The following is a 55,558-nucleotide window of genomic DNA, read 5'->3' on the forward strand; positions in this document are numbered from 1 at the left end:
CGATCCCGCAAGTCCGGTCAGAAGCCCGAGCGCATGGGCCTGCGCCACGAAGTCCCGCAGGCGGGGCAGGGGAAGATGGTCGGTGAGGCGGCCCGCGCCCTTGTCCGCCGTATCCAGCATGGCGCCATGAAAACCGGCGGCTTTCAGCGCCGGCAGGAGGGAAAAATCCGGCGCCCGGTCGGCGAACAGAACCGCGATCAGCCGATGCTCCCGCGCCAGTGGCGCGAGGGCGGCGAGGCAAGACTCCATCGCGCTGAAGTCCGCATCGGCAAAGAACCCGATCTTCACCAGCGGGACGCCGGTGCCCGCCACGCTGCGCACCGCCTGTGCCAGCACGTCGGGCACCATCGGATGGTCGCCCACGGTGGCACTGAGCGGCGGGCGGCCTTCCGGCAAGGCGCGCCAGTGCGCCACGGCCGCTTCAAGATCATGCACCGCCCAGGCGCCGAGCGCGCCCTTGGCCGGATCCTTCAAGTCCAGGATGTCAGCCCCGCCCCGGCGCGCAAGCTCCATCTCGGAAAGCGTGGCAACGCTCGCCAGCAGGCCAGGAATGGGGGAAATTGCCGCCGTCACGCGCTCTTACTCCCCGACGAACCAGCCCGGAATTCGCGCACCGCCTCGCACAGCCAGCGCCACGCCTCGCGCTCCTGCGGCCCGCCGGTCTTCTCGACCGCGATGGCAAGATAAGCCATCTCGCGGTCCACTTTCTCAGGCTCCAGCAGAGACAGGCGCGAGACCAGCACCGCCCCTTCCACCACCGCCGCCAGGGCACGGTTCAGGCCGGGAAAGGCCCCATGGGCGGCGCGATGGACCACGCGGCAGGTGAGGCGTGGGCGCTGGGCATCGTCAACGACTTCAGTCAGCTCGAATTCCTCGTGGGCGAGGGTCTGCGCCAGCCGCACGCCGCAGACCACATCCGCCGGCACCGTCGGCCAGTCGCGCTGGCGCCCGGTGATGCAGCCGGCGAAAATCCGCGCGTCGTCCGTGAGGTTGATCACGCCCGCCCGCCGCGCCAGCAGATTGTCCAGCGTGCGGGAGGGGCGGAACGGCAGCAGGAGATAGCCGCCCTCGATCAGGGTCGCGCCCATGGGGGCCACATGGGGCTCCCCCTCCGGCGACACGGTGGTGACGATGGTTTCGCGGATCATGCCTCTTCGTCCCGCACCGGCCGGGCCTTGGAGGCAGGGGCCTTACCGCCGAGCGTTGCACCGCGCTCCTTGAAGGCGAGCCGGTGCGCCTCTTCCGCGCTGGCGGCGGTCTCGCCGATGACGCCCCATTTCAGCGCCTCGTCCTGGGCATAGCGCTTCCCGAGCATCAAGGCGATCTCAGCTCGCGCCGTCTCAACGCCGAGATAGAAGGCGTGTGCGCCGTCATCCTCCACCTTGAGATGGGGAAACAGGCCATAGGGATCGCGCGCCACATGGTGGCCATCGCGATTATAGGCGTGGATGCCCTGGTCGGTGACGGCAATGCGGAAATTGCGGTCGCGCACCTCGCCCGCAAGCCGTTCCACCTCCTCGCGCGAGGCGCTGAAAGGCCTGCGGTCGCGCAGCGCCATCAGCCCGCCGCCGAACCCCTGGGGCAAAGCGCCGGCCTCGCGGGCGGCGAAGAATTCCCGCCGCGCCCGGTCGAACTCGCGCACCGCCGTGCGGCAATGGGGGCTCACCTGCACCGCCAGCACCGCGCCGATATGCAGCTCGGAGATGACGCCCATGAGAATGGCATTGATGCCGGTCGTATCGGCATCGGTCAGCTCGGTGAGATTGCCGATGCCCATGAGGATCGGCACGTCAGGCATGCGGCGGCGCAATTCGGCATAGCGCACCAGCGAGGCGGTGAAGCCGAAATGGATCGGATCGAGAATGGGATCGGCGAAGAAGTCCCGCCCCTTGGCGCGGCAGGCTTCGACCGCGCGAATAAGCGATTCGAGGTCGCCGGGCTTCGCCGGGACCAGAACCGGAACCGCCGGGCCTTCGTCGACGATTGCGAGCGTCTCCTCGTTCAGGCTCAGCAGATAATCGGCGCCGGCGCGGGTGGCGCGGGACAGCTCCTGCGGATCGAAGGAATCCACGCTCACCTTCATGCCCTCACCCTGCAAGGCGGCGATGAAGGCTTCGAGATGGGGAAAGGCCTGGTCCGGCAGACTGCCGAGATCGATCACGTCGGCACCGTCGGCTTTCAGCGCCCGCGCCCGCGCCAAAACCTCGTCCACGGTGAGCTTCGTCGCATCGACGATCTCGGCGAAAATGGTCACGTCATGCCGCGTCAGGTCCGCAGGCCCGCCGCCCTTGCCGAAGAAATCAGGAATATCGGCAGCCTCGTCCGGCCCGCGCAGGAAGGGCACGCCGAACTTAGAGGTGAGCCGATCCAGGTCGCCCCGGAACCGGCCGGGCATCACCACCCGCTCCGCGCCCTCGGGGAGGACGAAGCGGCGCTCGACGATTTCGGCGGTCATCAGGGCGGCGACTTTCACCCCGATATTGACCACCACCGGCTCCAGAAACGCGTCGGCAATCTCCTCCGCCGCCTTGGCGACACGCGGCTGCGCCAGCGAACCGGTGAGGAGAATGACGCGCTCGGCCACGGCTAGCGCGCCGAAACGGCGATGGACTTTTCCAGCTCCGCCTTGCGGGCGGCAATGGCAGCCTTCAGCTCGGCCAGGGATTCGGCGACCGTGGTGGCCTCGAAGTCCTTCAGCTTGCGCGTATTTTCAAGGTCGATCTTGCGGGGAAAGACCGGTACCGGGCCGCTGGGCGCCATGGTGATGAGTTCCGGGGCCGTGTCGCAGGCGAACACGATGCCCGGCACCCGGCATTTGCCGGCCTGGGCGAAGCAATTGGTCACCAGCGTGTCGGAAATGCCGTAGACGCATTTCGCCACCGTGTTGGACGAGGCCGGCGCCACCACCAGCGTGTGATATTTGCCCTCGTAGAACATGCCCACGGGCGCCGCGCTCGCGGTGGTATCGCGGAACACATGGGTATTGGCGGGCAGGGGGCTCTTGTCCTGCTTGTACATGCGCAGCACCTCTTCCGCCGCCGCCGATACGAACAGGTCCACATCGCCCAGGGTATGAATCAGCTCCAGGCTTTCGGTGAAGAAATGCCCGGAGCCGGAGAGGGCCCAGGCCCAGCGGGGATACGCGCCCTTGCTCATGCAGCGCTCGCGGTTCGAGGAGAGGGAAAGAGCTGGTCGAGCCCTGGCGCGTCGTCGGCGGCCACGAGGCGAATGCTGCCGCCAAAGCGCGCGGCATATCCGGGAAACGCCATGTCCACCAGCCCGAGCGCCGCCCATTCGGCGGCACCTGAATTGGCGGATGGAGGCACCGGCACGCCCGGCGCCTTCACCAAGGTGAGGCGGCGCGCGCCGAGAACAGTTGCGAGCCAGCAGGCGAGGCTGTCGGACGTCACATCCCAGCTTTCCCTGATATCGCGATGGCCGATCAGCATATGCGCCGGAAACCACAGCGCGGCCGTGCCGGCCGCCGCCGCGATCTCGTCGAGCGTCCGGCAGGGCATCAGGGCCGGCGCGCGATCGGCGAGCGAGTGGGCCATCTGCTCCATGGCCAGGATCGCCATGGAATGGCAGGCACGCTCGGACAAGGCGAGCGGGCCTTGCGCCGCGCGCACCGCATCGGCGAAGCGCCCGCCGCCGGGCACGACCACAACGCCCGGCATGCCCGCGAGCCGGCCCGCCAGCGACCTGATGTCGCCGCTGCGCTCCAGGCTGCCGCCGAGCTTGACCACGTGAGACGCCATGGCGAACCCCTTCGCCTTCCTGAGAATCCTTGAAACTCTGATGTTAGCGGAGCCGATCGCCGCCTCCAAGCAGCATGGGTGCGCCGCACCATTGACTGACGGACGGTCATGCGCGCGCAAATGGCCACTTGGAATGTTTCCAGTGCGGCTCTTATGTCCCGGCGGGTAGTGTCCCGAACGCCACACGCCGCCACGTCTTGTCACATTTGGTCCCCGGCACGCCGGTGTCCCATCGCTCGAAATGCCCAAGGAAAGAACTCATGCCCCGTCTTCTGCTCTCGGCCCTGGCCGCCCTGGCCGTTTCCAGCACGCTGGCCCATGCCGACCCGGACCTCGCCAAGGGTGAGCAATCCTTCCGCAAGTGCATGGCGTGCCACGCGGTCGGCCCCGACGCGAAGGTGAAGGTCGGCCCGCCGCTGAATGGCATCGTCGGCCGCAAATGGGCGGAATTCCCCGGCTATGCCTATTCCGACGATCTGAAGGCCGGCGCCGCGGCGGGCAAGGTGTGGGACGAGGCCACGCTCAACGAATATCTCGCCAATCCCAAGGTGCTCGCCCCCAAGGGCAAGATGGCCTTCTTCGGCATCAAGCCGGAAGGCGAGCGCGCCGACCTGATCGCCTATCTCAAGCAGTTCAACGCCGAGGGCGCGAAGCAATAATTCCCCCGCGCCGACAGGCTTGTTTTCTCGCCCAGGCCATGGTGTGGCTTGGGCGGGAGGGACCTCAATGTCCGACAATCCTTCGCGTCTCCAGCGTCTGTTCGTCGAGGATGATCTGAGCGACGGCGCCCAGATCCTGCTCGCGGCCGAGCAGGCCCATTATGTCGCGAATGTGCTGCGCATGCAGGTGGGCGGCAGCCTGCTGCTGTTCAACGGGCGGGATGGCGAATGGCTCGCCCACCGGATCGAAGGCCACAAGCGCGAGGTGCGGTTCGCCGCCGAGCGGGCGCTTCGGCCCCAGCCGCCGGCGGGCGACCTCGACTATGCCTTCGCCCCGCTGAAGCACGCTCGCCTCGACTATATGATTCAGAAGGCGGTGGAGATGGGGGCGGGGCGCTTGGTCCCGGTGCTCACCCGCTACACCCAGGTCAACAGGGTCAACACCGACCGCATGCGCGCCAACGCGGTGGAAGCGGCGGAGCAATGCGGCATCCTCTCCCTGCCGCAGGTGAGCGAGCCCGTAGCGCTGGACAAATGGCTCGCCGCCCTCCCGCGCGACCGGGTCCTGGTGTTCTGCGACGAAAGCGCGGCCCACACCGATCCGATCGCGACCCTGCGGGCCGCCGCACCTGGGCCCGCCAGCGTGCTGATCGGCCCCGAAGGGGGATTCGCCTCGGAAGAGCGGCGCATGCTGCATGCGCACCCCGGCGTGGTGGTTCTCTCGCTCGGCCCGCGCATCCTGCGGGCGGATACGGCGGCGGTTGCGGCCCTGACCTTGATCCAAGCGGTGCGCGGCGATCTTGCCGGGGCGGCTCCGGGCGGGCGGGCCTGATCCCCCTGTAAAAAGAAGCGTATAACGCGCCAGAGCCCTCTTGGTTCCATGTGTCTTTTGACGTAAATTTTAAAAATTGTAAGGCATTCATTTCTCTTTCGAAACGACGATAATAATAATTCTAAATAACAGTGCGATCCTCGCGTTGATTTCACTGCCGCATTTACGTCCTATTTTTCCTCAACCTCCGCGCAACCGAAACCCAAGCGTGGCGTTACAGCCATGCATCTGGGTGAGATGCGGAGGGACGGCGAATGTCGGAAGACTACCGATTTGGCATCGAAGAAGAATTCTTCGTAGTCGATGCGCAAACCAAGTCCGTGCAACGGCGTATGCCGGCACGGTTTTTCGACGACCTGACCCAGCAGCTTGGTGATTCCGTCACGGTGGAATTGCTTCAGTCCCAGCTCGAGATGGCGACCAGCCCCGCGACGCAGACCAGCAGCGCCCTTGATGAATTGCGCGAACTGCGCGCCCGGGCGGCGAGGGTCGCGGCGGAACACGGGCTCTGCTTCATTGCGGCCGGCACCCACCCCACCGCGACCTGGGAGGGCGTGCGGCACACCGAGGCCAACCGCTACGACGGGCTGATGCACGATTTGCAGATGCTCGGCGAGCGCAACATGGTCTGCGGGCTGCACGTGCATGTGGAATTGCCCGATCCCGACCAGCGGGTGGACGTGATGCGCCGCATCCTGCCCTACATCCCCCACTTCATCGCGCTCGCCACCTCCTCACCCTTCTGGGGCTCGAAGCAGACCGGGCTCATGGGCTACCGGCTTGCCGCCTACGACGAACTCCCCCGCACCGGACTGCCGGAACTGTTCGAGAGCAGCGCCGATTACCAGACCTATGTGGATGCCATGGTGGAGGCGCGGGCGATCACCGATTCGAGCTATGTGTGGTGGGCGATCCGGCCCTCCGCGAAGCATCCGACGCTGGAACTGCGCGCGCCCGACAGTTGCACCCGGATCCAGGATACGGTCGCCATCTCCGCGCTTTACCGTGCGCTGGTGCGCTATCTCGTGCGCAACCCGAGTCACAATGCGCAGATCGGCGCGGTGGACCGGGCGATCGCCAACGAGAACAAATGGCGCGCCCAACGCTACGGCATCCACGGTTCATTCGTGAATCTGGCCGAGCGGCGGGCGGTTCCGGTATCGGATGCGGTGGAATCGCTCATCGTCATGGTGGGCGAGGATGCCGACGCGCTCGGCGCCCTCGAAGCCCTGCTGCACCTGCGGACGATTTCCATGGCCGGCACCAGCGCCGATGTCCAACTGGCGGTCTATCAGGAGGCCCAGCACCGCACCGGAAACCGGGGCGAAGCGCTGAATGCGGTCAAGACCTGGCTCGCCCACACGACCCTGCAATAGGCCGCCCGGCAATGAAAAAGGGGCCCCAGCGCGGGGCCCCCCTCCTGTCAGCCCGCGAACGGAACGACGGTCTGCTGCTGTTCGCCGAGACCCTGGATGCCGACCTTCATGACGTCGCCGGCCTTGAGATAGCGCGGCGGCTTCATGCCGAGGCCGACGCCGGGCGGCGTGCCGGTGGTGATGATATCGCCGGGATCGAGCACCATGAACTGGCTGATGTAGGACACCAGATAGGCCGGATCGAAGATCATGGTGCGGGTGGAGCCGTCCTGGACCCTTTCCCCGTTCACTTCCAGCCACATGGCAAGGTCGGAGGTGTCGGACATCTCGTCGGTGGTGACGAGCCAGGGGCCGATGGGGCCGAAGGTCTCGCATCCCTTGCCCTTGGTCCACTGGCCACCGCGCTCGATCTGGAACGCACGCTCGGACACGTCGTTGCACACGGCATAGCCGGCCACATGCTTCAGCGCGTCGGCCTTTTCCACATAGCGGGCACGGGCGCCAATCACGATCAGCAATTCCACTTCCCAATCGAGCTTGGTAGAGCCCTTGGGAATCATCACGACGTCATTGGGACCGCCGACGCAGTTCGGCGCCTTGTTGAACAGCACCGGTTCGTCGGGGATGGGGTTGCCGGTCTCCTCGGCATGGTCAGCGAAGTTGAGGCCCACTGCGACAAAGTTTCCCGGCCGGGGGACGCAGGAACCGAGGCGCACGCCCTCGGGCGCCAGCGGAAACGCCTGGGGGTCGGCGGCACGGATCCGGGCGAGGCCCTCGGGGGTGAGCACGTCGCCGGCGATGTCCTGGACCAGGGATGAGATGTCCCGGATCTTGCCGGTTGAATCGATTAGACCCGGCTTTTCCTGTCCTTTTTCCCCGAAGCGAACGAGCTTCATCGGACCTCTCCCTGCTTTCGATGAATGTGCGGACACGACCGGCCCACTGGCGCGCAAGCTGGCGCGCGCGAGCCAATTGGTCAATGCTTGCGACGCTTGCTCGGATCGATTCGCGCACGGGTGTTGCAAACCACCGGTGGCGGAGCCGGTGAAGTTATGTTGCTGTGCGGTAGAATTGAAAGTCGTGTTCGCAGTGGCGTCATAAAAAGGATACACGACTCCGGCTAAGTCCGTCACACTGCTCTCAGGGAGCAAATTTCCGCAGAGGCCATGCCGTGAGCGATAGCCCTGAAGCGCGCAGGTACAGAGCTCTGTTCATCTCCGACGTCCATCTCGGGACCAAGGGATGCCAGGCCGACCTTCTTCTCGACTTCCTGAAATTTCATGACGCCGATACGGTTTACCTGGTCGGCGACATCGTCGACGGCTGGCGCCTGCGCAGCTCCTGGTATTGGCCGCAGAAGCACAATGACGTGGTGCAGAAGCTGCTGCGCAAGGGCCGCAAGGGCACGCGCATGGTGTACCTGCCCGGGAATCACGACGAATTCCTGCGCGATTACTACGGCACGCATTTCGGCGGCATCGAGGTCGTGGAAACAGCGATCCATGAAGCCGCGGACGGCAAGCGCTACCTCGTGATCCATGGCGACGTGTTCGACGTGGTGGTGCGCCACGCCAAATGGCTCGCCTTCCTGGGCGACGGCGCCTACACGCTCGCGCTCGCGATCAACACCTATGTGAACCTCGCGCGCCGCAAGCTCGGCCTCACCTATTGGTCGCTCAGCCAATGGGCGAAGCTGAAGGTGAAGAATGCGGTGAATTACATCGGCAAGTTCGAGGAAGCGGTTGCCGACGAGGCCAAGCGGCATAAAGTGGATGGCGTGATCTGCGGCCATATCCACCATGCGGTCATTCATGACCAGTTCGGTGTACGGTACGTGAATTGCGGAGACTGGGTCGAAAGCTGCACCGCCATCGCGGAGCATGACGACGGGCGCATGGAAATCATTTCCTGGACACGCCGCCTCGAAGCGGTGCCCGAATCCGAAGTTGAGGGGGCGCGCGCGGCGGCCTGATGCGGGTACTTGTGGCGACGGATGCCTGGCACCCCCAGATCAACGGGGTGGTGCGTTCTCTTGAGCATACCGCACGGGAGGCCGAGGCCCTCGGTGCCGAGATGATGTTCCTGAGCCCGCAAGGGTTCCGCACCGTGCCCTTGCCCACTTACCAGGAAATCCGCCTCGCTCTGGCCACCCCGCGCATGATCATGCGGCGGATCGAGGCGATGCGGCCAGACTTCGTGCATGTCGCGACCGAGGGGCCGATCGGCATGCTGGTGCGGCGCGCCTGCATCGCCTCCAAGCGCACCTTCACCACCAGCTATCACACCAAATTCCCGGAATATCTCTCCGCCCGCGCGCCGGTGCCGGAACGCCTGACCTATGCCTGGCTGCGCAGCTTCCACAATGCCGGCGGCGGCGTGATGGTCTCCACCGCCACGCTGGAGCGGGAATTGGATTCGCGCGGCTTCAAGCGCCTGATGCGCTGGTCGCGCGGCGTCGACGCGGACATGTTCCGGCCGCGCCCGGAGGTGGACCTGGGCTTGCCGAAGCCGGTCTTCCTGTTCGTCGGCCGGGTCGCGGTCGAAAAGAATATCGAGGCCTTCCTGGCACTGGACCTGCCGGGTTCGAAAGTGGTGGTCGGCGGCGGCCCGGCGCTCAACAGCCTCAAGGAGCGCTATCCCGCCACCCACTTCCTCGGCCCGCTGGAGGGCGAGGATCTCGCGCGGGTCTATTCCGGCAGCGACGTGTTCGTATTCCCGAGCCGCACCGACACCTTCGGCATCGTGCTGCTGGAGGCCCTGGCGAGCGGGCTGCCGGTGGCCGCCTATCCCGTCACCGGCCCCAAGGACGTGCTGGAAGATGCCACCGAGCCGGTGGGCGTGCTGGACGAGGATCTGCGCAACGCCTGCCTGAAGGCGCTGGAGTTGTCGCCGGTGGCGGCACGGGACTTCGCCTTGCGACACACATGGCGCGAATGCGCGCGCCAGTTTCTCGACAATGTGCTGATCGCCCATGATTTCGGCCCGGTGGCGCGGCGCTTTCGCTTATTGCGGCGGACCCGTATCGTCTCCTCCGCATGACGATGATTCCTTCTCTTCCCACCGCTGCGGATGTCGACGCCGCAGCCGTTCGACTCGCCGGCGTCGCCGTACGCACGCCGCTTGTCTATTCGCCGGTTCTCAGCGAACTCACGGGCGGGCGCGTCTTCCTGAAGCCGGAGACGCTCCAGCGCACCGGCTCGTTCAAGTTCCGCGGCGCCTATAACCGGATGGTGCAGATCCCCGTGGACCAGCGGGCCGGGGGCGTCGTCGCTTGCTCCTCCGGCAACCATGCCCAAGGGGTTGCCGCGTCGGCGAAGCTGCTCGGCATGCCGGCCGTCATCGTCATGCCCACGGACGCGCCGGCGCTGAAGCGTGAGCGCACCATCGCCCTCGGCGCGGAAGTGGTGGACTACGACCGCACGACCGACGATCGCGACGCCATCGCCAATGCCATCGCCGCCGAGCGGGGGGCGATCTTCGTGCCGCCCTATGACGATCCCCACATCATCGCGGGCCAGGGAACGGTGGGGCTGGAAATCGTCGCCGATCTCGCCGCCCAGGGCCTCGTTCCCGATATCGTCAGCGCCAATGCCTCCGGCGGCGGGCTGATGGCCGGCATCGCGCTCGCGGTGAAGGCGCAGGTGCCCGGCGCCCGCATCATCCTCGCCGAGCCGGCCTTGTTCGACGATCACGCGCGCTCATTCCAATCCGGCGTGCGGGAGCGCAACGCGGTCGCGACCGGCTCGTTCTGCGACGCGCTGCTCGCCCCGACCCCCGGCGCGCTCACCTTCGAAATCAACCGCCGGCTCTCGGGCGAAGCGGTTTCCGCCACCGACGTTGAAGTCGCGCGCGCGGTCGCCTACGCGTTTCGCGAACTGAAGCTGGTGGTCGAGCCCGGCGGTGCCGTTGCGCTCGCAAGCCTGCTCGAAGGGCGCTATGACGCCCGGGGCAAGGTGGTGGCGATCGTGCTCTCCGGCGGCAATGTCGATGTGGCCACCTTCATGGCTTGCCTGAACGCCTGAGGCGGTTCGCGAAATCCGCCGGGAGGCCGCAGGGGCGAAGTGCGCCCCGCCGCCATCCGCACGGGGCCCGAGAAAGATGCCGGGAGACGGGCGAATGACGAGTGGTGGGGGAGAAGCGCGGCCGGTTCAGCTGCGCTTGGCCTGTGCCTTCGGCGCGCTCTATTTCTCCCTCGGCATCTATATGCCGTTCTTTTCCCTCTGGCTGATCGCCCGTGGCCTCGACCCGGACGAGATCGGCATCGCCCTGGCGGTGCCCTTGGTGACGCGCCTCGTGGCGACGCCGATTCTCGGCCTTTTGTCCGACCGGCTCGGGCGCCCCAAGGCGATTCTCGTCTGCCTGGCCTGCGCCAGCACACTGTTGATGTCGGTGCTCGCGCTTTGCAGCACCACGCTCGCGATCTATGTGGCGCTGGGGCTCACGGCGATGGCCTGGAACCCTTCCTACGCTTTATTGGATGCCTATACGACACGGCAGGCCCGGCGCGGGGCGGTGGATTACGGCCGAAGCCGCCTGTGGGGATCGGCGGCCTTCGTGGGCGCCAATCTGCTGGGCGGCGTTCTGGTGGCGCAGGCTGGCGCGGGCATCGTGGTGGGGCTGATGATCGCCGGGCAGGCGGTCCTGTTCGCCTGCACGCTCGCTTTGCCCGAGCTGAAGCGCCCTGCCGAGACCGCGAGCCTGCATCTCGTCCCGATGCGTGTGCCGGCAGTGCTCGTGGCCGGTGTCGGCGCCGCGGCCCTGGTCCAGGCGAGCCATGCCACGCTTTATGCCTTCGGCTCGCTGCACTGGGCCGAGAGCGGGCTCTCGCTGAGCGTCATCGGCGTGCTTTGGGCGATCGGCGTTCTGGCCGAAATCGTGTTCTTCCGCTTCGGCACCCGCGCCGTGGCGCGGCTCGGGCCGCTGACGCTGATCGCGCTCGGCGGAATTGCGGGCGTGGTGCGCTTTGCCTTCCTCGCCCAAAGTCCCCCGCTGGCGGCGCTGGTCGTCCTGCAAGTGCTGCACGGCGCGACTTTCGGCGCGACCTATCTTGGGATGGTGGAACTGGTGGCGCGCAACACGCCGGAGCACCGGGCGGCCGGCGCGCAATCCATTGCGGCCTGGACGGTGAGCCTGATGCTGTCCGCCGCCAGCGCGGCGGCCGGCGTCTTCTGGACCCGCTATGGCGCCGAATGCTTCCTGGCCTCGGCAGCCCTTGGCGGCCTCGGTGCCGCCCTCGCTCTCGCGACGCTCTGGCTTCACCCCCAGAGCGCGGGCTCAGGCGGGAAGGCGAGGGCGCCGTCATAGCGCAGGGCGGGATCACGGTCGCGCGCCAGCAGGAGCGGCCCATCGAGGTCCACGAACCGCGCCGACTGCGCCACCAGCATCGCCGGCGCCATGGCGAGCGAGGAGGCCAGCATGCAGCCGACCATGATGTCGAACCCCAGCGCTTTGGCTTCCTCGGCGAGGGCAAGGGCTTCGGTGAGCCCACCGCTCTTGTCCAGCTTGATGTTCACCGCGTCATAGCGCCCGCGCAGGTCCCGCAGTCCGGCCCGGTCGTGCACGCTCTCATCGGCACAGATCGGCACGGCGTGGGCGATCTCGCCGAGGGCGGCATCGTCTTGCGCCGGCAGCGGCTGCTCGATCAATTCGACGCCGGCCCGGGCGCAAGCATCGAGATTCGCAGCAAGATCGGCCGCGCTCCAGCTCTCATTGGCATCGACGATCAGGCGGGCCTGCGGCACAGCCGCACGTACGGCGGCGATGCGCTCCACATCTCCCGCACCACCGAACTTGAGCTTCAGCAAGGGCCGCCCCGCCGCCGCGGCGGCCTTAGCCATGGCCTGCGGCGTATCGAGACTGAGGGTATAAGCGGTGACCAGCGGGCGCGGCAACGGCAGGCCGGCGAGGGCGTAAGCGGGCACGCCGGACCTCTTGGCCTCAAGATCCCAGAAGGCGCAATCGAGCGCGTTGCGGGCCGCACCGGCCGGCAGGCGGCGTTGCAGCGCCTCGCGATCGAGGCCCTCGGCCACGGCATCGGCGAACGTGCCGACCAAGGCCGCCACCCCCTCCACGCTCTCCCCGTAGCGTGCATAGGGCACGCTTTCCCCGCGCCCCACATGCGGCCCGTCTTGCAGTCGCGCAACGACAACCACCGCCTCGGTCTTCGAGCCGCGGGCAATGGTGAAGGTTCCCGCAATGGGAAAGCGCTCGATCTTCACGGTCAGGGATGGCATATTTCGTTAACGCTGTGGGGCTGTTGAAGGAATGACGAGGGTTGCGGCCCCTTGCGTCAGCGCCTTTGCACCCTCGACGGCGCTCGGTGGGCCGAGTATGACCATGGACATGCGCGCGCTCAAGCGCAGTCCTTTTCCGGAGACCTGAGTGGCCAACGCCTCGCTCCTCGATGTCGCGCCCGCCGGAGACCGCCTGCAGGTGGTGGGACGCGGCCTCTGGATATCGGACCGGGCCGACGATCTCGAACATCTCGTGGATCAGGCAACCGCCGCCCATCCCAGCGCCCGCAACGTGGATATCGACCTCTCCGGCGTGGAGCGGATGGATACGTTCGGCGCCCTGCTGCTGGAGCGCCTGCGCCGTGCCTGGGCCGTCGACGGCGTGGAGCCGGAAATCCGGGGGTTGAAGCGCCGGTATCAGGTTCTGCTCGACGAGATGAAGCGCACGGGGCTTGAGGCCCAGCCGCCCGCGCGGCGGCAAGATACCATTCTGGAGCGGATCGGGCGGGAAGTGGTGTCGGTCGCGAGCGACGGCTTGGCGCTGCTGAATTTCGTCGGCGCCTCGATCGCCGCCGGGCTACGCATGACCTCCCGGCCGCGCACCTTCCGCTTCACGGCGATGGTCAACCAGGTGGATCGCGTCGGCTTTCGCGCCGTGCCGATCATCATCCTGATCACCTTCCTCATCGGCTGCATTCTTTCCCAGCAGGGGATCTTCCACTTCCGGCGATTCGGTGCCGACATCTATGTGGTGGACATGGTCGGCGTGCTGGTGCTGCGCGAACTCGGGGTGCTGATCGTCTCGATCATGATCGCCGGCCGCTCCGGCAGCGCCTATACCGCAGAGCTCGGCTCCATGCGCATGCGCGAGGAGGTGGACGCCCTGCGCGTGATGGGCTTCGACCCGATCGAAATCCTCGTGGTGCCCCGCATTCTCGCGCTGATCATCGCCTTGCCCCTGCTGACCTTCATCGGCTCCATGTCTGCCCTGATCGGCGGCGGCCTGGTCGCCTGGACCTATGGCGGCATCGCGCCGGACGTGTTCATGGACCGCCTGAAGGAAGCGATCTCGATCGATCATTTCCTGGTCGGCATGATCAAGGCGCCGTTCATGGCGGCGGTGATCGGGCTGGTGGCGTGCCTGGAAGGCCTTCGCGTGGGCGGCAGCGCCGAATCCCTGGGCCAGCACACGACCGCCTCCGTGGTGAAGGCGATCTTCCTCGTCATCGTCATGGACGGCGTTTTCGCCATGTTCTTCGCCTCGATCGATATGTGAGGCGCCATGACCGCGACCACTCTGGAGAAACGACGCACCAATAGCGGTCTGGCGGAGATGGAGGGCTATCGCGAGCCCATCATCCGGGTGCGTGACCTCGTGGTGGGCTTCGGCGACCGCATCATTCTCGACCATCTCAACCTCGATATTCTGCGCGGCGAAATTCTCGGCTTCGTCGGGACCTCTGGAGGCGGTAAATCCGTTCTTACCCGTACGATCCTCGGGCTGGTGCCCAAGCGGTCCGGGGAAGTGGAGGTATTTGGTCAGGACATGGATACGCTGACCGAGACCGAGCGCTCGGCCATGGAGCGACGATGGGGCGTCTTGTTCCAGCAAGGCGCGTTGTTCTCGTCGCTGACCGTCAAGCAGAACATCCAGTTTCCGCTGCGGGAGAATCTCAAGCTCTCCCAGCGCATGATGGACGACATCGCTTATGCCAAGATCGAGATGGTCGGGCTGAAATGCGATGTCGGCGAGAAGCTGCCTTCAGAGCTCTCCGGCGGCATGATCAAGCGCGCCGCGCTCGCCCGCTCTTTGGCCCTCGATCCTGAAATCCTGTTCCTGGACGAGCCAACCTCCGGCCTCGACCCCATCGGCGCGGGCGATTTCGACGAATTGATCACGACGCTTCAGCAGACTTTGGGACTGACCGTTTTCATGGTAACGCACGATCTGGACAGTCTGCATACGGTCTGTGATCGAATCGCGGCGCTCGCCGATGGCAAGGTCATCGCCCAGGGCACCATTGAGACGATGATGGAGGCGCAGCATCCCTGGCTTCGCGCGTATTTCCACGGAGCGCGCGCCCGCGCGGTTCAGGCAAAAGGTGAGGTAGGAAGGTAAGGATGGAGACCCGAGCCAACTACACCACCATCGGCGCTTTTACCCTTCTCGTGATCGTCGGCGCATTCGCCTTCGTTTATTGGTTCGCGCGTCCTCAGGATACCGAGGGCCGCAAGTCCTATGAAATCGTCTATTCCGGAACCGTGAGCGGTTTGCGGCAAGGCAACAACGTGCTGTTCAACGGCATCCCCGTCGGCCAGGTGCTGCAACTCGGCCTCGTGCCCGGCGCGCCGGACGAGGTGCTGGTGCGCGTCGGGGTGCAGCCCAATGTGCCGATCCTTTCGGACGCCCGCGCCACGCTGGAATCCCAGGGCCTCACGGGCATCGTCGCGGTCAGCCTGCGCGGCGGCGAGGCCAATGCGCCGCCGCTGCCCATCGGGCCGAACGGCCTGCCGCGCATCGAGGCGGAAGGCGGCACCGGCATCGCGAGCCTTGTGGAGACCGTGCAGGGCGTCGCCCGCCGCGTGAACACCGTGCTGGAGGCCATCGACCCGGAAAAGGTCGCGGCCATCGTCAAGAACGTGGATACCTTTACCAAGGCGGTGTCCGACCGGTCCGAGGACGTGGGCTCGCTGCTGAAGCGGGTCAACGACCTTTCGGGGCAGTTGAACGATCTCGCGGCCAAGGCCGACGATGTGCTGGACAATCTCAAGCGCGCCACCGGCGACAAGGACGGCATGGTGCAGCAGGTGTCCGACGCCGCCGCCTCGGTGCGCAAGCTTTCGGACAATCTGGACAAGCGCACCGCCGACCTGAGCAGCCAGATCGAGAAATTCACGGGCCCCGGCCTGCGCCAGTACGAGGCGCTGGCGAGCGACGGGCGCCGCACATTGTCGGAGATCGAGCGCGTGTTCCGGAACCTGGAGCGCAATCCCCGTCAGTTCATCTTCGGCGGCAGCTCCGTCCCAGAATACAGGCGGTGAGTCGTGACTTTCCACGAGCCAAGGGTGTGTCGCTTGTCCCATTCTGAGCGTTCCGGGGTGCGCCCCGCCATCGCCCTGCTGGCCGCACTGGCACTCTCGGCCTGCGCTTCTGCGCCGGTGCCCACGTTCGACCTCTCGGCACCGACCAATTTCACGGCGCGCGGGACCGGGACGGGGCAGTTGATCGTGGCCACGCCAACCGCGCTCGCCGTGCTCGACACCGAAAAGATCCTGGTGGAGCCCGCGCCGGGACAGATCACCTATCTCGGCGATGCCCAATGGGGCGACAAGCTGCCCTCGTTGCTGCAGGCGCGGATGGTCCAGGCCTTCGAGAACGGCAGCAAGCTGCGCCGCGTGGCCCGGCCGGGCGATGGAGTGAGCGCGGAATACCAGCTCAACATCGACATCCGCACCTTCGGCGTGCGGGTCGAGAACGGCACAACGACCGCGGTGGTGGAGCTTTCGGCCAAGATCATCGGCAATGCCGCCGGCCGCATTCTTGCCGCGCAGGTGTTCTCCGCGCGCGTGCCCATTGCGACGATGAATGGCGCCACGGTGACCGCCGCGCTTGATGCTGCATCCAACCAGGTGCTGGTCGAAATCGTGCGCTGGGCGTCCGTCCGCTTCTGATCCTTCAGATCCCATGACTGCAAGGCGGGCGCTCGATGCGCCCGCTTTTCCATTTTGGGCGCCACCGCTAGAGCGTTTTCGAGCGAAGTGGCAACCGGTTCGCGTGAAGAAAACGCGCTTCCACAATGAGAGTGAGCGTTTTCGGGCAATCGAATTACTTTGCTCGGTGAAGCGCCCTCGAAGCTTGGAAAAAGAGGCTTGGCTTCGACAGAGGGGTCCGCCTAAGGCGTGGCACCCCGGAATCGTAAGGCGGCGATTGCCACCATCACAGGTCAAAAGAAGAGGGCGGGATTGCTCCCGCCCCTGATGCCCCGCGCTCATGGATTTTGCTTGCCGCTGCCTCAGTCGAAGCGGCCCGCCGCATGGGCAAGCATGGTGTAGACCTTGCCGGTATCCGAAGTGAGATAGGTCTTGGTCAGCACATTGCCGCGGTCGTCGGCTGCCACCTGGTCCAGCAGACGCTCGAACTCGGCGACATAGCGGTCCACGATCTCGTGGAACTCGGCATCGCTACGATACTTGCGACGCAGTTCCTCGAAGGTCTGCTGCCCCTGCATCGTGTAGAGCTTGCGGGTGAACACGTTGCGCTCGCCGCGCTTGTAGCGCTCCCACAGTTCAACAGCTGCCTGATGGTCGATCATGCGGGCGATGTCCACCGAGAGCGAGTCGAGCGACTCGATGGTGTGATGATGGGGCCGGTCACGCACGGGCCGCGCCACCGGGCGCACCGGCTCCGGCTTCGGATCGAGATTCGCCTCGGCGAGATCGCCGGAGGCACGCGCCAGAAGCTCCGACAACCAGCCTTCACGGCTATTGTCCTCGGCCTGGGGCGCGCGGGGCGCGGGGCGTGGATCCTGAGTGCGTTCCGCAGCCGGCTCGGGCCGGCGCGGAGCCGGACGACGGGTCGGTTCGAACGGGCCGATGGGCGATGCCGGCGGCTCGGTGCGCGCGCGCACCGGCTGGGTCGGCTCTGACCGCAGGTCCCGCGCGGCCTCGCGCACAGGCTCGCGGCGCACTGGAGCTTCGCGGGCCGGAGCCTCACGGGCCGCAGTCTCGCGCACCGTAGTCTCGCGCGACGGCGCGGCGTCCCGCGAAACGACCCGCCCGGCGGGCGCCGCCACGTCGGCCGACTGGCCCTGCCGCGCGACGATCTCGTTCAGCTCGGCGAGCGCCTTGATCTGCTCGGCAACCGCACGCCGCATGGTGGCGGCGCTGGCCTCGGTCTCGGCCGGCAGTTCCAGGATGCCGCGCTTCATCTCCTCGCGCGCCAGCTCGATGGACTGCTGGACTTCCTGTGCCGCCCCCTTCAGTTCGCGCGCCACGTCGTTGAAGCGACGGCCAGTATCCTCGAACAGGGAGTTCACGTCGGTAAGCGCCGACTGATAGGTGCCGCGCAAGGCCTGCATCATGCGCTCGCGCTCGGCATCGGAGCCGGTGCGCATGCGTTCCATCTGGCTTTCCAGCGCCTTGGAGGAGGAGGCGGCCGAATCTGCGACGATGGCGGCAATCTCCCGGGCGCGCATCTGCGCCGCCTGGAGCGATTGCTCCAGCGTGCCATGGAAGCCCTGCAGGCGTTCGTCGAGATCCTGCACCCGCTCGGTGAGGCTGGCGCCGAGCTGCTCGATGGCGACACGGCGGTTGGTGAGGGTCTGGTCCACCTTCTCGTGGCTTTGGCCAAGCGAATCCGAGGCGGAGCGCACGAGCCGGCCCTGCTCCTCGAAGCGGTTGGTCAGGGAGGCAATCTCCTTCAGGGCGCCCTGGGTGAGGGTGCGCAGGGTCTGAACCTGCGCGTCCATCTGCCCGAGGGTGGCGCTGGCGGCGTCGCCCATGAGGCCCACCGAGCCTTCGAGCGCCTTCACCTGATCGGCGAACCCTCCCTCGAACTGGGTCAGCGAGGCCACGACATTGCCCATGGACTGCTGGAACGTCGCATTCGCCGTATTGAGCCGCGCGACGATGGCCTCCACATCGGCCTGGAGCGTGCCGTTGGTGGCGGTGATCTGGGCGACGGCCGCCTCGCCGGTGCTCTGGAGCGCCGCGAGGAAGGAGCCGCTCTTGCTGTCGATCAGGTCGGCGATCTCGTTGAGGCGCGAGCCGAGGGTGGCCGAGACGCTGTCAGCCTGGAGCGAGAGCCCCTTGCCGACATTGTCCGCGAGCTGAACCAGGTTGCGCTCCACCGTGCCGGCTTCGCTCGACAATTGCGTCGTGACGGCCTCCACGCGGCTGGCCAGGCTCTCGGCCACCGCGAGGCCGCGCTGTTCCAGCCCGTCGGTGACCTGCGCGAGGCGGCCGGTGACCAGATCCTCGATCCGCGCGACGCGCCCGTCGAGCATCGCGGCGATCTCGTCGGCGCGGCTGCCGATGGTGCGGCTGGCGAAATTGGCCCGCTCGCCAACCATGTCGCTGAGCGCGCGGCTGCGCGTGGCAAAGAAGGAGTCGAGCTGGTTCAGCGATTGGTCGAGCGCCGCATTGGTGGCCTCGGTCCCGTCGGCGAGGGTCTGCGTGATATGGGCAGTGCGCTCGGCAACCTTGTTGGCGATGCTGTCGGCCCGTTCGCCGAAGAACGCATCCAGGGATTCCAGCGACTGATCCAACGCGGCACCGGTGGCGCGGCTGCCATCGGTGAGGGTGCGGGCGATATCCGCGGTCCGGTTCGTCAGTGTCTCGCTGAGGCCGTCGGCCCGCTGCACGAAGAAGCTTTCCAGCGTGTCGAGCGACTGTTCCACCGCCGCGTGGGTGGCGCGGGTTCCCTCGCTAAGGGCGCGGGTGATTTCGGCGGTCCGGCTCGCCAGTTCCTCGCCCAAGCTCTGGCTACGCCGGGTGAAGAAGGCGTCCAGCGTCGAGAGGGAGCCGTCGAGCGCGGCCTGGCTCGCCTGCGTGCCCTCGGCAAGCACCTTGGTGATCTCGGCCGTGCGGCCGGCGAGGGTGTCGGTCAGGCGGTCGGCGCGGGCATCGATGGTCTCGGTCACGCGTGCCATGCACTGGTCGAGCGTGGCGGCAGCCGCTTCGGTGGCGGCGCCGAAGCGCTGGTCCACTTCACCGAGCGTTCCGCGCAAGGTCTGGTTGAGCGCATCGACCTGGCCGGCAATGCCGTCCACCAGGGCCGGAGCGTGCTCGCGCAGGGTGGTATCGAAGGTGGCGACGCCATCGCGCACCGCTCGCGCCATCAAGGTGCTGTCGCGCCCGATGCGCTCGGCAAGCTCGCCGCCGCGCACGGTGATCGTCTCGTCGAACGCCTTCAGGTGGCCATCGAGCATTTCCTCGATGGCTTCGCTCTTGCCGGCGATGGTCGAGACCAGCCGGTCGGCGGTCTCGCTGAAGGTCTGGGTCACCTTGCTGCCGCGCGAACCGATGGATTCGGTCACCTCGGCGCCAACCGCACCGAGGCGGTCGGTCATGTCGGTGCCGGCGCGGGTGAGGGACACGGCGATCTCGTCGCCCTTCTGCATGAGCGAGGCGGTCACCTGGACGCCGCTCTGCTCCAGCGCCTGGGCGAGGCGGTCGCCGGTGTCGGCGATGCGATCCTGCAGCGCGTCGCTCTGGGCGGCGATGGTCTCGTTGATGCGGTTGCCGGTGGTCTCGATGCGATCGACGAAATCGCCGCCATGCAGGGAGATGGTCTCGGCGACACGGGCGCCCGTCTCCTCCAGCTTGCGCACGACATCGCCGCCGCGGGTGGAGAATTCCAGCACCATGTGCTCGCCGGTGGACCGCAGCGTCTGGGTCACTTCGCCCACGCGCTGGGCGATGTCGTCGGTGATCTGGGCACCGTTGACCGCCAGCGTGTCGGTGATCGTGGCGCGGGAGGATTCGACGTTGGTATAAACCTCGTCGCTCCAGCGCGAGATCAGCAGCGACACTTCCGTGGTGGCGGACATGAGCGAGGCGCTGAGATCATCGGTGCGGGCCTTCAGCGTGCCTTCCAGCTTGTCGCTGGCCTGCGCGAGATCCTGCTCCAGCTCCGATCCGGTCACCTGCAGCCGCTCGATCACCTCGATGCTCTTGGCGCCGATGCCGTCGACCACAGCGTCGCCGACCCGTTGGAGCGTATCGACCATCTGATCGCCCTTCTCGGCGAACAGGTCGCCGGCCCGGTCGGCGGCGGCGAAGATGTTGCTCTGGACCCGGTCGGCGGCGTCGTTCATGTCGGCGACGCGGGCGGCGATATCGGCACTGATGCGGGCGCTGTTGGCCGCCAGCGTATCGGCGATGGTCGCCCGGGTGCTGTCGACGTTCGCGCTGACGTCCTCGCTCCAGCGGGAAATCATGGTGGCAAGTTCGCCACTGGAGCTGACGAGGCTGGCATTCAGCTCTTCGGTGCGGCTCTTGAGGGTGCCTTCCAGGCGCTCGCTGGAGCGGGTGAGGTTGTCGAGGATCTCTCCGCCGCGCTGCGTGAAGACGTCGGTCACCCGTTCGGCGGCGGTGAGTACGCCGTTCTGCACCCGGTCGGCGATGTCCTTGATGTCGGTGGACAGCAGGCTGTCGGCGTCCATGATGCCTTCGCGCAGGCGATCGGTGTGGATGAGGATGTTCTGGCGCTCGGCCTGCAATTCCTCGATCAGGTTGCGGATCCGGATCTCATTGCCTTCATAGGCCCGCTCGAGGATCGACACCTCGTTGCGCACGACCGCCTCCAGTTCGGCGGCGCGGGCAACGGCGCGGTCGAGGCCTTCGCCCATGGCCGCGACCTCGCGGCGCACCGCCTGGCCGACCGAGACCACAGCATCCGTGCCCAAGGATTCCGGCTGCGCGAGGCGCAGGGCCACCTCGGTCATGGAGCGGGCGATGAGCTGCAGGTCGCGCGAGCGGCGGACCATCGCCGCCATGGCGAAGAAGGCGAGGGGGGGAAGGAAAATCCCGGCGACGATCGCCAGGAGCGCCGGCGAGGCGAGAAGGCCGCTGATGCCCCCCGCTTCCGACCAGGCGACCGAGTGGGAGGCGCTCGCGTAAATGGCGCCGAAGGCGATCCAGACCACCGAGACGCCGAGCGCCCACCACAGGGGCGCCGAGGAGGAGCGGCGCTGAAGCTGGCTGAGCAACTGGCCAACGGTCTGGCGATCGTCGTTCGCCGCCCGGCGGCCGGCCACATCCACCCGTGGGCGCCGGCCCGCAGGCCTTGTATCCCGGGAGGGCGGTATCGGCCGCTCGTCGACGGGCGGCGCAACCTCCGACTCGTCGATCGGCAGCGTCAACGCTTCCTGGATCGCCGAGAGGGCGGCCTCCGTGGGATCCTGGATCTTCTTCGGGGTCTTCATGGTGGCCGTTCGCCTCTGTCGCGGGGAGGGCGGTGCCAAGCACCTTCTTCGCCCGAACTTCGCTCGAAATCGCCCGATCCAGGAGAGCAAGCGCCTTCCTGTACCAAACGGTTTACCTTACCTTATCTTAACGATGACAGGCCGGTGATTGGAACCATGCCTCGCCACACATATGAAGATATCGTTAACGAAAGCGCCGTCTTAGGTATGGCCTTGCAGATCGCCGGCCATTATAGCGCGCCTTGCGGGTATGCGCGCTGCTGCCCGCTGCGGAACCTGTGGGACTGACCAAGACATGCCGCGCATTACATTCGTTTCCTTCGACGGGATCTCGCGTACATTCACCGCGCCGGAAGGCAGTACCGCCATGGAAGTGGCGGTCCGCCATCTCGTACCGGGCATAGATGCCGAATGCGGCGGTGCCTGTTCGTGTGCGACCTGCCACGTCTATGTGGACGAAGCATGGCGCGAGGCAGTCGGCGAACCTTTGCCGATGGAAGAGGACATGCTGGATTTCGCCCGCGAGGTGCGGCCATCCTCGCGCCTGTCCTGCCAGATCGTGCTCGATGCGAAGCTCGACGGCGTCATTCTCCACACCCCCGAGGTCCAGGGCTGAGCATCAGCCGCCGCGCCTGGTCCCGCAGGCCCATGATCGCGGGGCGCCGGGTTCCCCTGCGCGCCCGTGCCGCTGCGGCCACGCTCGCTCATGCTTCATTTACGTCTCTCAGCCACATTATCGCCCGGGGCGACGAGGATACATCATGGCGAGAGCAACCGCTTCGGCCGAGAGATACGCTGCCGTGCCGTCCTTGAATTTTCATGCGCCGACCATCCTCGTGTTTGATTCCGGGCTGGGTGGGTTGTCGGTGTTCCGCGAGATCACGCGGCTGCGTCCCGATGCGCATTATGTCTATGCTGCCGACGACGCCGGCTTCCCGTACGGCGCGCTGAGCGATGCGGCGCTGTCCGAGCGCGTCTGCACGGTGATGGATACCCTGCTTCCGGCGGTACGCCCCGATATCGTGGTGATTGCCTGCAACACCGCCTCGACCCTCGCCCTGCCGGTGCTGCGCGCCCGCTACGGGGTTCCGTTCGTGGGCACGGTGCCCGCCATCAAGCCGGCCTGCGCAGCCTCGGTCTCTCGGCGCGTGAGCGTATTGGCGACGCCAGGCACGGTGCGGCGCGACTACACCAGCAGCCTGATCCGGGAATTCGCCAGTTCATGCGCGGTCTCATTGGTGCCCAGCGACCTGCTCGCAGGCATCGCTGAATCCATCATCCACGGCGTCCCGATTGAAGATTCGCAGATCCGCGCGGAAATCGCTCCATGCTTCGTGCGCGACGCGGGCGGGCGCACCGACACGGTGGTGCTGGCCTGCACCCATTATCCGCTCATCCTCGATGATCTGCGGCGGCTCGCGCCCTGGCCGGTCTCCTGGGTCGACCCGGCGCAGGCGATTGCCCGCCGCGTGGTCTCGCTGCTCGGCCCCACCGCCTTTGCCGGCAGCCCCGGACCGGTTCGTCTGGTCTCCACCGGCAATGTGCTCGACGCGACGCTGATCGCCAGCCTGGTGCAGCGGCAGGTCGAACGGCCGGAAATCTTGCAGACCCCCTTGGCTGTGGCATCCTAGCCCGCAAACAGGACATTGAACCGTGAGCCCCATGGACCGCCGCGCCTTCACGACGGGCCTCGCAGGCGCAGCTTTTGCGCTTTCCGTTGGGTCACCCGCCCATGCGCAGAGCGCCGCGCAGCCGTTTCCGGTCTGGGTGCAGAAATTCCGTGCCCGCGCCAGGGCGCGCGGCATCTCCGACGAGGTCTATGATCGCGTGTTCGCCGAGGTGGTGCCCGACAAGGGCGTCTATGCCCAGGACCGCGCGCAACCGGAATTCCAGGAAGAGACCTGGCAGTATCTCAACCGCCGCGTGTCCGACTGGCGCATCGCGACCGGCAAGAAGCGGGCGGCGGAATATGCCTCCCTGTTGACCCGCATCGAGGCCGATTTCGGCGTCGATCGCCGGATCATGCTGGGCTATTGGGGCATGGAATCGGCGTTCGGCGACGTGGTCGAGAACCCAAAACACATGAAGCCGGTGTTCAACTCCCTCTCGGCCTTGGCTTGGGGCGAACCGCGACGGCGCAAATATTGGGAAACCGAACTGCTGAACGCCCTGGTGATCGTCCAGCGCGGATGGAGCACGCCGCGCGAGATGGTCGGCTCCTGGGCGGGCGCGATGGGTCACACTCAGTGGATGCCGGAAGTCTGGCTCAACATGGGCGTGGATTACGACGGCAATGGCCGGATTTCGCCCTTTGGCAAGCCCGACGATGCGCTGGCGGGCACCGCGAACTACATCCTGAAGCGCGGCAAATACCGGCGCGGAGAGCCCTGGGGACTGGAGGCGCGGCTGCCGCCCGGCTTCAACCCATCCCTTGCCGACGGCAAAACCACCCGCACGCTGGCGGGATGGGGCGGCCTCGGGGTGACCACCATCGATGGCCAATCGCTTGCCGGATATGATGACAATGCGCGGCTCTGGCTGCCCGGCGGCAATGGCGGCCCGGCCTTGCTGCTGCTCCACAATTTCTATGCGGTCCGCTCCTATAACCCCTCGTCCAATTATGCCCTCGCGGTGGCGCACCTGGGCGATCGGGTGATGGGGGAGGGGCCTTTCGAAACGCCCTGGCCCGGTGGCGAGCGGCCTTTGACTTTGCCGGAAATCCAGGAGACCCAGCAGCGGCTGACCGCGCAGGGCTTCAACACCGGCGGGACCGACGGCCGTGTCGGGCAGGACACCATGCGCGCGGTGCGCGGGTTCCAGCAGAAAGTTGGCCTTTCCCCCGCCGACGGCTACCCCGGACTTGCCGTGCTGGAGGCGCTGCGCAAGGCACGGTGAGCCTCCACCACGGCCCGGAAGTTGCGATAGAGCCGCTCCGCCTCGGCCTTGAAGATCGGCAGCAGGTGCGCGACATCCTGTTCCAGGATCGCCTGCCCACCTTCGCCGGTGACGCTTTCAAGCGCGCAGCGATATTCATCAATGGCGCCCCATTCGGGGACCGTCTCCTCGGTCAGCTCCACATGATATTGGATGCCGAAAGCATTGGCGCCGATCTGGATCGCCTGAACCGGACAATGGGCATTGGCTGCCAGGGCAAGGGCGCCATCGGGGAGGGCGGTCACCGCCGCGCCGTGCCATTGCAAGGTGGGAAAGGACGGAGCGATGCCCGCGAACAGGGGCGAAGCCATGCCGTCGGGCGTCAAGGAAACGTCCCGGACCCCGACCTCTGCCTCCGTCATCGGGCCGACCGTGCCGCCCATGGCCACGGCCAGCAATTGATGACCGAAGCAAACCCCGAAATAGGGCCGCCCCGCCGCCACCCAATCGCGGATCGCCTGTTTTTCGGCGACCAGCCAGGGATGCTCGGCTTCCTGCCACACGTCCATGGGGCCGCCGAACGCCATCAGCGCATCATAGCCGGCGAGATCCGGTATAGCCTCGCCTGCGTCGAGTTCAATCGCCTCCCATTGAACCCCGTCGGCCTTCATGAATTCCCGGAAGCTGCCGGGATGCTCGGCGGCGGCGTGCTGAAAGACCAGGATCTTCATGTCGGCGCATTCCCGTGGCGGTGTTGCTGCGTTGCAAAATATGATGGGTGTGGGCGCCGGCAAAGCGCCAAACGTTGACAGTCCGTCATTCTGCGACTAGAAGCCCCGTTCTCGCTGGGTGAGCAATCCCCCGGCGGGAAGGCTATTTGGCGTTTCACGCACCCGTGGACCTTCGGCAGCGCGCCGCAGGACCTGTCAGTGGGTTTCGAACCTGTTCGAGAACCGCAGAGGAGGGGTCGCGATCCAAACCCAATGAAAACGAAACTAAGGATCCGCGTTACATGAGCAAGCGCATTGCGGCGAAGCACAAGATCGATCGCCGTATGGGTGAAAACATTTGGGGCCGCCCGAAGAGCCCCGTCAATCGCCGCGAATACGGCCCCGGCCAGCACGGCCAGCGCCGCAAGGGCAAGCTTTCCGACTTCGGCGTGCAGCTGCGCGCCAAGCAGAAGCTGAAGGGCTATTACGGCTCCATCGGCGAGAAGCAGTTCTACGCCGTGTATGTCGAAGCCTCCCGCCTGAAGGGCGATACCGGCGCCAATCTGATCGGCCTGCTCGAGCGTCGCCTCGATGCGGTGGTCTATCGCGCCAAGTTCGTCCCCACCGTGTTCGCCGCCCGCCAGTTCGTGAGCCACGGCCACGTCAAGGTGAACGGCCGCCGGGTCAACATCCCGTCCTACCTCGTGAAGGTCGGCGACGTGATCGAGGTGAAGGATTCCTCCAAGCAGCTCGCTCTGGTGCTGGAAGCTTCCCAGCTCGCCGAACGCGACGTGCCGGACTTCCTCGAAGTCGACCACAACAAGATGGCTGCCACCTTCGTGCGCATCCCCGAGCTCAATGAAGTGCCGTATCCGGTGCAGATGGAGCCCAATCTGGTCGTCGAATTCTATTCGCGCTGATCGAACCGATCGCGAGATTTTGGGAAAGGCCGCCTCCGGGCGGCCTTTTCTGTTTGGAGGCGCACGCAGGGAAGCTCAGACCTCCCAATCGAGCTGGAGCACCCCGGGCTTGGCGCTCAACACGTCCAGGAGCGCGGGTGCCTCCACCACGCTGCGCGCGCTCCACCACAATTGATAATGCAGTTCGCGCTGGCCGGTCACCGGCTCGATCCGCAGGGAATAATGGCGCACGCGCATCGCCGCCTGCTCAAGCAAGGCGCGTACCGCCGCCTCGGAGGGGCCGTCCCGCCCCAGCACGAGGCCAAGCTTCACCGCGCGGCCGCGCCGCATCCCCTCTTCGAGATATTTCAGGCCCCACAGGGTCAGGAGCCCGAGCCCGAGCGCCATGGCGCCCAGCTCGAACTGGCCGGCGCCGAAACACAGGCCCATCACCGTCACGTACCACAGGCTCGCCGCCGTCGTGACGCCGAGGGTGAGCCCCTCGCGATGGAGCACCGCCCCCGCGCCGATGAAGCCGACGCCGGTCAGGATGCCGAGCGGCAGGCGCATCACATCGGTCTGCACGAAGGAATCGGACGCCTTGCCGCTCAAGGTCAGCAGCAGGTTCGCGCTGATCATCGCGAGGCAGGCGGCGAGACCGACGATGATGTTGGTCCGCAGCCCCGCGGCCCGCTCCTGGGAGCCGCGATCCAGCCCAATCAGGCCGCAGGCGAGAAAGGTGCAGGCAAGGCGCAGGGCGATATCGAGCCAATCGGGATGTAGCGGCATGGACGGCTCCGGTGATGATCCGGGCCATCATAGATCACGCCGGCGCGCAGCCCGAATGGCGGCTCACCACGACCAAACGCCAAATCCGATATAGGGCCCCGGTGCCGGCGGCGGGCCGTAGAACCCCGGCGCGGGATAGTATTGCACGGGCGGCGGCGCGGCATAGATGCCCGGCCCGGCCGGGACCGGCACCGACTGCATGTAGGGCGGGGGACCGTCGAAGCCGAGATAGGCCGCCGATACGAACGCCGGGCCGCGCCAGCCGATGCTGCACCATGCGGGTGAGCAGGAGAGCACCTGCACGTTCATGCCGCGCCCGAGGGTGCCGATCACGGAATAATTCGTCCCCGGGCCGGCCCGCACGTTCAGGTCTCCGAGCACCACGGCCGAATCGGCGAGGGCGAGGGACGCTGGTGCGACGAAAACGAGCGCGGTGACAAGAACCTTAGCGAATGCCTTCATGGTTTCCGCTCCACATTCAGCGTCACGGCGGACTGCTCCGCCGGGACGACACCTGCGTTCTGCCAACCGCATCCGGAACCGCCCGGCCGGGAGGCTTCCCTTCGGTTTAGCGCCTCTGCGCCAAACCTGACCTGCGCCAAACCTGCCGCTGCGCAAAGCTTATCCCCAGCGCGAAGCGCGCCGGAGCACGCCGCGTCTCAGCCCTCCGAGCGCACTTCCAGCACGGCCTGGGCCAGGAATTCGTCCATGTTCCGGCGAATCTGGTGGTCCGAGACCTCCACGCCCTTGGCATCGAAATCGCCACGCAGCTTGCGATACACGTCTTCCTCGCCATGCTCCTCGAGATCGGAGACGACCACTTCCTTGGCATAGGCCTGGGCGTCTTCCTCGGACAGGCCGAGCTTTTCCGCCGCCCACAGACCGAGCAGCTTGTTGCGCCGCGCCACCGCCTTGAAGCGGATTTCTTCGTCGAGCGCGAATCGCTTTTCGAACCCCTCTTCGCGCTTGTCGAACGTCGTCATGGCAGCCCTCATCTTGACGTTTCCGTGACCAAGGCGGCGCCCATCAATGGACGCGCCCGTCGCGCCCCTTGAATATAGACGCGGTCATCCCAGATCAATGTGACGCAAAAGACAGGCCGCTTTGAGGCTGATGACCCAATGCGTTGTATCTGGCGCGCCAATCGGCTAGTGTTCGATCAGGCGCGTCATGTGCTGCGAAACAGCCCCTGCGCGCCCCGCCAAGGAGCGTCACCGAAAAACGGAGCCTTGGCAAACCCATGGATTTCCTCAATCGACGGTATACACCCATGAGCCGCCGCCGCCGCATTTACGAAGGCAAGGCGAAGGTCCTCTATGAAGGCCCCGAGCCTGGAACACTCATCCAGCACTTTAAGGATGATGCCACCGCCTTCAACGCTAAAAAGCATGAAGTGATTGACGGCAAGGGTGTCCTCAACAACCGGATCTCCGAGTACATATTCTCGCGGTTGAACGACATCGGAGTGCCCACGCACTTCATCCGCCGCCTGAACATGCGCGAACAGCTCATCCGCGAGGTGGAAATCATCCCGCTGGAGATCGTCGTGCGCAACGTCGCCGCCGGCTCGCTCTCGACCCGCCTCGGCATCGAGGAAGGTACCGCGCTGCCGCGTTCGATCATCGAATTCTATTATAAGAACGATGCGCTGAACGATCCGCTGGTTTCCGAGGAGCATGTCACGGCTTTCGGGTGGGCAACCACCCAGGAGATCGACGACATCATCGCCCTCGCGATCCGCGTGAACGACTTCCTGTCCGGCCTCTTCCTCGGGGTCGGGATTCGCCTGGTCGATTTCAAGATGGAATGCGGCCGGCTCTGGGAAAACGACATGATGCGCATCGTCGTCGCTGACGAGATCAGCCCCGATTCGTGCCGCCTCTGGGACGTCAAGTCGAGCGACAAGCTCGACAAGGATCGTTTCCGCCGCGACATGGGCGGCCTGGTGGAAGCCTATACCGAAGTGGCGCGCCGGCTCGGCATCATCGCCGAAAACGAGCCGATCCAGGGAACTGGACCCGTGCTCGTCAAGTGAGCTTGTGAGCTTCGACCCTAGCTGCTACGCGGGGGCCGAAAGGCCCCCGCTTCTGTTGTGAGTGATGTTCCATGAAGGCGCGCGTAATCGTCACGCTGAAATCCGCAGTGCTCGATCCCCAGGGAAAAGCCATCGAGGGCGCATTGCGTTCGCTTGGCGTCTCCGGCGTTCAGAGCGTGCGTCAGGGCAAGGTCTTCGATGTCGAATTGGCCGGCAATGACCGGGCATCGGCGGAAGGCGCCTTGAAAGAGGCCTGCGATCGCCTCCTCGCCAATACCGTCATCGAAACCTATAAGGTCGAGTTCGCAGAGTGATAGACTGTGCTGACGTCACCGGTCGCTGCTGACGAAAACGAGGGGCTCATGGCGGATCTCAAAATCGCCTGCCGCCACGATCGCAAGCCCGCCGCGCCGCTCCGGGCGTCGTGGCACCTTATTGAAACTGGTATTGTCTCCGACCCCATTTCAGCCGGCGCGGACGCATCTGCCCAAGCCCGGCTTGAACGCGCGGATATGCACTGATCCCATGAAATCAGCAGTCATTCTCTTCCCTGGATCGAACCGCGAGCGCGATGCAGCCCGTGCCTTGAAGCTCGTGGCCGGATCCAGGGTCGATATCGTCTGGCACGGCGAAAGCGAGCTGCCCAAGCACACCGACCTGGTGGTGCTGCCCGGCGGCTTCTCCTATGGCGACTATCTGCGCTGCGGCGCCATCGCCGCGCGCGCCAACATCATGGGCGCCGTGCGGGCCCATGCGGAGAAGGGCGGGCTGGTGCTCGGCATCTGCAACGGCTTCCAGATCCTCTGCGAAGCCGGTCTGCTGCCGGGGGTTCTGGTGCGCAATGCCAAGCTGCGCTTCGTGTGCCGGGAAGTGTTCCTGCGCGTGGAACGCGCGGATACGGCATTTACCCGCGCCTATCGCAAGAATGAGCTGCTGCGCATCCCCGTCGCCCACGGGGAGGGCAATTACACCGCCGACGAGGCGACCATCAAGCAATTGGAAGCGGAAGGGCGCGTCGCCTTCCGCTATGCCCGCCCCGATGGCCAGATCGACGAGGCGGATGGGCCGAACGGCGCCATCAACGGGATCGCCGGCATCTATTCCGAGAAGCTGAACGTTCTCGGCATGATGCCGCATCCGGAAAACAACATCGAGGCCCAGATCGGGCCGACCGACGGTCGGGGCCTGTTCGAAAGTCTCGCCGCTGCGCTGAAGGTGGCGGCCTAGCCGCCCGCGCCCTCGGATTGGACCGCACCCGTGAACATGATCCCCAATACCCCGCGCATCACGCCCGAACTGGTGGCCGAACATGGCCTGAAGCCGGACGAGTATCAGCGCTTCGTCGAACTGATCGGGCGCGAGCCGAGCATCACCGAGCTGGGCATCGTCTCAGCGATGTGGAACGAGCATTGCTCCTATAAGTCCTCCAAGGTGTGGCTCCGCACGCTGCCGACCACCGGCCCCCGCGTGATCCAGGGTCCGGGCGAGAATGCCGGCGTGGTTGACATCGGCGACGGCCTTGCCGTGGTGTTCAAGATGGAGAGCCACAACCACCCCTCGTTCATCGAGCCCTATCAGGGTGCGGGCACCGGCGTCGGCGGTATCCTGCGCGACGTGTTCACCATGGGCGCGCGCCCGATCGCGGCGTTGAACGCGCTGCGCTTCGGCAATTGCCACCATCCGCGCACCCGCCAGCTTCTCGCGGGCGTGGTGGCGGGCATCGGCGGCTATGGCAATTCGTTCGGCGTCCCGACCGTGGGCGGCTCCATCGGCTTCCACGGGCGCTACAACGGCAACATCCTGGTCAATGCCATGGCCGTGGGCCTCGCGAAGACCGACGAGATCTTCTATGCGGCCGCCGCCGGCGTCGGGCGCTCCATCGTCTATCTAGGCTCGAAGACCGGCCGCGACGGCATCCACGGCGCGACCATGGCCTCGGCCGAATTCGGCGCCGATGCCGAAGAGAAGCGCCCGACCGTGCAGGTCGGCGACCCGTTCGCGGAAAAGCTGCTGCTGGAAGCCTGCCTGGAGATCATGCAGGCCGGCTGCGTGGTGGCGATCCAGGACATGGGCGCCGCAGGCCTCACCTGTTCCGCGGTGGAGATGGGCGCCAAGGGCGACCTCGGCGTGGAACTCAACCTCGATGCCGTGCCGTGTCGCGAAACCGGCATGACCGCCTATGAGATGATGCTCTCCGAAAGCCAGGAGCGCATGCTCATGGTGATCGCCGACGGCAAGGAAGCCGAAGCGGAAGCCATCTTCAAGAAATGGGGCCTGGATTTCGCTGTCGTCGGCAAGACCACCGACACGCTGCGCTTCGTGGTCAAGCACAAGGGCATCGTCGAGGCGGACCTGCCGATCAAGGAACTCGGCGACGAAGCCCCCGAATACTACCGGCCCTTCAACGAGACGCCGCCGCGTCCGGTCCTCACCCCGGCCGACGTGCCGACCAGCGTGACGCTCGCCGACGCGCTGGAGCAGATGCTGTCCTCGCCCGACCTGTGCTCCAAGCGCTGGGTGTGGGAGCAATACGACCATCTCATTCTCGGCAACACCGTGCAGAAGCCGGGTGGCGATGCAGCCGTGGTGCGGGTCGAGGATGGCCCGAAGGCGCTCGCGCTGACCACCGACGTGACGCCGCGCTATTGTGAGGCCGATCCCTTCGAGGGCGGCAAGCAGGCGGTGGCCGAGGCCTGGCGCAATCTCACCGCCGTCGGCGCGACCCCGATCGCGGTCACCGACAACCTCAATTTCGGCAATCCCGAAAAGCCCGACACGATGGGCCAGTTCGTCGGCTGCGTGAAGGGCATCGGCGCGGCCTGCGAGGCCCTGGACTTCCCGGTCGTCTCGGGCAACGTCAGCCTCTACAACGAGACCAACGGCAAGGGCATCCTGCCGACCCCGACCATCGGCGGCGTCGGCTTGATCGATGACTTGTCCAAGACCATGACCCTCGCCTTCAAGGCCTCCGGCGAGCCGATCTATGTGATCGGCAAGACCGAGGGCTGGCTCGGCGCCTCGATCTATCTCAGCTTGATTTGCGAGCGGGAGGAGGGGGCGCCGCCCCCGGTGGATCTCGTGGCCGAGAAGCGCAACGGCGATTTCGTCCGGTCGCTGATCCTCGACGGGCTCGTGAGCGCGGCCCACGATGTGTCCGACGGCGGCCTGCTGGTCGCGGTCGCGGAGATGGCCATGGCCGGCAATCTCGGCGCAGCCGTGGACAGCCATTGCAACATGGCGCCCCACGCCTTCTGGTTCGGCGAGGATCAGGCGCGCTACGTGGTCACGGCCGCGCACGGCCAGGGCGGCGACATCGTGCGCCGCGCCGAAGCGGCGGGCGTTCCCATCACCAAGATCGGCAAGACCGGCGGCGACCGCTTGACCCTGCCGGGCGACCGCTCGATCTTCGTGGAAGCCTTGCGGGACCGGCACGAGACGTGGCTTCCCATCTACATGAGCTCCATGTCCTGAGTGCCGCAGGCACAGGCACCGGCGCGCCCAGCGAAGGAATAGACCCATGGCCATGGATTCGCACGACATCGAGCGGCTGATCAAGGAAGCGCTGCCCGATGCCCAGATCTCGATCGAGGATCTCGCCGGCGACGGCGATCATTATGCCGCGACCATCGTGTCCGAGGCGTTTCGCGGAAAGAGCCGCGTCCAGCAGCACCAGATGGTCTATGCCGCCCTGCAGGGCAACATGGGCGGTGTGCTGCATGCGCTGGCGCTGAAGACCTCGGTGCCTGCTTGAAATGACCGCGCATCGCGCCCGTTTCGACGCCAGTTGCATGGAAATTAATCAAACAATATCATTGACTTAATAGGGTGCATTGCGAACCATTCGGCGTTCTCTCGCGCCAAGGTTTTGCCAATGATCCGCATTGATACCCTGCTTATTTCGGCTGCTCTTGCCCTGGTCCCCGTGGCATCGTTCGCCGAGTCCCCGAATGGGGTGAAGACGCTGTCGCCCCCTGGTGCCATCAAGCCGACCGGCACATGGAACCTTGGAACGCGCGCGGGCGACTTCGTTTTCATCGCCGGCATGCGCGGCATCGATCCTGCGACCAATACCTTGGTCTCCGGTGATGAAGCGCGCGTCCGGCAGGCCTTCCTCAACATGAAGCTGATCGCGGAATCGGAAGGGGCGACGCTCCAGGATGCCGTGCGCCTCGTGGTCTATGTCACCGACATGTACCGCTTCCGGCCGATCGCTAATAAGATCCAGGAAGAGTTGTGGGGTAAGGGCCCCTATCCGCCGCGGACCATCATTGAGGTGGATCGCCTGAATCAGGACGACATCCTCGAAGTCGAGGGGACATTCTACGCCCCGGCGAAGAAATAAGTCTCGTCAGGGCAGGGATGCCCGCCGCACCCCGCCCTTGCACTTTGGCCCTTCAAGCCCGATGTTCTCGGCATGAACCGGCGTCTTCGGACCAGATCTGGACTAGAGATATGAGCATTCGCGAATTCATCGACCGTGAGGTCAAGGACAACGACGTGGTCGTGTTCATGAAGGGCACGCCGCAATTTCCCATGTGCGGCTTCTCCGGCCAGGTGGTGCAGATCCTCGATCATGTGGGCGTCGCCTATAAGGGCATCAACGTTCTCGAATCCGACGAGCTGCGCCAGGGCATCAAGGAATATGCAAGCTGGCCCACGATTCCCCAGATCTATGTGAAGGGTGAATTCCTCGGTGGCTGCGACATCGTCCGCGAGATGTTCCAGGCCGGCGAACTGATCCCGCTGTTCGAGGAAAAGGGCGTGCCAGTGCGCGACCGCGCCATCGGCTGATCCCGTCTTCCTGCTGTGGATACGAAAATGCCCGGGATCGCCCGGGCATTTTTTTATTTCGACGTCAGTGGTACGTGAAATATCAGGCGTGACCGAAGACGCGCTTGAAGATCGTATCGGCATGCTTGAGGTGGTAGCCGAGGTCGAACTTCTCGTTGATGTCGTCTTCGCTGAGATAATGGCGAACATCTGCATCATTCAGCAGAAATCCGCGGAAATCTCCCTCACCTCGCCAGACTTTCATGGCGTTCTTCTGCACCAGCCGGTAGGCGTCCTCGCGACTCGCGCCCTTCTGGGTGAGCGCAAGGAGCACCCGCTGGGAGTGGATGAGGCCACCCAGCTTGTCCATGTTGCGTTGCATATTGTCCACATGCACCACCAGCTTGTCGACCACACCGGCAAGCCGGGCGAGAGCGAAATCAAGGGTTACGGTGGCATCAGGCCCGATCATCCGCTCGACGGAGGAATGGGAAATGTCCCGCTCGTGCCAGAGCGCCACATTCTCCATCGCCGGCAGCGCATAGGCCCGTACCATACGGGCGAGGCCCGTGAGATTCTCGGTCAGCACCGGATTGCGCTTGTGCGGCATGGCCGAGGACCCCTTCTGGGCCTCGGAGAAATATTCTTCCGCCTCAAGCACTTCGGTGCGCTGGAGATGGCGGATCTCGGTGGCCAGCCGCTCCACGGAGGAGGCGATGACACCGAGCGTCGCGAAGAACATGGCATGGCGGTCGCGCGGGATCACCTGGGTGGAGACGGTCTCCACCGTGAGACCCATCTTGGCCGCCACATGCTCCTCAACCCTCGGATCGATATGGGCAAACGTCCCGACCGCCCCGGAAATGGCGCAGGTCGCGATCTCGGCCCGCGCCGCCACCAGCCGCACACGGGCGCGCTGGAACTCCGCATGGGCGATGGCCAGCTTGATGCCGAAGGTGGTCGGCTCGGCATGGATGCCGTGCGACCGGCCCACGGTGGGGGTCAATTTGTGTTCGAACGCCCGCCGTTCCAGCACTGCCAACAGGTGGTCGACGTCAGCAATCAGCAGGTCGGAGGCCCGCGCCAACTGGACCGCAAGGCAGGTGTCCAGCACGTCTGATGAGGTCATGCCCTGGTGGACGAAGCGCGCTTCCGGGCCGACAATTTCGGACAAATGGGTGAGGAAGGCGATGACGTCATGCTTCACTTCGCGCTCGATGGCGTCGATGCGGTCCACGTCGAACTGCGCCTTGCCCCCCAATTCCCAAATCTTGGCCGCCGCCTCCTTGGGCACAATGCCCAGTTCGGCCATGGCGTCAGCGGCATGGGCCTCGATCTCGAACCAGATGCGGAAACGCGCTTCGGGGGACCAGAGGTCGGCCATTTCGGGGCGGCTATAGCGGGGGATCATCGCGGCGCTCTTTTCGTTGGCGGCAAGCCGAGCCCTGTATCAGATCGATGCCGCTTGCGGTAGCACCGGCTGCGGGCCTCATGTGTGCTCAATTGCATGGCGCAGACGCGACGGGCTGGCCTCGCCGGCCAATGCCGGATAAGACGCGGCAACAAGATGGGCCAGGATTGGCGCGTCTTCCCGCAGCGGCGTTGCGGGGTTAGGTTGGGCGCGTCCGCGGACGCCGGTGCCGGAGAACGTTTGTGCTTTACGTGTCCACGCGCGGCGAGGCGCCGCCTTTGTCCTTCGCCGATGCCTTGCTCGCAGGCCTCGCCCGCGACGGCGGCCTTTATGTGCCGGAGAGCTGGCCGACGATTAGCGCCGACGAAATCGCGGCGCTGGCAGGCCGGCCCTATGCCGAGGTCGCGCGCAGGATCATCTCGCCCTTCGTTGCCGGCGCTATTCCCCAGGCGGCGCTCGATCTGATGATCGAGGACGCGTATCGCAATTTCCGCCACCCGGCCACCACGCCCCTAGTGCAGCTTGGCCCCAACCGGTTCGTGCTGGAGCTGTTTCATGGCCCCACCTTGGCTTTCAAGGACGTGGCCATGCAGTTGCTTTCGCGGCTCATGGACCATGTCCTGTCCGCCCGTGGGGCGCGCGCGACCATCGTCGGGGCGACATCCGGCGACACCGGCAGCGCCGCCATCGAGGCGTTCCGTCATTCCGATGCTGTGGATGTCTTCATCCTCTATCCTCACAACCGCGTGTCGGAGGTTCAGCGCCGCCAGATGACCGGCGTCGGCGCCCATAACGTCCATGCCATTGCGGTCGAAGGCACGTTCGACGATTGCCAGGCCCTGGTGAAGGGCATGTTCAACCATCACGGCTTCCGCGATCGCATGGCGCTTGCTGGGGTGAATTCCATCAATTGGGCGCGTATCGTCGCGCAGGTGGTCTATTATTTCTATGCGGCCACCGCCCTTGGCGCTCCGGCGCGGGAAGTGTCCTTCGTCGTGCCCACGGGCAATTTCGGCGATATCCTTGCGGGCTGGGTGGCAAAGCGCATGGGCCTGCCGATCCACGATCTGACCATCGCAACCAATGTGAACGACATCCTCGCCCGCACCCTGGAAAGCGGACGCTACGAGGTGCGCGGCGTGCTGCCTTCGTCCTCGCCGTCCATGGACATTCAAGTCTCGTCGAACTTCGAACGCGTCCTGTTCGAGGCGCTCAACCGCGATTCTGAGGCACTGCGCCAGTTGATGGCCTCGCTCAGTCAATCCGGCGCCTTCACCCTGCCGCATGACGCCCAGGCCAGCATCTGCGGAGACTTCTCCGCCGGCCGGGCGGACGAGCCGGAGACGCTGGCAACCATTACCCGTACTTATCGCGAAGCCGATTATGTCATTGACCCGCACACCGCCGTGGCACTCGCTGTGGCTGACAAGGTGGAGCATAGTCCCCGTATTCCCCAGGTGATCCTCTCCACCGCCCATCCCGCCAAATTTCCCGACGTCGTCGAGGCAGCCACCGGCAAGCGTCCGCCGCTGCCCCCCCACATGGCGGACCTGATGACCCGCAAGGAGAAGACCACCATTCTGCCCAACGACCTCGCGGCCATCGAAAGCTTCATCTCCTGCCATTCCCGCATCACCTCGGGTGCCGCGGCATGAGCGTGACGCGGACCACCCTCGACAACGGAATCACCGTCATCTCCGATCCCATGCCGCATCTCGGCACGGTGTCGCTCGGCATCTGGGTCGGGGCAGGGGCGCGGGACGAGCGGGAGGACGAGCACGGCATCTCCCATTTGCTCGAACACATGGCCTTCAAGGGCACGCGCCGCCGCTCGGCGCGCCGGATCGCGGAGGAGATCGAGCAGGTCGGCGGCGACATCAATGCCGCGACCTCCGTCGAGCACACCTCCTACAATGTCCGCGTGCTGGGCGAGGATCTGGGGCTGGGCCTCGACATCCTCGCCGATATCCTGACCGAGCCGGCCTTTGCCCCGGAAGAGCTGGTGCGCGAGCAGAATGTGATCGTCCAGGAAATCGGCGCGGTGCAGGATACCCCCGACGATCTCGTGTTCGACCTGTTTCAGGAGCGCGCCTTTCCCGATCAGGCCATCGGACGCTCCATCCTCGGCACGCCGGAAACGGTGCGCGGCTTCAATCCGGCCGGGCTTGGCACTTATCTCGCGCGCAGCTATCGCGGCCCGCGCATGGTGGTTTCCGCTTCCGGTGCGGTGGATCACGCACAATTGGTGCAAGAAGCCGCCCAGCGCCTTCGCTCCGTCGGTCCGGGACAAAAGCCAGCGACGCCACTTGCTGCCTATGGCGGCGGCACCGTGCTGACGCCGCGCGATCTGGAGCAGGTCCATATCGTGCTCGGCCTGGAGGGGCGCTCCTATACCGATCCTGGCTATCACGCGCTGCAAGTGCTCACCAATGTGCTCGGCGGCGGCATGTCCTCGCGCCTGTTCCAGGAAGTGCGTGAATCCCGGGGCCTTTGCTATTCCATCTATGCCTTCCACTGGGCCTATGCGGACACCGGCCTGTTCGGCGTCTATGCCGGCACCGATCTGGCTGATGTGGGCGAACTGACCGATGTGGTCATCGACGAACTGATGGCCTTGTCGGAGGGCGCGAGCGAGGTCGAGGTCAGTCGGGCAAAGGCACAGATGAAGGTGGGCGTCCTCACGGCACAGGAAAGCTCCGGCGCACGGGCCGACCAGGCTGCACGACAGATCCTTGGTTTCGACCGGATCATCCCGGTCGAGGAGATCGTTGCGAAGATCGAGGCGGTCACCGTGGACAGTGTTCGGGCCAGCGCCCGCGACCTGCTGGCCCACGCGCGCCCCACGCTTTCAGCCATCGGCCCCGGCAAAGGACTTGAACCCGCAGCGCGGGTGGTGGAACGTTTGGTGATGCGGTGACGCGGGTCACCCCTCGCTCTGGCGGGATCGGGCATGTGGCTGTTCAATTCTGTGTTTGAGCAAAGCGTCCTGCCCGCCATCATGGGCGAGGGCGTTTATTTGCGTGTGCCGCAGATGCGCGATTTCGAAGCCTGGCAGGCGTTGCGCGAGGAAAGCCGCGCGTTTCTCACCCCCTGGGAGCCGCTCTGGCCCGCCGATGACCTGACCAAGGGCGCCTTCCGGCACCGCCTGCGCCGCTATGCCCGCGACATGCAGCGCGATGAAGCCTACCCGCTGTTCGTCTTCCGCACGGGCGACGATGTGCTTCTGGGTGGCCTGACCTTGTCCAATGTTCGGCGCGGTGTGTGTCAGGCAGCGAGCCTCGGCTATTGGATGGGCGCGCGATATGCGGGGCAGGGGTATATGACGGCGGCTGTCTCCGCGGTGGTTCCCGTGGCGTTCGATGTCCTGCACCTGCGCCGCATCGAAGCCGCGTGCATGACCAACAACTCAGCTTCGATTAAGCTGCTTCAGCGGGTCGGATTCGTGCGCGAGGGCTATGCGCGGGAGTATCTCTGCATCAACGGCGTCTGGGAGGACCATTTCCTCTTCGCGCGCCTGCGGAGCGACGTGGCGGGATTTGCCCCATTGCGGGCGATGGAGGTGGTTTCCCTGCGCCCGGTCGAGCCCACGGCGTCTCGCGTCCCGCGATAGGCAGAGCCTCGGGACGGGGCTGGAGAAATCCCTCAGTTGCCTGGAGCGCGAACGGGGGAGGGCTTGGCCAATTGTTCGATCACCGACCGCACGGCGGCTTCGCCGGAGCCGCGCGCCCGCACGGCGTCCAGCAGCGGCTGTGCGGCGCCCGAGCGGCGAATCAGGCTTTGCGGGTCGATCATCACATCGGGCCGGTTCCAGGCGCCCTGGACCAGGAACGGAAGATCGAACGCCAACTGATCGCCGCCCGAAGGAAGCATCAGAGCCGCCTTTCCGTGAAGATCCAACTCGCGGAGCACCACAGAAACGGTTCCGCCCACGTTCACGCGGACCTGCTTCGCCTCTAGCCGTCCCTCATCCACGAAGGCCATGCCCTTGGAGATCGAGAATTTGGCGGCCAGCGAATCGTAGGCGGTGCGGCCGCCACGCATCTCGCCGCCGCCCGCGGACAGCGGTCGCTGCTCGATGCGCTTGAGCACCTGGGCCACATCTAGGCCCACGACTGCACCGGCCTTGCCGGACAATGCCACCTGACCCTGAAGGCTCTGCGCCACTTCGAAGATGCTGTTGCCCGATCCTTCCAGCAGCAATTGGAGGTCGCCCTTGCCTTCGAGCTTGCGCAGGCCGGCGAGATCGTCGAGCGCCTGGTCCAGGGCGACGTCCTTTGCATCACCTTCCAAATGCACGAGAACACCCGACGCGGCGTCAGGGCGCGGCGCTAAGGCCAGCGACGCCCGCACCGAGCCTCCCCAGGCTTGTACATTACCAAGAGCCAGCACCAGCCGGCCGGCCCGCAAGGTGGCGCTGGTGGCGACACGCTCAAAGGTGCGATCCTCGGTCCGCACGGTTCCCGCGGACAGGCGCAGATCCACGTCCACCGCCTTCAATCCCTCAGTGGAAAGCGCACCGTGGTCCCAATTGCTCCCGCTGTCGTCGGTGAGGATCAGCCGTCCATAAGGCGTGATGTTCAAGGCATCGGCGGCGAAAGTTCCCTGGATCGAGGGACGAGGGCCGTCGAGCTTGATCGAAAGGGCGCCGTCGCTGCGATTGCCGTCCAGTTCCGCATTCGCCGGCGTGAGCGAAATTTCGTTGCGATTTGCCGAGACTTTGCCGGAGAACGAAAAATGCCCGAAGCCTCCCGAGGTCGGAGCCGGAAATTCGACCCAATCGAGAAGACCGCGCAGCGCGCTGGTTTCCCCCGAGGCATCACCCAACAGTGTGGGCGAGGAACCGCCGGCCGCAAGGCCGCGAAACCTGACCCAGGACGAGTCGGTCGACAGGTCGAGGCGACTTTCACTACCGCGGCCAGCAAGGAAGGCGGCCGCGTCGGCAATCGCGATGCGCCCGTCGACCTGACGGTCGCGCCATGTGAATGCGAGGGTCGCGGCCAACGCATTGCCGCCGGACGAGCGCTCCAGCGATACATCGATATCGCTGATCAATTCCTGCGTTAGACCTTCACGACTGCGCATGGCGATGGTGCCGCCGCGCAGGCGCAGCTCCGGTACATCGTCCCCCCCGACCAGCGGAGACAGGCTGAACGAACTTGGGATCCGTTTTCCCGTCACCAACAGGGTGGGACGAAGCAGTGTAATATCGGCCACTTCCATCCGGCCCAAAAGCAAAGGCAGGATACGCAACCGGGCGACCGCGCCCTCGGCATCGAAGGTGGCGCCGTCGTCCAATGAAACCGTGAATTTGCCGAGAATCAGACGCGGCGAGGGCAGCAGGGCCACGCCCGGCTCGCCGCTGCTGACATCACCCTCCGCGATGTGTGCCACCCGGCCGGTGGCACGCAACAGAGCATCGCTCGCGAGACGACGCACCTCGGTCGAGGGTAGCAGAGCGGGAACCAGAACCATTGCTGCGACGCATGCCGCCGCGAGCACACATGCGGTCGCGGCCAGAATCAACATCACCCGACGGGCCGTTGCGCCGAAATTCACCACGTAATCATCCGGTCTTTCGGGTTTGGGACTGGGCTCGTGCCGCACCGAGCCGGAAGCTTCTATCATTTCTCCCGAGTGGCGGGGACATTCTTCGCGGTCTGTGTCGGTTTGATGGCTGCACCTCTGCGATCGACCGCTAGCAGGCAGCCTATCCAGGGGTTATGTCTTAGCCAGCACCGCAGCGCCGTGGCACGCGGCGGGAAAGTCAGGGAGGGCCTCGTGACTCAAAGGGAACACATGCTGTGGAAACCGGATGCCGAGCGGGTCGCTCGCACCCATGTCACCGCCCTCATTGGCGCGGTGAACAGCAAGCACAGTCAGGCACTTGGCTCTTATGCCGATCTGCACGCCTGGAGCATCGCCAATCCGGCCGAGTTCTGGGACATGGTGTGGGACGACTGCGCCATCATCGGTGACAAGGGGCACGAGCGGCTCGTGAACGGCGAAAAGATGCCGGGCGCTCAGTTCTTTCCCGACGCGAAGTTGAATTTTGCTGAAAACCTTCTGCGCACACGCGGAAGCGAGACCGCGATCGTATTCCGCGGAGAGGACAAGGTGCAGAAGCGCCTGAGCTTCGATGAACTCTATGCGCTGACCGCACGCATCCAACAGGCACTGAAGGCAGAGGGCGTCGGGGTCGGCGACCGGATCGCGGCGATGATGCCGAATATGCCCGAAACCGTCGCAATCATGCTGGCGGCAACCTCGCTCGGTGCGATCTTCTCTTCCTGTTCGCCCGATTTCGGCGAGCGCGGCGTGCTTGACCGGTTCGGCCAGATCGAACCAAAGGTGTTCTTCGCCTGCGACGGTTATTGGTACAATGGCAAGCGCGTCGATATCGGCGACAAGCTGATCCAGGTGGCGGCGGGATTGCCCTCGGCCCAGAAGGTGGTCATCGTCCCCTATCTGGAATGTGCCGAGGAGGTCGCGGCGAAGCTGCCGCGCGCCACGACCCTCCCTGCGTTCATCGCCCCCTTCGCCGAGGGTGAGGTGACGTTTGAGCGCGTGCCGTTCAACCAGCCGCTCTATATCGCCTTTTCCTCCGGCACTACCGGCGTACCCAAGTGCATCGTCCACGGGGTGGGCGGTACGCTGCTGCAGCATCTCAAGGAACACCGCTACCAGTGCGATCTGAACGCCGGCGACCGGATGTTCTACTTCAGCACCTGCGGGTGGATGATGTGGAATTGGCTTGTGTCGGGCCTCGGCATCGGCGCCACCCTATGCCTGTTCGACGGCTCGCCGTTCGCCCCGAATCCGCAAGTTCTGTTCGATTATGCGCAGGCCGAAAAGTTCACCTTGTTCGGTACCTCAGCGAAATACATCGATTCCCTGCACAAGGAAGGCGTGCGGCCATGTGAGACGCACGATCTGTCCTCTGTTCGCCTGATCACCTCGACCGGCTCGCCGCTGGCCCCGGAGGGCTTCGAATACGTCTACGACGCCATCAAGAAGGACGTGCACCTCGCGTCCATCTCCGGCGGCACGGATATCATCTCCTGCTTCGTGCTCGGCGATCCCACCTCTCCGGTTTGGGCAGGGGAAATCCAGGCGGCCGGCCTCGGCATGGCCGTGGACGTGTGGTCGGAGGACGGCGTTCCGGTGCGCCAGGAACGGGGCGAACTGGTCTGCACCAAGCCCTTCCCCTCGATGCCCGTGAAGTTCTGGAACGATCCGGACGGGGCAAAGTATCACGCAGCCTATTTCGATCGCTTCCCCAACATCTGGTGCCATGGCGACTTTGCCATGTGGACCGAGCATGGCGGCATCATCATCCTCGGCCGCTCCGACGCGACCCTCAATCCGCAGGGCGTTAGAATCGGCACCGCCGAGATCTATGCCCAGGTGGAGCAGGTCCCCGAGGTGATGGAATCCGTCGCCATCGGCCAGGACTGGGACAATGACGTTCGCGTCGTCCTGTTCGTCCGGCTGCGGGACGGCCTCAAGCTGGACGACGCCCTTATCAGCCGCATCAAGGGGCAGATCCGCACCGGCGCGAGCCCACGTCACGTTCCGGCCAAGGTGGTGCAGGTGGATGACATCCCCCGCACGCGCTCCGGCAAGATCACCGAACTGGCCGTGCGCGAGATCGTCCATGGCCGGCCGGTGAAGAACACCGATGCCCTGGCCAATCCCGAGGCCCTGTTCCAGTATCAGGATCTCTTGAGCCTGCGGAGCTGAATGAGACGCGTACCGCGGGAGATGGCCTGCGGTACGCCTTCCCTCCGAGTTTGCCCGTGCTCAGCAATTCTCCGACACCGGGCTCCTTCGTCCCGACCCCGGCGTCGCAGCGCGCGACACGCGCGCCAGCAGGATGACCGGCAGCAGACCCACGAGCACGATCAGCAGGGCCGCGAGTGCCCCATCCTCATAGGTGCTGCGCGCAGCTTCCGCATAGATGTGCGTCGCCAGGGTTTCGACGCCCAAGGGTCGCAGCAGCAGCGTTGCGGGCAATTCCTTCATTCCGTCCACGAACACCATCAGCGCAGCCGTTGCCAGCGCCGGCCGCAGCAGGGGCAAGTGGATGCGACGGACCGTTCGCTGCTGGGTACACCCGAGGCTACGGGCCGCCATGTCCAGATGCACGGAAAGCTTTGAATAGCCAGCTTCCAAGCCGCCGATCGGAATGGTCAGGAAGCGGATGGCATAAGCGATCACGAGAGCCGCGCCCGAGCCCGAGATCAGCAGTCCGGTCGAAATCCCGAACATTGCGTTCGCGGCGTGATTGATCGCATTGTCGAAACCCGCGAGCGGTGTCAAAAGGCCGATCGCCAGAACCGTCCCCGGCACCGCATAACCGAGGCTGCCGATGCGGGCGAACCACATGGCGAGGGGGGAGCGGGTCAGGCGCTGGGCCATGGCCACGACCGCACCGAGGCCAAGCGCCACCACCGTGCCGGCCAGCGCAAGCATCGCGCTGTTGCGCATCTCGGTCAGGATGCCACCGGAGATGCCACTGAATTCGATGCGCTGGGCGGCCGCGGTGGCGAGATGCAGCACCGGGATCACGAAGCCCAGCAGGATCGGCAGGCAGCAGAGGACGGTTGCGGCCAAGCCCGCGCCGCCCGTCAAGCGAAGCGGTGATTGCGGACGGGTGGAGCCGGTGGCCACATAGCGCGCGCCCTTGCGCGCCCAGCGCTCGGTCAGAATGACCCCGAGGACGAGAACCAGCATCACCAGAGCGATCTGCGCCGCGCCAGGCAGGTTCGCACGATTGACCCATGTGGTGTAGATGGACACGGTGAGGGTACGCATGCCGAGGAATTCGGACGCACCGATATCCCCGAGGACTTCCAGTAGCACCAATGTGACGCCGGCCACGATGGCCGGGCGGGCCAGCGGCAGCGCGACGCGCAGGATCGTACGCATCCGGCCTGCGCCGAGCGTGCGCGCGACTTCCAGCGCCGCCGCTGACTGCACGATGAAGCTCGCCCGCGTCGAGAAATAGACATAGGGGTAGAGCACGCAACTCAGAACGAAAATGCAGCCGCCCACCGAGCGCACGTCGGGCAGGTGGAGGCCGCGGGGGCTGGAAATCCCCAGTATCCATCGGATCGTGCCCTGTACCGGCCCGAGCGGGTGCAGGACATCGAGATAGGAATAGGCGACGATATAGCTTGGCACCGCGAGCGGCAGCAGAAGGGCCCAGTCGAGAAGCCGGCGGCCGGGAAAATCGCAAGTCGTAACCAGCCATGCGCAGGGCACCGCCATGAGCGTGGTTGCTAACCCCACCCCCACCAGCAGGGTCAGGGTCTGCCCGATGGCAAACGGCAACACCGACTCGATGAGGTGCGGCCACAGATCGCCGGAACCCTGCGCCGCGATCTCCACGAGCGCCACCACCGGCAGAAGCACGAACCCCGCGACCACGCCCGCCCCGATGAGCAACCGGGACACTTTGATGGTGCCCGGCATTGCAGAGGGGTTATGGCGGGGCACGGCTCCCGGATTCTGCTCGAAAGTGGCGTCGCTCACGGTGAGTATCGATCAGTTGTCGAAACCGACTTTGTCGATCAGTTCGCTCGCCTTCTTGCGCGCCTTGGCAATGTCCACCAGGGAGATCGGATCGACCTTCAGAGGTCCGAGTTCGGCGATGATGGGATCGACCTTCGCGCCAGCGAGGATCGGATACTCCATGTTCTGCTGGGCGTAGATGTGCTGCATGTCGGGCGAGACAGCGAACTCCAGCAGCTTGATCGCATTGCCCTTATTGGGTGCGTTCTTGGCCACCGCGGCGCCGGAGACATTCACATGGGTGCCGCCACCCTCGAAGGTCGGAAGCACCACGTCGATGCCGTCGCCCCACTTCTTCTGCTCCGGACCGCCCTTGCCCGAGCGCATGAGGCCGACATAATAGGAATTGCCGACCGCGATGTCGCAGATGCCGCCAAGGATGTCGCGTGCACCTTCGCGATCGCCGCCGGTAGCCTTGCGGGCGAGATTAGCCTTGAGGCCACGCAACCATTCCTCGGTCTTCGCCTCGCCATGATGCACGATATAGGCAGCGGTCAGCGCGACATTGTAGGGATGCTGACCTGAACGAATGCAGATCTTGCCCTTCCATTTGGGATCGGCGAGGTCCTCGTAATGGAAATCGGTGAGCTTGGGCTCGTCCTTCGCCTCATAGACAAGGCGCGCGCGCATGGACAGCGCGTACCAATTCCCGGCGGGATCGCGCAGGTTCGCAGGCACTGCTGCCTTAAGGGCGGCAGTCTCGACCGGCTGGGTGACGCCCGCGTCCACCACATCGAGAAGATTGCCCACGTCCACGGTCATCAGAACGTCAGCGGGGGAGGCGGCACCTTCCGCTTTCACACGCTCTGCCAGGCCGTCCTTCACGAAGACGCTGTTGACGGTAATGCCGGTCGCCTTGGTGAAGGCCTCGAAAAGGGGTGCGGAGAGCCCAGGCTCGCGGGTGGTATAGACATTCACCACTTCTTCGGCAGCGGCGGGGGCAGAGGAGAACATTGCCCAGCCACAGGCTGCAAGCAGGAGATGGGACCGGATATTCCTCGACATGGACATGCCTCACCAAGCGGATGCGACGGCACATCAGCCGCCAAGCCCTGCTTGACCGCTAACGCAGCGAGAGGCGCGTCGTCAACGAAAGAGCGTGTGAGGACAAAAGGTTAGAGCATATCTAAAGAAGACTTTGCATTCGCTCAAAAGAAAAAACCCGGCGCGATGGCCGGGTTTTTCCAAAATAGGAAGAATAGAATTCAGTGGTCTTCAAGTTCGCCGATGTGATGCTGCGCATAGAGCGGCAGACCGAGCTTCGCCACCAGGTCAAGCTGCGTTTCGAGGAAGTCAATATGACCTTCCTCATCCGTCATCAACTCTTCGAAGAGGTCGCGGCTCGGAAAATCCTTGACCGAATGACAATAGGCGGCCGCTTCCTGATACAGCGCGCGCGCCTCCTGTTCGGCAGCCAAGTCGGCGTCGAGGATTTCCTTCACATCCTGGCCGATGCGCAGGGGATCCAGAACCTGGAGGTTCGGGAAACCGTCGAGGAACAGAATCCGGTCGACGAATTTGTCAGCGTGTACCATCTCCTCGATGGACTCGGCACGCCACTTCTTTGCGAGCGCCTTGTAGCCCCAATTGTCGAGCATACGGTAGTGCAACCAGTACTGATTGATCGCGGTGAGTTCCGAACGAAGGCCTCGGTTAAGATACTCGATGACCTTGGCATCACCCTTCATGTCCACAACTCCTAAAATCGGCACCGCGCGGCCGTCTCGCTGGAAGTATAGTTAGAGAAATTCTAAACTAAGAGCCAAAGAACCGCAACTCCGGAGTTTCCCTCATTCCGCTGCGATAAGGCGTCCGGCGAGTGCGGCGGCGGGGCATTCGGAAGGGCAGGCGGAGCAAGAACTCTCGACCTGATCCATGATCGCGCGAATGGTCCGTGCGCATCGCCCGCATTGAGGAGAGCATCCAAGGCAGCGATACACTTCGCCAGGCGAACGCGCGCCGCCAGATGACGCCAAGGCATCCCGGACTTGATGATCAGAAAACACGTTGCACGAACAAACGATCATGGCGCGACCAAGATCTCCGTTGCTTAGAGAAACTCTAAACAACACCATAACTCTGTTATTTTTGGCAGACGCCGTCGCTCTTCGTCAATGGCGCCCCCCATCAAAGTGGGGTCCGGACGCGACATTGGAAGCCTTACAATATTTACTTTCTAGCGATTCTATTTCGCATCTGAGCGCGTGCGCGCGCGCAGACCCCGATGGGCATTCATTTCGGCAGGCGCAGCTCGCTGAGCATCCCGCCCTGGATACCGCGCCGGAGCCCCAGTTCGCCCCCGACGCTGCGAGCGAGTGCGGCAATCCGCGCCATCCGGAAGGGAAGACCGGCGGTTCCAAACCGGTCGGCAACCTCGGCATGGCGCGTAATATCAAGCGCCTGCGCGATTTCTTCCTCCGAAAGGCTTTGCCCTTCATCGCGGATCAGAACTGCCACTGAAGTCATGGCCCGGTCCGCATTTTCCCGCTCGGCCACGGTGGAGATGAGCACATATTGTCCGTCCGGCGTAGCGCGCAACGCCTCCTCCAGAAGCAGCCGCACCATCTGCGCCGTACGGGCACCATCGCAGCGGATCGTGGCGGAAGGGCCGAGATCCCTGCGGATCACGATGCGCCGCCGCTGTGCCGCTCCTGCCAGATGTGACACAGCTTCCTCGACGATGGCATTGACGTCGAGCACGCTCCTGTGCGCCGGGGCAGCCGGGGGGATCAGGCCCTCTATATCCTCAAGAGTGGCCATCAACTGCCGGCCCGCCACCACGGCGTCCTCTGCGAGCTTGCTGTAGCGTCGGCTGCCCATGGACCCGAACGCCCCCGATCTCACGCCTTCCACAAATCCGAACATGACGTTCAACGGCTCGCGCACGCCGTGAGACAGGCGGCGCAGAAGCGTGCCGGCATCCTGAGCAAGGTCCAACCTCGGGGCATCCGAGGGCGCGGTCTCTCGAAGCACAAGGCAATAGGGGGGACCATTGTCCTTGGCAGGGCCGGCGGGGGCGATCGTAACGTCAACCCGAAGCGCAGCCTCGGCCCCGCCCCGCAGCCGCAGCCCCGTGGCGCTTGCGTGCCCGTCCGGGGAAACGGCAAGCGTGGCAAACAGCGACTCGGCCTGCTCCCGGTCCTCGCCCCCGAACAGGGCGTGCAAAGGTGCGCCAAGCATCGCGCTGCGTTCCACCCCAGCGAGATGCGCCGCCGCCAGATTCAACTCCAGCAGCGCGCCTGCACCATCAAGAAGGGCGACCGGAACAGAAATAAGGTCCAGCGCCTCGCCGCGCGCTCGGGCCGGCAAGGGTTCAGTGGCCCCGACGGCCGCGTTACCGACATCGACGGCGCGCACGAGATGGACCAGGGCGGTTTCGCCATTCCAAGGCGCGGAAACCATTCGCACCTCGACCGGCAGGGCTTCTCCCTCGGCGCGCATGAAATGAAGTTGCCCACCGCCGACGCGCGAGAGCCGGGCGGCCACCCCGCCGGTGAGTTGGAACGCCTCGGCATCGCTTACGCCGGCCCAACCGAGGATGGTCCGATTGACGCGCACGAACTGCCCCTGCTGCTGGACGGCAATCCCGAGAGGCAGACGATCGAGCAGGCTGTCTGCCGAGTCCGCCCCGTGAAGACCTCTGGCCTCCGCAAGCGCGACGCCTGTCTCGGGGCGCGCGGCTTGTGCGTCGAGCTCCGCCGGGCCCTCGGCATGCGGTGGAAGCGAGGCGGGCCCAAGGCTCTCGCCCTGCAATTCCTGGTCCGGTGCCGCATCGCCTTTGTATTTGAGGTCATGCTGGACAGTGACGTCAGAGCGAATGTCGGCCATGTCGCCCTTCTGACCGGTGCGTTTTTCCGGTTGGAGCTCTGACGGCTCGTCCTGAGGCGCATTCCAACCATTCACGGCCTCGTGAAGGGTGCGGGCGATCTCGTGGAACGCCGATCGCTCCCGCTGGGTCAGCGGGCCGCCGCGCAGAGGCACGACGTTCAATGGCGGATCGTTACCCTCAGTGCCCCTGGACATGCGCAGGTGCGTATCATCGCCCGTGGCCGGCGGCCACAGGAGTCCGAACCCGCGCACTCCGGTGCGATTTCGACCCGCGTCGAACAGCGGCAATCCGCCAAGGGAGATCCTCCGCGAGGGCACTTCCTCCGTATGGACGATGATCTCCGAGAAGCTAGACCCGCTCGCCAAGGCGGCATCGATCTCGTGGCTGTCCCGCAGCACGCCGATATCCATGAGCTGCCGAAAGCTGCGGCCGGACCATGCCCCGAAGCGTGGCCCTAGCGTCGCGAAAGCCGACGGCGAAACGAAACGAATGAATCCCTCCCCGTCGGTCCCCCAGGTGAACCGCACCGGCCGCGGCTCCTCCGGCGCAGCCGGGGAACTGCCCTCCGGAGTGCGTTGTTCCGCCTCGGCCTGGAGGGCGCGAGGATCAGCGAACAGCACCAACCGCCCGATGGGAGAGGAGATGCAGGAACAGGAAAAGACGAGGGACGTAAACTGCGCCGGCGGACGCACCCGCTCCAGGCGCGGCGCACCGTTGGGCCCGGCGGCAAGCATTTGAACGATGGCCAGGATCGCCTTCGACGTCGCTTGATCCTCATGCAGACCCAGTCGCGCGCACGCGGCGGTCGCGGCCACAATCCTCGCATCCCGGACCGAAACCAGGAACGATGGGAGATCATCACGCAGCAGGGGCGCCAGCGCTGGTTCATTGGATGCCAGGAGGCGCGACGTATGCTCGCTCATGACCGGGAATGACACCCCTCGTTTTTCGGCCGCACCATCTCGACCTAGCCCCCAGTAACCTGCATTCTAGGAGAGCAGATAAACCTTAACAGTACCGCAAACGTATAGCCGTCGCATTAATGTTTCATATTGCGGCGCATAGGCAGAGACAGACTAAGATATTGTTGGAGCGGCCGGCGCCGTTGGCTGATCTCCCCAAAAAGCCCGAGGAGTGACGACGATGACCACGAAAATGGGTCCCGATCTTGAGCTGCCCGCGGAGTTGAGGGCCATTGCCGAGAAGAATGTCACGCAGGCGCGTCAGGCATTCGATACCCTTTTCGATACGGCACGCAGCGCCGTGAATGAATCGGAGGGTCGGATCGAGGAGGTGCGCTCAAACATCCGCGAGCTGCGCCAGAAGACGCTGGGCCTTGTCGAGTCGAACGTGAACGCGAGCTTCGATTTCCTGAACAAGCTGGTGCGGGCCAAGAGCCCCCAGGAAGTCTTGTCGCTGCAAGCGGAATTCGTGACCGCGCAGGTGCAGGCCGTCGCCAGCCAAGCGGCCGCTCTGGGATCGGACGCACGCAATCTTGGGGAATCCACCGTGCGCTCGCTTGACGAGCACGCCCGCGCGCTTGCCGAGCGGGTCCAGGCGCTTGGAGCCGCTGCAGCGCAGCACGCCAAGTCCACCGCCGAGAGCGCGCAAGCTGCCGGTACGGCAGCCGCGCATGATGTTAAAGCTTCGGCGCAACAAGCGGCAAATCAGTTCGATCAACCGAACGATCCGAACCGGACCTATTGAGAAAAAGCACCCAAAGTTGTTGTGCGACGCAAAATTTATTTTTGTGCCGCACACTTTTGAGATATTGTGTGATGGGGTTGAGGCTGAGGGCAGGAAAGTCGCTTTAGCAGGACTTAAGCGCACTTTTCGGCCTGCGCGGGCCTGAATCGAAGCAAGCCAACGCACCGAGGAAACAATGAACGACACCTTCGCCAAAGCCTTCCAAGATCAGATGAGCGCCGCGAATGGCGCGTTTTCCAAGATGGAAGTTCCGGCCGCGTTCCGCGAGATGGCGGAAAAAAGCGTCGAGACCTACCGCGGCAACTACGAGAAGTTCAAGGCGGCTGCTGAGCAGACCACTGGCATTCTCGAGGACAGCTACTCGACCGCCAGCAAGGGCGTTTCCGAATACAATACGAAGTCGCTTGAAATTCTGCGCGCGAACGTGAACGCGGCTTTCGATTTCTTCGCATCCGTGCTGCAGGCGAAGTCCGCTTCCCAAGCGGTGGAGCTTTCGACGGCGCATCTGCGCAATCAGTTCGATACCCTTTCCGGTCAGGCGAAGGAATTGTCGGCCCTGGCGCAGAAGATCGCGACCGAATCCGCCGAGCCCATCAAGGCCGGCGTCGAAAAGACGATGAACAAGGCTGCCTGAGCGCGCACACGCGCCATCATGGTTTCAAAAGGCGCCGCACCAGCTGGCGCCTTTTTCATTTCTGCCTCCCCCATCTTCGGCGGTCCTCGCGCGCTACATTCCTCATTTGAGCGGGCGTAACAGGATCGCGCCTTGACGCGACCTTCGCGTCTTGCCAAGACGCGAAGGTCCACGTGAGCAAAAAATGCGCGCCATCGGTTCCTATTCGCCCATCCTGCTCGTCGGTCCCTCCTGGGTCGGCGACATGGTGATGGCAGCGAGCCTGATCGAAAGCCTGCGCATTCGCGACCCCGGCCGGCCCATCGATGTCGTTGCCCCTCCCGCCGCACTGCCGATCGCGAGGTTGATCCGAGGCGTACGGCGCACCATTCCCCTCGGCCTCGGCCATGGCGAGTTCGGGCTCATGGCGCGCTGGAAAGCGGGACGGGCGCTGCGCAAGGAGGGCTATGGCAAGGCCATTGTCCTGCCACGCGCCTTCAAGGCCGCGATTGTGCCCTTCGCGGCCGGAATTCCCGAACGCATCGGTTATGCCGCCGAGGGCCGCAGCCTGCTGCTCACGGATTCGCGCCCCGACCGGGACCGCAAGACCGCCCGGACCATCGACCGGTTCGTCGCCCTTGGGGCCCCGCGTGGCGACCACCTCTCCGCGCCACGTCCGACCCTGTTTCTTCCCGACGGCGCACGCGAAGCTGCGGCGGGCCGGTTTCCCCTGGAAGGAAAAGGTCCGGTCATGGTGCTCTGCCCGGGCGCCGAATACGGCCCCGCTAAGCAATGGCCGGCCACGAAATTCGCGCGCCTCGCCGCCTGTGCGGTGGAAGCGGGCTATCGCGTGCGCATTCTCGGCGGTCCGAAAGATGTGACAATCGCAGCTCAGATTGCCAAACAGAGCGGGGTGCCGGTCGACAATATTGCCGGCAAGACCACGCTGATGGATGCAGCCGCCCTGCTGGGAATGGCGGATGTGGTGGTTTCGAACGATTCCGGGCTCATGCACGTCGCCGGCGCCCTCGATCGCCCACTGGTGGTTATTTACGGCTCCAGCTCGGAAAAGATGACGCCACCGACCGGCCCCCGGGCTCGCGTGATCGCGCGGGAACTTCCGTGTCGGCCCTGTCACAAGCGCGAGTGCCCCCTTGGTACGCTCGCTTGCCTTGAGATCATCGCACCCGAGGAGGTTCTGGCCGCGGCGAGGGCCGTCCAGGCATGAAGGTCCTGGTGGTCAAGCTTTCATCCCTCGGAGACGTGGTTCACACGTTTCCGGCGGTGACCGACGCCATGCGCTCCGTGCCCGGTCTGGTCCTCGATTGGGCGGTGGAGGAAGCCTTCGCCCCTCTCGTCCACATGCACCCCGCCGTGCGCCGCGCGATCCCGGTGCCTTTACGCCGGCTGCGCAAGGCGCCAAGGGCGGCCATGGGAAATGGCGAAGCTGCCACCATACGCGCTGCGCTGCACGCCGAAGCTTATGATGTGGTCATCGACGCTCAGGGCCTGATGAAGAGCGCCGTGGTTGGGCTCTTTGCCCGAGGCCGGCGCCATGGCTTTGCACGCGGCAGCGCCCGTGAAAGCCTGGCGACGCTGGCCTACCACACCGCCCACGCGGTGCCCGAAGTCGAACACATGGCTTCGCGAATCCGCAAGCTGTTCGCCGCCAGCCTCGGCTACAACCTAACTGGCCTTGTCGCCGACGCTGGGCTTAAGGTGCTTGCAGAACCAAGACCCGCCCAGCCCTATATCGTCATGCTGCACGGCACGACGTGGCGGACCAAGACCTGGCCGGTAAAACACTGGCGGGACCTCGCCTTGCACGCGGCCGAGCGTGGCTTGGAGGCACGGATTTTTGCCCAGGGCGCCCAGGAATCCGCCCGCGCCGCTGCCATTGCGGAAGATCTGCCGTCAGTGTCGATCATTCCTCCCGGCCCCATCCCGGATCTGGTGCCGGTAATCGCCAATGCGGAAGCGGTGGTGAGCGTCGATTCGGGACTCGGGCACCTCGCCGCGGCGTTGGCAGTCCCCACCGTCGGCCTTTATGGCCCAACCAACCCGCGCCTGACGGGCCTTTTCGGGCCAAAGGCGCTAGAGCTCAAATCGCTCCGCCCTTGTGCTCCGTGCGAACGGGCGCATTGCCGGATAGCGCCAGATCTGGTTGAGGGACCGCCATGCCTCACCGATTTCAGTGCTCGTGACGTGTGGCGTGCCCTGAACGTGCTGCGCTTTGGGCATGCGGATGCCATGGACAAGGGCACAGCCACCATGGCACACGAAGGCCGCTCGTCGCCGGCTCAATGAATTCCCGCCTGATCCGTGGAATTCTCGCCTGATACATGCCTGTCCATGAATGGTGGCCTGATGATCGCTTCCGCCCCTTCCGCCCGCGATACGATCCTTGTGACCGGAGGCGCGGGCTTCATCGGCTCGAATATTGCGCGGGCCTTGGCAGCCGATGGCTGGCGTGTGGTGGTCGCCGATTGGCTCGCAGACGGACCGAAATGGATCAATCTTCGTGACATCCTGCTGGATGACGTGATCCGCCCGGAAGCGATCTCCGCGTTCGTGGAAGGGCAGGGCGGCCGCCTCGCGTCGGTTGTGCACATGGGCGCGATTTCCGCGACGACGGAACGGGACGCAGACAAGATCGTCGCCCGCAATATTCGTCCGACGCTGGATCTGTGGGACCAGTGCGCCCGAAAAGGCATCCGCTTCATCTATGCCTCGTCCGCCGCAACCTATGGCGATGGCACCGAAGGCTTTACGGACGCGCAAAGCGCCGCCGCGCTCGACCGACTTGCCCCGCTCAATGCCTATGGCTGGAGCAAGCTGATGGCGGATCGCCGCTTCGCGGCCGATGTGGCTGCCGGCCGGCCGCACCCGCCGCAATGGGCAGGCCTGCGCTTTTTCAATGTTTACGGTCCTGGCGAAGCGCACAAGGACGACATGCGCTCGGTGGTCCACAAGATCTATCCGACCGCCGCCGCCGGGAATGCCGTGACGCTCTTCAAATCCCACAATCCAGCCTATGCGGACGGGGGGCAGTTGCGGGATTTCGTCTATGTCGGCGACTGTGTCGCGGTGGTGCGCTGGCTGCTGGAAACGCCGGACGCGTGTGGCATATTCAATGTCGGCACCGGGCAGGCCCGCAGCTTTGCGGACCTTGCCAAGGCGGTATTTGCGGCAGCCGGCAAGGAACCGCGCATCACCTATGTCGACATGCCGGTTTCCATCCGCGACGCGTATCAGTATTTCACCCAGGCGGACGTCTCGAAACTGCGCGCCGCTGGCTTCACGCGCCCGTTCACACCATTGGAAGAAGGCGTGCGGATCTATATCACCGAGCATCTGCGCGGCCGCAACGCCGCCCCATGATTGGAAAACCACGTCTATTTTCGGCTGACCTCGACCAGGATACCGGCGCCATGCTCCCAGATACCAAGCCCGGTGCGGTCGCCGTGATCGGCGACGTCATGGTGGACCGCTATATCCTCGGCTCGGTCTCGCGCATCTCGCCCGAGGCGCCAGTCCCGGTTCTGCTGCATGGCGCCGAGCGGATCGTGCCCGGCGGTGCCGCAAATGTCGCCGCCAATGCCGCCGCCATGGGCGCGCCGATCCGCCTTGTGGCGCTGGTGGGCGCAGATGCGGAAGCCGCCCAGCTTCGTGCCGCGCTCGCCCCCTACGCGCTGATCGATCTGAGCGGCCTGATTACGGACCCGACCCGCCCAACGGTCACCAAGACGCGGGTGATGAGCGGCCGTCAGCAGATCGTACGTATCGACGCAGAAGTTTCCGCTGCACCGTCAGAGCAAATGGAAGACGAGCTGATCGCAGCCGCGCGCCGCGCCATCGCCGGTTGCAGGGTCGTGGTGCTTTCGGATTATGCGAAGGGCGTTTTCAGCGATCGCGTGATTGGCGCCCTCATAGTCGCGGCTAAGACTGAAGGCGTGCCCGTCATCGTCGATCCCAAGCGTCGGACGTTCGAAGCCTACCGGGGGGCGAGCCTGGTGACACCGAACCGACGCGAACTGAGCGAAGCGACCGGCCTGCCGGACGATACCGATGCCGATGCCGAACGCGCTGCCGCCGCCGCGAGCGTCCAGTTCGGTGGTGATGTGCTGGTGACGCGGGCCGAAAAAGGCATGACCTTGTGGCGGCGCAACGGCACCGTACTGCACGTGCCGGCTGAGGCGCGCGAGGTGTTCGACGTGTCGGGGGCCGGCGATACCGCGTTGGCAGCTCTCGCCTTGTCTCTCGCCTGCGGCCTTGACCTTGAGGCCAGCGTTCCGGTCGCCAATGCCGCGGCCGCGATCGCCGTGGCAAAGCTCGGGACAGCGGTGGTCACGCGCGCGGAACTGATCGCCGCGCTTCATCGCTCGGTGCCCCAGGTTGAGTCGGCTGGCGCCCAGGTCACTTGGGATGAGGCCCGTGCCATTCTCAACCGCTGGCGGGCGAGCGGCGCCCGCATTGTGTTCACAAATGGCTGCTTCGACCTGCTGCATCCCGGCCATGTGGGCATGCTGGAGACTGCAGCGGCGCAGGGCGATCGGCTGGTGG

At 65.2% G+C, this 55,558-nt stretch carries 52 protein-coding genes (2 of these 52 cut by a window edge); 33 read left to right on the forward strand and 19 right to left on the reverse strand.

Annotation, left to right across the window (positions count from 1 at the left end; translation table 11 throughout):
• The 5 genes in view from V5F77_RS08835 to V5F77_RS08855 are tightly spaced (at most 2 nt apart) and all read right to left on the reverse strand, a layout consistent with a single transcriptional unit that may run on beyond the window.
• A protein-coding gene (locus tag V5F77_RS08835; RefSeq protein WP_429004977.1) for a (5-formylfuran-3-yl)methyl phosphate synthase crosses the window boundary here: on the reverse strand, positions 1-573 show its 5' portion. It extends 162 nt beyond the left edge of the window; 573 of the gene's 735 nt are visible here — the first part of the coding sequence; its start codon is at positions 571-573; the stop codon falls past the left edge of the window.
• Positions 570-1,148, reverse strand: coding sequence for a DUF447 domain-containing protein (locus V5F77_RS08840; RefSeq protein ID WP_429004978.1), 579 nt, complete (start codon positions 1,146-1,148; stop codon positions 570-572). Before V5F77_RS08840 ends, V5F77_RS08835 begins: the two co-directional genes overlap by 4 nt.
• Complete coding sequence (locus tag V5F77_RS08845) at positions 1,145-2,584, reverse strand: DUF6513 domain-containing protein (RefSeq protein WP_429004979.1); 1,440 nt, start codon at positions 2,582-2,584, stop codon at positions 1,145-1,147. The genes V5F77_RS08840 and V5F77_RS08845 overlap by 4 nt, the downstream gene beginning before the upstream one ends.
• Before the next feature lie 2 nt (positions 2,585-2,586).
• A complete protein-coding gene (locus V5F77_RS08850; protein WP_429004980.1) occupies positions 2,587-3,156 on the reverse strand; it encodes a flavoprotein in 570 nt (189 codons plus the stop codon).
• A complete protein-coding gene (locus V5F77_RS08855; protein WP_429004981.1) occupies positions 3,153-3,758 on the reverse strand; it encodes an amino acid kinase family protein in 606 nt (201 codons plus the stop codon). The genes V5F77_RS08850 and V5F77_RS08855 overlap by 4 nt, the downstream gene beginning before the upstream one ends.
• A gap of 260 nt (positions 3,759-4,018) precedes the next feature.
• Between V5F77_RS08855 and V5F77_RS08860 the strand changes: the two genes are divergently transcribed.
• From V5F77_RS08860 to V5F77_RS08870, 3 genes are all read left to right on the forward strand, one after another.
• Entirely contained in the window at positions 4,019-4,417 is a 399-nt protein-coding gene (locus tag V5F77_RS08860) for a c-type cytochrome (protein WP_429004982.1), read from the forward strand.
• Between the two features lie 67 nt (positions 4,418-4,484).
• A complete protein-coding gene (locus tag V5F77_RS08865) occupies positions 4,485-5,249 on the forward strand; it encodes a 16S rRNA (uracil(1498)-N(3))-methyltransferase (protein WP_429004983.1) in 765 nt (254 codons plus the stop codon).
• Positions 5,250-5,503: 254 nt separating this feature from the next.
• Entirely contained in the window at positions 5,504-6,625 is a 1,122-nt protein-coding gene (locus V5F77_RS08870) for a carboxylate-amine ligase (RefSeq protein ID WP_429004984.1), read from the forward strand.
• Between the two features lie 47 nt (positions 6,626-6,672).
• Here the strand turns inward: V5F77_RS08870 and V5F77_RS08875 are convergent, their stop codons facing one another.
• A complete protein-coding gene (locus tag V5F77_RS08875) occupies positions 6,673-7,521 on the reverse strand; it encodes a fumarylacetoacetate hydrolase family protein (RefSeq protein WP_429004985.1) in 849 nt (282 codons plus the stop codon).
• 275 nt (positions 7,522-7,796) lie between these two features.
• Between V5F77_RS08875 and V5F77_RS08880 the strand changes: the two genes are divergently transcribed.
• From V5F77_RS08880 to V5F77_RS08895, 4 genes are all read left to right on the forward strand, one after another.
• Positions 7,797-8,597, forward strand: a complete 801-nt coding sequence (locus tag V5F77_RS08880) for a UDP-2,3-diacylglucosamine diphosphatase (RefSeq protein ID WP_429004986.1) — start codon at positions 7,797-7,799, stop codon at positions 8,595-8,597.
• Positions 8,597-9,664, forward strand: coding sequence for a glycosyltransferase family 4 protein (locus V5F77_RS08885; protein ID WP_429004987.1), 1,068 nt, complete (start codon positions 8,597-8,599; stop codon positions 9,662-9,664). The genes V5F77_RS08880 and V5F77_RS08885 overlap by 1 nt, the downstream gene beginning before the upstream one ends.
• Complete coding sequence (locus V5F77_RS08890; RefSeq protein ID WP_429004988.1) at positions 9,661-10,647, forward strand: threonine ammonia-lyase; 987 nt, start codon at positions 9,661-9,663, stop codon at positions 10,645-10,647. Before V5F77_RS08885 ends, V5F77_RS08890 begins: the two co-directional genes overlap by 4 nt.
• 94 nt (positions 10,648-10,741) lie before the next feature.
• Entirely contained in the window at positions 10,742-11,929 is a 1,188-nt protein-coding gene (locus V5F77_RS08895) for an MFS transporter (RefSeq protein ID WP_429004989.1), read from the forward strand.
• Here V5F77_RS08895 and dgcA read toward each other — a convergent pair.
• On the reverse strand, positions 11,881-12,858 hold the full coding sequence (dgcA, locus tag V5F77_RS08900) for an N-acetyl-D-Glu racemase DgcA (protein WP_429004990.1): 978 nt from the start codon (positions 12,856-12,858) through the stop codon (positions 11,881-11,883). The genes V5F77_RS08895 and dgcA overlap by 49 nt on opposite strands.
• Positions 12,859-13,006: 148 nt before the next feature.
• On the opposite strand from dgcA, the gene V5F77_RS08905 reads away from it, so the two are divergent.
• Genes V5F77_RS08905 through V5F77_RS08920 form a run of 4 tightly spaced genes read left to right on the forward strand, consistent with a single transcriptional unit; the run spans position 13,007 to position 16,530 of the window.
• A complete protein-coding gene (locus V5F77_RS08905) occupies positions 13,007-14,134 on the forward strand; it encodes an ABC transporter permease (RefSeq protein WP_429004991.1) in 1,128 nt (375 codons plus the stop codon).
• Between the two features lie 57 nt (positions 14,135-14,191).
• On the forward strand, positions 14,192-14,977 hold the full coding sequence (locus V5F77_RS08910; RefSeq protein ID WP_429005030.1) for an ABC transporter ATP-binding protein: 786 nt from the start codon (positions 14,192-14,194) through the stop codon (positions 14,975-14,977).
• A 2-nt stretch (positions 14,978-14,979) separates the two neighbouring features.
• Positions 14,980-15,900: an MlaD family protein gene (locus V5F77_RS08915; RefSeq protein ID WP_429004992.1), complete on the forward strand. Its 921-nt coding sequence runs from the start codon at positions 14,980-14,982 to the stop codon at positions 15,898-15,900.
• 33 nt (positions 15,901-15,933) lie between these two features.
• The gene (locus tag V5F77_RS08920) at positions 15,934-16,530 is read left to right on the forward strand and encodes an ABC-type transport auxiliary lipoprotein family protein (RefSeq protein ID WP_429004993.1); all 597 of its coding nucleotides are present in this window, start codon (positions 15,934-15,936) and stop codon (positions 16,528-16,530) included.
• Positions 16,531-16,871: 341 nt separating this feature from the next.
• Here the strand turns inward: V5F77_RS08920 and V5F77_RS08925 are convergent, their stop codons facing one another.
• A complete protein-coding gene (locus V5F77_RS08925) occupies positions 16,872-21,785 on the reverse strand; it encodes an apolipoprotein A-IV repeat region-like domain-containing protein (protein ID WP_429004994.1) in 4,914 nt (1,637 codons plus the stop codon).
• 295 nt (positions 21,786-22,080) lie between these two features.
• Here V5F77_RS08925 and V5F77_RS08930 point away from each other — a divergent pair, with 295 nt between their 5' ends.
• The 3 genes from V5F77_RS08930 (at position 22,081) to V5F77_RS08940 (ending at position 24,680) form a co-directional block, all read left to right on the forward strand.
• Positions 22,081-22,401, forward strand: coding sequence for a 2Fe-2S iron-sulfur cluster-binding protein (locus V5F77_RS08930; RefSeq protein WP_429004995.1), 321 nt, complete (start codon positions 22,081-22,083; stop codon positions 22,399-22,401).
• 145 nt (positions 22,402-22,546) lie between these two features.
• Entirely contained in the window at positions 22,547-23,416 is an 870-nt protein-coding gene (gene murI, locus V5F77_RS08935; RefSeq protein WP_429004996.1) for a glutamate racemase, read from the forward strand.
• Positions 23,417-23,447: 31 nt separating this feature from the next.
• Positions 23,448-24,680 (forward strand): lytic murein transglycosylase, encoded by a 1,233-nt coding sequence (locus V5F77_RS08940; protein WP_429005031.1) that lies wholly within the window; start codon positions 23,448-23,450, stop codon positions 24,678-24,680.
• Here the strand turns inward: V5F77_RS08940 and V5F77_RS08945 are convergent.
• Entirely contained in the window at positions 24,635-25,390 is a 756-nt protein-coding gene (locus V5F77_RS08945) for a type 1 glutamine amidotransferase (protein ID WP_429004997.1), read from the reverse strand. The two genes, V5F77_RS08940 and V5F77_RS08945, sit on opposite strands and share 46 nt — an antisense overlap.
• Positions 25,391-25,671: 281 nt before the next feature.
• On the opposite strand from V5F77_RS08945, the gene rpsD reads away from it, so the two are divergent.
• Positions 25,672-26,289, forward strand: a complete 618-nt coding sequence (rpsD, locus tag V5F77_RS08950; RefSeq protein ID WP_394012340.1) for a 30S ribosomal protein S4 — start codon at positions 25,672-25,674, stop codon at positions 26,287-26,289.
• 75 nt (positions 26,290-26,364) lie between these two features.
• Here rpsD and V5F77_RS08955 read toward each other — a convergent pair whose 3' ends face one another.
• The 3 genes from V5F77_RS08955 to V5F77_RS08965 form a co-directional block, all read right to left on the reverse strand.
• Positions 26,365-27,057 (reverse strand): MgtC/SapB family protein, encoded by a 693-nt coding sequence (locus V5F77_RS08955; RefSeq protein WP_429004998.1) that lies wholly within the window; start codon positions 27,055-27,057, stop codon positions 26,365-26,367.
• 63 nt (positions 27,058-27,120) lie between these two features.
• The gene (locus V5F77_RS08960; RefSeq protein ID WP_429004999.1) at positions 27,121-27,519 is read right to left on the reverse strand and encodes an SH3 domain-containing protein; all 399 of its coding nucleotides are present in this window, start codon (positions 27,517-27,519) and stop codon (positions 27,121-27,123) included.
• Between the two features lie 197 nt (positions 27,520-27,716).
• Positions 27,717-28,040, reverse strand: a complete 324-nt coding sequence (locus V5F77_RS08965; protein ID WP_429005000.1) for a DUF1476 domain-containing protein — start codon at positions 28,038-28,040, stop codon at positions 27,717-27,719.
• A 257-nt stretch (positions 28,041-28,297) separates the two neighbouring features.
• On the opposite strand from V5F77_RS08965, the gene purC reads away from it, so the two are divergent.
• The 8 genes from purC to grxD all read left to right on the forward strand — a co-directional run bounded on the left by purC (position 28,298) and on the right by grxD (position 33,883).
• Entirely contained in the window at positions 28,298-29,092 is a 795-nt protein-coding gene (purC, locus tag V5F77_RS08970; protein WP_348848140.1) for a phosphoribosylaminoimidazolesuccinocarboxamide synthase, read from the forward strand.
• Between the two features lie 71 nt (positions 29,093-29,163).
• Complete coding sequence (purS, locus tag V5F77_RS08975; RefSeq protein WP_348848102.1) at positions 29,164-29,406, forward strand: phosphoribosylformylglycinamidine synthase subunit PurS; 243 nt, start codon at positions 29,164-29,166, stop codon at positions 29,404-29,406.
• 48 nt (positions 29,407-29,454) lie between these two features.
• Positions 29,455-29,613: a hypothetical protein gene (locus V5F77_RS08980; RefSeq protein ID WP_429005001.1), complete on the forward strand. Its 159-nt coding sequence runs from the start codon at positions 29,455-29,457 to the stop codon at positions 29,611-29,613.
• 4 nt (positions 29,614-29,617) lie between these two features.
• Positions 29,618-30,319, forward strand: a complete 702-nt coding sequence (gene purQ, locus V5F77_RS08985; RefSeq protein WP_429005002.1) for a phosphoribosylformylglycinamidine synthase subunit PurQ — start codon at positions 29,618-29,620, stop codon at positions 30,317-30,319.
• Positions 30,320-30,355: 36 nt separating this feature from the next.
• Positions 30,356-32,563: a phosphoribosylformylglycinamidine synthase subunit PurL gene (gene purL, locus V5F77_RS08990; RefSeq protein WP_429005032.1), complete on the forward strand. Its 2,208-nt coding sequence runs from the start codon at positions 30,356-30,358 to the stop codon at positions 32,561-32,563.
• A 46-nt stretch (positions 32,564-32,609) separates the two neighbouring features.
• Positions 32,610-32,843: a BolA family protein gene (locus tag V5F77_RS08995; protein ID WP_429005003.1), complete on the forward strand. Its 234-nt coding sequence runs from the start codon at positions 32,610-32,612 to the stop codon at positions 32,841-32,843.
• Positions 32,844-32,963: 120 nt separating this feature from the next.
• Positions 32,964-33,434 carry a RidA family protein gene (locus V5F77_RS09000; protein WP_429005004.1) on the forward strand — a complete coding sequence of 157 codons (471 nt, stop codon included), beginning with the start codon at positions 32,964-32,966 and terminating at the stop codon, positions 33,432-33,434.
• A gap of 110 nt (positions 33,435-33,544) precedes the next feature.
• The gene (gene grxD, locus V5F77_RS09005; protein ID WP_394071810.1) at positions 33,545-33,883 is read left to right on the forward strand and encodes a Grx4 family monothiol glutaredoxin; all 339 of its coding nucleotides are present in this window, start codon (positions 33,545-33,547) and stop codon (positions 33,881-33,883) included.
• An 82-nt stretch (positions 33,884-33,965) separates the two neighbouring features.
• Here the strand turns inward: grxD and purB are convergent, their stop codons facing one another.
• Positions 33,966-35,273 (reverse strand): adenylosuccinate lyase, encoded by a 1,308-nt coding sequence (purB, locus tag V5F77_RS09010; RefSeq protein WP_429005005.1) that lies wholly within the window; start codon positions 35,271-35,273, stop codon positions 33,966-33,968.
• Between the two features lie 242 nt (positions 35,274-35,515).
• Between purB and thrC the strand changes: the two genes are divergently transcribed.
• The 3 genes from thrC to V5F77_RS09025 are packed head-to-tail and all read left to right on the forward strand — an operon-like array spanning position 35,516 to position 38,883.
• Positions 35,516-36,928, forward strand: coding sequence for a threonine synthase (thrC, locus tag V5F77_RS09015; protein WP_429005006.1), 1,413 nt, complete (start codon positions 35,516-35,518; stop codon positions 36,926-36,928).
• Entirely contained in the window at positions 36,925-38,190 is a 1,266-nt protein-coding gene (locus V5F77_RS09020) for a M16 family metallopeptidase (protein ID WP_429005007.1), read from the forward strand. The genes thrC and V5F77_RS09020 overlap by 4 nt, the downstream gene beginning before the upstream one ends.
• Before the next feature lie 33 nt (positions 38,191-38,223).
• On the forward strand, positions 38,224-38,883 hold the full coding sequence (locus V5F77_RS09025; RefSeq protein ID WP_429005008.1) for a GNAT family N-acetyltransferase: 660 nt from the start codon (positions 38,224-38,226) through the stop codon (positions 38,881-38,883).
• Between the two features lie 32 nt (positions 38,884-38,915).
• Here the strand turns inward: V5F77_RS09025 and V5F77_RS09030 are convergent, their stop codons facing one another.
• A complete protein-coding gene (locus tag V5F77_RS09030; protein WP_429005009.1) occupies positions 38,916-40,898 on the reverse strand; it encodes an AsmA family protein in 1,983 nt (660 codons plus the stop codon).
• A 171-nt stretch (positions 40,899-41,069) separates the two neighbouring features.
• Here V5F77_RS09030 and V5F77_RS09035 point away from each other — a divergent pair, with 171 nt between their 5' ends.
• Positions 41,070-43,013 carry an acetoacetate--CoA ligase gene (locus tag V5F77_RS09035; protein ID WP_429005010.1) on the forward strand — a complete coding sequence of 648 codons (1,944 nt, stop codon included), beginning with the start codon at positions 41,070-41,072 and terminating at the stop codon, positions 43,011-43,013.
• Positions 43,014-43,073: 60 nt separating this feature from the next.
• Here V5F77_RS09035 and V5F77_RS09040 read toward each other — a convergent pair whose 3' ends face one another.
• From V5F77_RS09040 to V5F77_RS09060, 5 genes are all read right to left on the reverse strand, one after another.
• On the reverse strand, positions 43,074-44,747 hold the full coding sequence (locus V5F77_RS09040) for an ABC transporter permease (protein ID WP_429005033.1): 1,674 nt from the start codon (positions 44,745-44,747) through the stop codon (positions 43,074-43,076).
• A gap of 72 nt (positions 44,748-44,819) precedes the next feature.
• Positions 44,820-45,851 carry an extracellular solute-binding protein gene (locus V5F77_RS09045; protein ID WP_429005011.1) on the reverse strand — a complete coding sequence of 344 codons (1,032 nt, stop codon included), beginning with the start codon at positions 45,849-45,851 and terminating at the stop codon, positions 44,820-44,822.
• A 200-nt stretch (positions 45,852-46,051) separates the two neighbouring features.
• The gene (gene bfr, locus V5F77_RS09050) at positions 46,052-46,534 is read right to left on the reverse strand and encodes a bacterioferritin (RefSeq protein ID WP_429005012.1); all 483 of its coding nucleotides are present in this window, start codon (positions 46,532-46,534) and stop codon (positions 46,052-46,054) included.
• A gap of 102 nt (positions 46,535-46,636) precedes the next feature.
• Positions 46,637-46,921 (reverse strand): (2Fe-2S)-binding protein, encoded by a 285-nt coding sequence (locus tag V5F77_RS09055; RefSeq protein ID WP_429005013.1) that lies wholly within the window; start codon positions 46,919-46,921, stop codon positions 46,637-46,639.
• Between the two features lie 157 nt (positions 46,922-47,078).
• Entirely contained in the window at positions 47,079-49,598 is a 2,520-nt protein-coding gene (locus V5F77_RS09060) for a sensor histidine kinase (protein WP_429005014.1), read from the reverse strand.
• 220 nt (positions 49,599-49,818) lie between these two features.
• Between V5F77_RS09060 and V5F77_RS09065 the strand changes: the two genes are divergently transcribed.
• The 6 genes from V5F77_RS09065 to rfaE1 form a co-directional block, all read left to right on the forward strand.
• Positions 49,819-50,382, forward strand: coding sequence for a phasin family protein (locus V5F77_RS09065; RefSeq protein ID WP_429005034.1), 564 nt, complete (start codon positions 49,819-49,821; stop codon positions 50,380-50,382).
• A gap of 175 nt (positions 50,383-50,557) precedes the next feature.
• Positions 50,558-51,016 (forward strand): phasin, encoded by a 459-nt coding sequence (locus V5F77_RS09070; protein ID WP_429005015.1) that lies wholly within the window; start codon positions 50,558-50,560, stop codon positions 51,014-51,016.
• A gap of 184 nt (positions 51,017-51,200) precedes the next feature.
• Positions 51,201-52,223: a lipopolysaccharide heptosyltransferase II gene (waaF, locus tag V5F77_RS09075; protein WP_429005016.1), complete on the forward strand. Its 1,023-nt coding sequence runs from the start codon at positions 51,201-51,203 to the stop codon at positions 52,221-52,223.
• Positions 52,220-53,302, forward strand: coding sequence for a lipopolysaccharide heptosyltransferase I (gene waaC, locus V5F77_RS09080; protein ID WP_429005017.1), 1,083 nt, complete (start codon positions 52,220-52,222; stop codon positions 53,300-53,302). Before waaF ends, waaC begins: the two co-directional genes overlap by 4 nt.
• A 60-nt stretch (positions 53,303-53,362) precedes the next feature.
• The gene (rfaD, locus tag V5F77_RS09085) at positions 53,363-54,376 is read left to right on the forward strand and encodes an ADP-glyceromanno-heptose 6-epimerase (RefSeq protein WP_429005018.1); all 1,014 of its coding nucleotides are present in this window, start codon (positions 53,363-53,365) and stop codon (positions 54,374-54,376) included.
• A gap of 50 nt (positions 54,377-54,426) precedes the next feature.
• Positions 54,427-55,558: the 5' portion of a D-glycero-beta-D-manno-heptose-7-phosphate kinase gene (rfaE1, locus tag V5F77_RS09090; protein WP_429005019.1), read on the forward strand. 308 nt of this gene lie beyond the right edge of the window; the window shows 1,132 of its 1,440 coding nt (coding positions 1-1,132); its start codon is at positions 54,427-54,429; the stop codon falls past the right edge of the window.

Origin of the sequence: Roseixanthobacter psychrophilus, from assembly GCF_043195195.1 — a bacterium.
In the GTDB taxonomy this organism is placed as follows: Bacteria; Pseudomonadota; Alphaproteobacteria; order Rhizobiales; family Xanthobacteraceae; genus NCEH01.

What these genes read in the sequence shown, in the direction of transcription:
- V5F77_RS08840 (WP_429004978.1), bottom strand. Translation starts at nt 1,148, where the DNA reads ATGATCCGCGAAACCATCGTCACCACCGTGTCGCCGGAGGGGGAGCCC.
- V5F77_RS08850 (WP_429004980.1), bottom strand. Translation starts at nt 3,156, where the DNA reads ATGAGCAAGGGCGCGTATCCCCGCTGGGCCTGGGCCCTCTCCGGCTCC.
- V5F77_RS08855 (WP_429004981.1), bottom strand. Translation starts at nt 3,758, where the DNA reads ATGGCGTCTCACGTGGTCAAGCTCGGCGGCAGCCTGGAGCGCAGCGGC.
- V5F77_RS08860 (WP_429004982.1), top strand. Translation starts at nt 4,019, where the DNA reads ATGCCCCGTCTTCTGCTCTCGGCCCTGGCCGCCCTGGCCGTTTCCAGC.
- V5F77_RS08865 (WP_429004983.1), top strand. Translation starts at nt 4,485, where the DNA reads ATGTCCGACAATCCTTCGCGTCTCCAGCGTCTGTTCGTCGAGGATGAT.
- V5F77_RS08870 (WP_429004984.1), top strand. Translation starts at nt 5,504, where the DNA reads ATGTCGGAAGACTACCGATTTGGCATCGAAGAAGAATTCTTCGTAGTC.
- V5F77_RS08875 (WP_429004985.1), bottom strand. Translation starts at nt 7,521, where the DNA reads ATGAAGCTCGTTCGCTTCGGGGAAAAAGGACAGGAAAAGCCGGGTCTA.
- V5F77_RS08885 (WP_429004987.1), top strand. Translation starts at nt 8,597, where the DNA reads ATGCGGGTACTTGTGGCGACGGATGCCTGGCACCCCCAGATCAACGGG.
- V5F77_RS08890 (WP_429004988.1), top strand. Translation starts at nt 9,661, where the DNA reads ATGACGATGATTCCTTCTCTTCCCACCGCTGCGGATGTCGACGCCGCA.
- V5F77_RS08895 (WP_429004989.1), top strand. Translation starts at nt 10,742, where the DNA reads ATGACGAGTGGTGGGGGAGAAGCGCGGCCGGTTCAGCTGCGCTTGGCC.
- dgcA (WP_429004990.1), bottom strand. Translation starts at nt 12,858, where the DNA reads ATGCCATCCCTGACCGTGAAGATCGAGCGCTTTCCCATTGCGGGAACC.
- V5F77_RS08910 (WP_429005030.1), top strand. Translation starts at nt 14,192, where the DNA reads ATGGAGGGCTATCGCGAGCCCATCATCCGGGTGCGTGACCTCGTGGTG.
- V5F77_RS08915 (WP_429004992.1), top strand. Translation starts at nt 14,980, where the DNA reads ATGGAGACCCGAGCCAACTACACCACCATCGGCGCTTTTACCCTTCTC.
- V5F77_RS08925 (WP_429004994.1), bottom strand. Translation starts at nt 21,785, where the DNA reads ATGAAGACCCCGAAGAAGATCCAGGATCCCACGGAGGCCGCCCTCTCG.
- V5F77_RS08930 (WP_429004995.1), top strand. Translation starts at nt 22,081, where the DNA reads ATGCCGCGCATTACATTCGTTTCCTTCGACGGGATCTCGCGTACATTC.
- murI (WP_429004996.1), top strand. Translation starts at nt 22,547, where the DNA reads ATGGCGAGAGCAACCGCTTCGGCCGAGAGATACGCTGCCGTGCCGTCC.
- V5F77_RS08940 (WP_429005031.1), top strand. Translation starts at nt 23,448, where the DNA reads ATGGACCGCCGCGCCTTCACGACGGGCCTCGCAGGCGCAGCTTTTGCG.
- V5F77_RS08945 (WP_429004997.1), bottom strand. Translation starts at nt 25,390, where the DNA reads ATGAAGATCCTGGTCTTTCAGCACGCCGCCGCCGAGCATCCCGGCAGC.
- rpsD (WP_394012340.1), top strand. Translation starts at nt 25,672, where the DNA reads ATGAGCAAGCGCATTGCGGCGAAGCACAAGATCGATCGCCGTATGGGT.
- V5F77_RS08955 (WP_429004998.1), bottom strand. Translation starts at nt 27,057, where the DNA reads ATGCCGCTACATCCCGATTGGCTCGATATCGCCCTGCGCCTTGCCTGC.
- V5F77_RS08960 (WP_429004999.1), bottom strand. Translation starts at nt 27,519, where the DNA reads ATGAAGGCATTCGCTAAGGTTCTTGTCACCGCGCTCGTTTTCGTCGCA.
- V5F77_RS08965 (WP_429005000.1), bottom strand. Translation starts at nt 28,040, where the DNA reads ATGACGACGTTCGACAAGCGCGAAGAGGGGTTCGAAAAGCGATTCGCG.
- purC (WP_348848140.1), top strand. Translation starts at nt 28,298, where the DNA reads ATGGATTTCCTCAATCGACGGTATACACCCATGAGCCGCCGCCGCCGC.
- purS (WP_348848102.1), top strand. Translation starts at nt 29,164, where the DNA reads ATGAAGGCGCGCGTAATCGTCACGCTGAAATCCGCAGTGCTCGATCCC.
- V5F77_RS08980 (WP_429005001.1), top strand. Translation starts at nt 29,455, where the DNA reads ATGGCGGATCTCAAAATCGCCTGCCGCCACGATCGCAAGCCCGCCGCG.
- purQ (WP_429005002.1), top strand. Translation starts at nt 29,618, where the DNA reads ATGAAATCAGCAGTCATTCTCTTCCCTGGATCGAACCGCGAGCGCGAT.
- purL (WP_429005032.1), top strand. Translation starts at nt 30,356, where the DNA reads ATGATCCCCAATACCCCGCGCATCACGCCCGAACTGGTGGCCGAACAT.
- V5F77_RS08995 (WP_429005003.1), top strand. Translation starts at nt 32,610, where the DNA reads ATGGCCATGGATTCGCACGACATCGAGCGGCTGATCAAGGAAGCGCTG.
- V5F77_RS09000 (WP_429005004.1), top strand. Translation starts at nt 32,964, where the DNA reads ATGATCCGCATTGATACCCTGCTTATTTCGGCTGCTCTTGCCCTGGTC.
- grxD (WP_394071810.1), top strand. Translation starts at nt 33,545, where the DNA reads ATGAGCATTCGCGAATTCATCGACCGTGAGGTCAAGGACAACGACGTG.
- purB (WP_429005005.1), bottom strand. Translation starts at nt 35,273, where the DNA reads ATGATCCCCCGCTATAGCCGCCCCGAAATGGCCGACCTCTGGTCCCCC.
- V5F77_RS09020 (WP_429005007.1), top strand. Translation starts at nt 36,925, where the DNA reads ATGAGCGTGACGCGGACCACCCTCGACAACGGAATCACCGTCATCTCC.
- V5F77_RS09025 (WP_429005008.1), top strand. Translation starts at nt 38,224, where the DNA reads ATGTGGCTGTTCAATTCTGTGTTTGAGCAAAGCGTCCTGCCCGCCATC.
- V5F77_RS09030 (WP_429005009.1), bottom strand. Translation starts at nt 40,898, where the DNA reads ATGATAGAAGCTTCCGGCTCGGTGCGGCACGAGCCCAGTCCCAAACCC.
- V5F77_RS09035 (WP_429005010.1), top strand. Translation starts at nt 41,070, where the DNA reads ATGCTGTGGAAACCGGATGCCGAGCGGGTCGCTCGCACCCATGTCACC.
- V5F77_RS09040 (WP_429005033.1), bottom strand. Translation starts at nt 44,747, where the DNA reads ATGCCGGGCACCATCAAAGTGTCCCGGTTGCTCATCGGGGCGGGCGTG.
- V5F77_RS09045 (WP_429005011.1), bottom strand. Translation starts at nt 45,851, where the DNA reads ATGTCGAGGAATATCCGGTCCCATCTCCTGCTTGCAGCCTGTGGCTGG.
- bfr (WP_429005012.1), bottom strand. Translation starts at nt 46,534, where the DNA reads ATGAAGGGTGATGCCAAGGTCATCGAGTATCTTAACCGAGGCCTTCGT.
- V5F77_RS09055 (WP_429005013.1), bottom strand. Translation starts at nt 46,921, where the DNA reads ATGGTGTTGTTTAGAGTTTCTCTAAGCAACGGAGATCTTGGTCGCGCC.
- V5F77_RS09060 (WP_429005014.1), bottom strand. Translation starts at nt 49,598, where the DNA reads ATGAGCGAGCATACGTCGCGCCTCCTGGCATCCAATGAACCAGCGCTG.
- V5F77_RS09065 (WP_429005034.1), top strand. Translation starts at nt 49,819, where the DNA reads ATGACCACGAAAATGGGTCCCGATCTTGAGCTGCCCGCGGAGTTGAGG.
- V5F77_RS09070 (WP_429005015.1), top strand. Translation starts at nt 50,558, where the DNA reads ATGAACGACACCTTCGCCAAAGCCTTCCAAGATCAGATGAGCGCCGCG.
- waaF (WP_429005016.1), top strand. Translation starts at nt 51,201, where the DNA reads ATGCGCGCCATCGGTTCCTATTCGCCCATCCTGCTCGTCGGTCCCTCC.
- waaC (WP_429005017.1), top strand. Translation starts at nt 52,220, where the DNA reads ATGAAGGTCCTGGTGGTCAAGCTTTCATCCCTCGGAGACGTGGTTCAC.
- rfaD (WP_429005018.1), top strand. Translation starts at nt 53,363, where the DNA reads ATGATCGCTTCCGCCCCTTCCGCCCGCGATACGATCCTTGTGACCGGA.